Below are 55932 nucleotides of genomic sequence, written 5' to 3'. Positions count from 1 at the left end.
ATCTGGGCGAAGTCCTGTGGTCCAACGGCAAACAACGCGAAGCCAAGCAAATCTGGGGCAAATTCCTCAAGGATCAGCCCGACAGCCCTACCCTGCGCAGCACCATCAAGCGCCTGACCGGATCCGAGACTCTTTAAGATTATGTTTTTGCGCCACGTTATCGTTTTCAGCTTTATCGCCCTGCTAGCCGGTTGCGCGGGCTTCGGCGCCCGTGAGTCCGTCGAGGGTCACGGCGATCCCGCGCAATGGCGCGTGAATAAACAACAGCTGAGCAGCCTCGATGGTTGGCAGATCAGCGGCAAGGTTGGCATTCGCGCCCCGAAAGACTCGGGCAGCGGCACCTTGTTCTGGCTACAACGTCAGGACTATTACGACATCCGCCTGTCCGGCCCACTGGGTCGCGGCGCGGCACGTCTGACCGGTCGCCCCGGTCAGGTGGCACTGGAAGTCGCCAACCAGGGACGCTATGAAGCGCCTACGCCCGAAGCCCTGCTGGAAGAGCAGCTCGGCTGGAAGCTGCCGGTCTCGCACCTGGTCTGGTGGGTTCGTGGCCTTCCTGCGCCTGACAGCAAAAGCCGCCTGAAACTCGACGCCAACAGCCGTCTGGCCAACCTTGAGCAGGATGGCTGGCAGGTCGAGTATTTGAGCTACGCCGAACAGAGCGGTTTCTGGCTACCCGAACGAATCAAACTGCATGGTCCGGACCTCGACGTCACCCTGGTGATCAAGGACTGGCAACCGCGCAAGCTGGGGCAATGACATGACCGCGACTCGCCTGACCCTGCCTGCTCCGGCAAAACTCAATCTGATGCTGCATATCCTCGGTCGCCGTGAAGACGGCTACCACGAGCTGCAGACGCTGTTTCAGTTTCTCGATTACGCCGACGAGCTGACCTTTGCCGTTCGCGATGACGGCATCATCAAATTGCATACCGAATTCGATGGCGTTCCCCACGACAGCAACTTGATCGTGCGCGCAGCAAAAAAACTTCAGGAACAATCCGGTTCCACGCTGGGAATTGATATCTGGATCGAAAAAATTCTGCCCATGGGCGGCGGAATCGGCGGCGGCAGTTCAAACGCAGCGACCACTCTGCTCGGCCTCAATCACCTCTGGCAGTTGGGCTGGGATGAGGATCAGCTAGCGATTTTGGGTCTGACGTTAGGCGCCGACGTCCCGGTTTTCGTGCGCGGACACGCCGCTTTTGCTGAAGGTGTCGGTGAAAAACTCACCCCTGTAGACCCCGAAGAGCCTTGGTATCTGGTGCTTGTGCCGCAAGTCTCTGTAAGTACAGCAGAAATTTTTTCAGATCCGTTGTTGACACGTAACTCTTCTCCCATTAAAGTGCGCCCCGTTCCCAAGGGAAACAGTCGAAATGACTGCTTACCGGTTGTAGCGAGGCGTTACCCAGATGTACGTAACGCTTTGAATTTGTTAGGTAAATATACCGAAGCAAAATTAACCGGAACTGGAAGTTGTGTGTTTGGGGGCTTCCCAAGCAAAGCTGAAGCTGATAAAGTCTCGGCCCTTCTTACAGAGACCCACACAGGGTTTGTAGCAAAGGGAAGCAACGTTTCGATGTTGCATCGCAAACTACAAAGTCTGCTCTGAGAACCGAGTGCTGGGCACTCGTAGCAACAAATACAGGGGCGTCGCCAAGCGGTAAGGCAGCAGGTTTTGATCCTGCCATGCGTTGGTTCGAATCCAGCCGCCCCTGCCATTTTCCTATACTCATCCAGGTATACCCTCAGCCGGCAGGTACTGCGCGTGTCCAAGATGATGGTCTTTACGGGGAACGCTAACCCCGATCTGGCTCGGCGTGTTGTACGTCAGCTGCATATCCCACTCGGTGACATTTCTGTCGGTAAGTTTTCCGACGGCGAAATCACCGCTGAGATTAATGAAAACGTCCGCGGTAAAGACGTCTTCATCATTCAGCCGACGTGTGCTCCGACCAACGATAACCTGATGGAACTCGTCGTGATGGCTGATGCCTTCCGCCGCTCCTCAGCAACTCGAATCACTGCGGTGATCCCCTACTTTGGTTATGCCCGTCAGGATCGCCGTCCGCGTTCCGCACGTGTGGCTATCAGCGCGAAAGTCGTCGCTGACATGCTTACCGTAGTCGGCATCGATCGTGTTCTCACGGTTGATTTGCATGCTGACCAGATCCAGGGCTTCTTCGATATTCCGGTAGATAACATCTACGGCTCCCCAGTATTGGTGGATGACATCGAAGACCAACGCTTCGAAAACCTGATGATCGTGTCCCCGGACATTGGCGGCGTCGTGCGTGCACGTGCTGTTGCCAAATCCTTGGGCGTGGATCTCGGGATCATCGACAAGCGCCGTGAGAAAGCCAATCACTCTGAAGTGATGCATATCATCGGTGATGTTGAAGGGCGTACCTGTATTCTGGTCGATGACATGGTTGATACCGCCGGCACCTTGTGCCACGCGGCTAAAGCCTTGAAAGAGCATGGCGCTGCCAAGGTCTTTGCCTACTGCACACACCCTGTGCTGTCGGGTCGAGCGATCGAAAACATTGAAAATTCCATGCTGGATGAGCTGGTGGTGACTAACACCATCCCGCTGTCCGCTGCAGCACAAGCCTGTTCGCGTATCCGTCAACTGGATATCGCACCGGTAGTTGCCGAAGCGGTTCGCCGCATCAGCAACGAAGAATCGATCAGCGCGATGTTCCGCTAAGGGCCCTGCCCTTCGTATTCATCTCGATGACGAAAAGCGCCCCGCCCCAGCATTCTTGTTGGGGCGGGGCTTTTTTGCCCATATCGCCTTTAAGCGCTGGTCGCAAACGCTGGGGCGAATGTGGTTATTTTGGAGATACAACATGAACGATTTTACTCTGAATGCTGAAGTGCGTTCCGACCTGGGGAAAGGTGCGAGCCGCCGCCTGCGTCGTCTCGCAAGCCTGGTTCCAGCTGTAGTTTACGGTGGCGAAAAAGCCCCTGAATCCATCAGCATGCTGGCCAAAGAAGTTGCCAAACTGCTCGAAAACGAAGCGGCTTACAGCCACATCATCGAGCTGAACGTTGGCGGCACCAAGCAAAACGTCGTGATCAAAGCTCTGCAACGTCACCCGGCCAAAGGCCACGTGATGCACGCTGACTTCGTACGCGTTGTAGCTGGCCAGAAATTGACCGCTCACGTACCAGTACACTTCGTTGGCGAAGAAGCTCCGATCAAGAAAGGCGGCGAAATTTCGCACGTTGTTGCTGAAGTCGAAGTTTCTTGCTTGCCAAAAGACTTGCCTGAATTCATCGAAGTCGACCTGGCTAACGCCGAAGTTGGCTCGATCGTTCACCTGTCTGACCTCAAAGCCCCTAACGGCGTTGAGTTCGTGGCTCTGGCACACGGCAACGACCTGGCTGTCGCCAACGTCCACGCTCCACGTGTTGCTCCAGCTGCAGAAGGCGCTGCAGAGTAATTCACTCTGTACGCCGGAGTTTCAGGAAACATCGCGGACTAGAGCGTAGCGAGAAAGCGGGCGAGAACGCGGAGTTTACATAATGGTAAATGAGCATTTTTCGTCCACTTTCGCCGCACCACCTCAACGCGGCGATGTTATCCACAACTCCAAGGAAGGGCCCCTGACGTGACTGCCATACAACTGATCGTTGGCCTGGGAAATCCAGGCACCGAATACGAACAGACCCGGCATAACGCAGGGGCCCTTTTTGTTGAGCGCATCGCCTCGGCCCAACGCATCAATCTGGTGCCCGAGCGCAAATTTTTTGGCCTGACCGGTCGCTTCACGCATCAAGGTCAGGATGTTCGTCTGCTGATTCCCACCACGTTCATGAACCGAAGTGGTCAGGCCGTAGCGGCGCTTGCCGGTTTTTACCGCATCCCACCGGAAGCGATATTGGTGGCGCACGACGAACTTGACTTGCCACCCGGCGTAGCCAAGCTCAAACAGGGCGGCGGGCATGGCGGTCATAACGGCCTGCGCGACATCATCGCGCAGCTCGGCAATCAGAATACCTTTCACCGCTTGCGGCTTGGCATCGGCCACCCAGGCGTCGCCAGCATGGTTTCCAATTTTGTCCTGGGTCGAGCGCCACGCGCAGAACAGGAGAAGCTGGATGCCAGCATCGATTTTGCCCTCGGCGTGCTGCCGGATATCCTCGCCGGTGAATGGAACCGCGCGATGAAAAACCTGCACAGCCAGAAGGCCTGACTCTTATCCGAGGGGAAACACCATGGGATTCAACTGCGGCATCGTCGGCCTGCCTAACGTCGGCAAGTCCACCCTGTTCAACGCCCTGACCAAATCCGGTATCGCGGCCGAGAACTTCCCCTTCTGCACCATCGAACCGAACACCGGTATCGTGCCGATGCCGGATAAGCGTCTGGACGCGTTGGCGGCCATTGTAAATCCCAAGCGCGTCCTGCCGACCACCATGGAATTCGTCGACATCGCAGGCCTCGTTGCCGGCGCCTCGAAAGGTGAAGGTCTGGGCAACAAGTTCCTGGCCAACATCCGCGAAACCGATGCCATCGCTCACGTGGTCCGCTGCTTCGAAGACGAGAACGTAATCCACGTCTCCAACAGCGTCGACCCGAAACGCGACATCGAAATCATCGACCTTGAGTTGATCTTCGCCGACCTCGACAGCTGCGAAAAGCAACTGCAGAAAGTCACCCGCAACGCCAAGGGCGGTGACAAAGACGCAGTGGTCCAGAAAGGCCTGCTGGAACAACTGATCACTCACTTCACCGAAGGCAAGCCTGCGCGCAGCCTGATGAAGAGCATGAGCGCCGACGAGAAGGCCGTTATCCGCGGCTTCCATCTGCTGACCACCAAACCGGTCATGTACATCGCCAACGTCGCTGAAGACGGCTTCGAAAACAATCCGCTGTTGGACGTGGTCAAGGCCATTGCCGAAGAAGAAGGCGCGATCGTGGTACCGGTCTGCAACAAGATCGAAGCGGAAATCGCCGAGCTCGAAGACGGTGAAGAAAAAGACATGTTCCTCGAAGCCCTGGGCCTCGAAGAGCCTGGCCTGAATCGCGTGATCCGCGCTGGCTACGAAATGCTTCACCTGCAGACCTACTTCACCGCCGGTGTCGAAGAAGTCCGCGCCTGGACCGTGCGCGTCGGTGCTACCGCGCCACAAGCGGCCGGCGTGATCCACACCGACTTCGAAAAAGGCTTTATCCGCGCTGAAGTTATCGCCTACAACGACTTCATCCAGTACAAGGGCGAAGCCGGTACCAAAGAAGCCGGTAAATGGCGTCTGGAAGGTAAGGATTACATCGTCAAAGACGGCGACGTGATGCACTTCCGTTTCAACGTGTAACAGTGACCGTGGATTTACACGGATCTCGATAGACACAAAATCCCCGTAATCACTGGCTGATACGGGGATTTTTGCGTTTTGGGATCACCATCCTCCGCCATTCTGAAAGCTAACAACCTGATTGGCAGCATGAGTCGACGCGGTAACTGCCAAGACTATGCCGTAGCAGAAAGCTTCTTTCAGCTGCTGAAACGGGAGCGGATTAAGCGGAAGATCTACGACACCCGGCAGGTGTGCTCGCGGTGATGTGTTCGATTCCTTCGAGATGCTTTACAACCCAAAACGCCGGCACGGGCTCAACAACCAGCTATCCCCGGTAGAGTTTGAAAAGCGACATTTATTGAGCTTGGAAAGTGTCTGGAAAATCCGGGGCGATTCAGTGGCTGATTACATAGTGCTGCTACAGTGATAGCACACGTCGAGTAAAAGGCAGAGGCGGATTGACGCTACCAGTCTTGGGGGCGCCTAGCGTGCGCTGTGAAGCGTGACTAAAAATGACTGATCGATCAGGGAGGATCTCCTGGATGAATGGCGGGCTAGTGAGAGTCGATTGGACGTCCAGGCCGAAGTGAGTCTAGGGCTGGATGATTATGTGATCGCGGATTACCGTCGTGGCAAGACGGATGTGGAGAGCCTGCGAAGCGCCTACTGCTGCAGATAAGCGCTTACAAGATTTTATGAGATTGGCTGTGCCACGGCTGGCGGCTCATATTCTGCATTGACCTCCAAGGGGTGAATTCGATGAAGATGTATTTGAGCAAAGTTGGCAAAGACGCCTGGGTCGCGCTCCTTGCAGTCTGTTCTGTTGGCTTGGCGGCCTGCTCCTCGCTGGCTGAGAAGGCCAGCAAGTATTACGAGAAGGGTCTGGCGCTGGTGGTGCTGGCTACTGAATGCCTGGCGGCCAATGATGTTGAACGGACCATTGAATATCTGGACCGAAGCTTAAAGGTCAGCGAGAAAAATATTACCCTGCAACTCATCAAGGTGCAGGCGCTGGACTCTTCCGCTCAGACAGCTTCAGCCGAGGCTGTTTTCCGCAAGTTGATTGCGCTCTACCCGCAACCCCGGACCTTGCGCCACGTGCTTGCCCAGTTCTATCTAACCCACAATCGTCCGGATGCGGCTGAAGCCGAGTATCGAGCTATTGCAGCCGAGAATCCGAATGACGTTCAAGCCCGCTTGGATGTGGTGCGCTTTATCACTACCGTCAAAGGGCAAAAAGCGGCGCTGCAGCATTTGCAGGAAGTAATTTCCAGTGACTCTGGTAACCATGAGCTCAGATTTGCGCTTGCCGCCATGCAGCAGTCTCAGGATGATCAGCGCGCCGCCGAGGCGGTATTTCGCTCTATCAACGAGAAATCTGGCGATAGTCCTGATGCCATCAAGGCCAAAGAGCTGGCAGAGCAGATCCGCGGCAGCATCTTTGCTGCTCGCAAGAATTATGTGGGAAGTATTGCAGCTTTTCGGCGCGCCTACGATGCGGCTCCTTCAGATGTTCAGCCGATGGAGTGCAAAGCCGGCATCTTCAGGCTTCGCGAGTGCGGGGATGTTGCCTCGCATCTACGCGAGCCTTTAAGAGTGCTCCAGCATACGGGGGGTGAATCCTTCCTTGGTCCTTTTATCGCTTCGCTGGAGCGCCAGATGTGGATCTATAACGAAGATGATCTAGGGGTTTATTATGGGAATCAGAGTCGATCACGACTCACTTGGTCTGCGGGACTTTGAGTTGTTCGCCAGTGTGTTGCTGGCACTAGGAGCGCTGTCAATGTGGTGCGAATCATCGAAGCTGCGGTGCACCGCTGATGGATCATTCAACGCTGATAAGTTAATTAATAACTATATTTTCATTGCCTTTTTATTGTTTGGTAGATAAGCGTTTTGGATTCTCAATTTAATGAGGTCTAATTATGATATTCGAACCCAGCAGTAGCCGCTCCATACTCCAGCGACGAAGCAGTACCAGTAACGCTATTCAGGCCGGTCTCGATTTTGTTGCTGTGACCGGTGCCGCATGGTATTTGATCGATTATCATATCGGCTTTATAACGCAGGCTTATGTCATCATGCTCCTGTTGCTGCTTGGGGCGTTGGCCGTCGTGTACGACCATTATGCTATTTACCGAAGCAATGTAGGATTTACCGTCAAAGCCTTTAAGCTTTTCAAGGCGTGGTCTGCCGCTTTTGGTTTTCTCGTTGTCATGGCCTTTCTTACCAAACAAAGCGAACAGTACTCGCGTTTATTGGTTGCGCAGTTATTTGTTGTTGGATATTTCGCTCAGTTGCTTTTGCACCTCGCGATACTCGAAGTGCAGAAGAAATTCTTGACCCACCCGGCTCATTTGGAAAGCGCTCTTATTATTGGCTCGGGGGAGCTGGCTAGCTTCCTTCACCAGAAAATAAGCAATAATCCCTGGCTTGGTGAACGGGTGGTCGGTTGTGTGTTGATTGGGGCGGGCGATGATCAGGGGAAGGAGGGCTCAGAAAGCACGCAACGTTTATCGATACTGGGTAACATCTCCGACCTTGATGAGTTAATCGTGCGACATTCCATTCGTACCGTATATTTCGTTACGCCTCTGGATGGCTCGGAGGTCATTAAGGATGTTTACTTAAAGCTGCTTGATAAGCACATTGCTATTAATTGGGTGCCTGACATTTTTTCACTGCGCTTGATCAATCACAGCGTTCGTGAAATTGCCGGTATTCCCGTGCTGACCTTGTCTGAAACTCCGCTGATGGGGATGCGTCTGTTTCTGAAGAATCTTGAGGACAAAGTCTTGGCCTTTCTCATCTTGCTTCTTGCGGCTCCATTGCTGGTGGCTATAGCGATTGCCATCAAGGTCGATAGCCCTGGGCCGGTGTTCTTTCGACAGGAGCGCATGGGGTGGAGTGGAGTTTTTCGTATCTGGAAGTTCAGAAGCATGGTCGTCCATCAGCTGGAAGACGGCATCGTCAAGCAGGCAGAAAAGAATGATCCGCGCATGACCAGGGTTGGAGCCTTTATTCGGCGAACTAGCCTGGATGAGCTACCACAGTTGTTCAACGTTTTGATGGGGGAAATGTCCCTGGTGGGGCCTCGCCCGCACGCTATTCAGCACGATGCTCAGTACTCGCACGGCATCGCAGACTACTTTGCGCGTCATAATATCAAGCCAGGCATCACAGGCCTGGCTCAGGTGCGTGGCTTTCGCGGTGAAACGAGAGATATAGAGCAGATGATTCAGCGTGTTGAGTCTGACATTGAGTACATCAACAACTGGTCGCTCTGGCTCGATTTCGTCATTCTTCTGCGAACGCTGTTTGCCTTCACCGGCAAGCGAGCCTATTAGCCAGTCTTGAGCGCTTGGGCGATCTCAAGTTCCGAGTTACCAGCATCACGGCAAAAGCAGCGTGCTATACCAAGTCAAACACAGGATCGAATACGCCAAGACCGACCTGCTGATCCTCGACGACTGGGGCTTGGCGCCGTTTACCGCCGAGCAACGGCGCGACATGCTGGAGCTGCTGGACGACCGCTACGGCCAGCGCTCGACGCTGGTGACCAGCCAGATGCCGGTGGACAAATGGCATGAGCTGATCGGCGATCCGACCTTGGCTGACGCCATCCTGGATCGGCTGGTGCACAACGCTTACCGCATCGAATTGAAGGGTGAGTCGCTGCGCAAGCGATCGCAGAAATTGACGTCGGCGGGGGACTTCAGACTAACAATGCAAATCTGCGTCGCTTCGCTCCGACTGCCTGTCCGGATGATCGTGGAACGGGTGTCCGGATGTTAGTGGACTGTAAGCGCTCCATAAACCTCACCTATCCAAAAATAGGCAGCGCGTTCAGCATCTGAGATCCACAAATCGCGGGGCTTGCAATCACATCAGTGACGCGGAAGCCATTCGAAGCCGCACTACTTTATTTTTTGTGGCCTGATATCCACCACAGTCCCCGTCTGCACGTCTTTGATCGGTGAGAGTAAATGCGGCGAGATATTCCAGCGTTGTCCGTTATCGGTTACCACTGTGACGGTTTTGCGGTTGAACTTCATAACGGTACCGGACAGGCGCTCACCGCGTGGTGAGTCGAAGCTGCCTCGTGCGCCTGGATGGAACTGCATCATTGATTTGTGAGTGTCCAACGATTCCAGCATCTTCAGGCGTTCGATGATGTGGTGATTCAATGTCACTAACTCATCAGCCGAAGTCGCTCAACATCAGGAGTCCGGCGTCTGAGACGCTGGGCGTAGTAACACGATCGGGTGACTTCAAACACCTTGCACAGCCAATCAACCGGCTCGTGGACGCTCAGTTGGTCAATCAGCGCGAACGCTCGTGATCTTCCGACATCAAGAGCGCGGTAGCCTTTTTTAAGATGGACTTCTCTCGCTCAAGTCGAGCGATACGAGCTTCCAGTTCCTGGATTTTCTGTTGTTCCGGGGGTCAACGCTTTGCTCTGCGGAGTAACGCCTTGGCGCTCTTGCTGAACCTGGTCAACCCAACGGCGTAGTGCCGACTCACCGACGCCGAGTGAACGACTGGCTTCGATGAAACTGTAGTTTTGCTTGAGTACGAGGTCGGCAGCCTCGCGTTTGAAATCAGCGGAAAAGATACGGCGTTGTTTGGTCATCTGACACCTCGATCTGGCGAGCACTCTCGCCTAAATGGGGGTGACCATAGATTTCATTAGACCACTACAATACGTACTTGACGCCGTTATCGGCGCCTTTTCCAACGGTCGCTCACCACCACGCCTTTTGAACGCAGCAGCACCGGGCGGTTTGAAGCCAGCTCCTGCAAGCAGACACCGGGAGGCCTACGCCCATTTTTGATACAGCATCACTGGCTTACGCCAGCGTTCGTGACACACCCCAGCAGGGTATTTTCACTCGATTACGGGGGCGATTCAGGAAAGCAAAAAGTACTGGGTCGAATACCGCCACCTTGATATCCAGTTCGACCAAGGCTGCGAGGCCGTCAATGGATTTTCGGAAGTCTACGGGCTTGGGGTAGAGATAGACTTTTTCGACTTTAGCGTCGAGACGCATCATGACGGGCTGGCTCCAGAGAGAGATGGGAGCACAGCATCGGGGATCAATTGCCGGTTTTGAATGTGGGGCTCATGGCGCGGTTACGATCGAGAGGAGCTTCAGTGGGCCAAGAACTGAAGCAGTTGGCTATTTTTGCAGCGGCTCCCTTGCCAAACGTCTACCTCGCATCTTTAATAGTTCTAGAGGAGAGAATGTTACAGAATATTTCCCCGCTGAATGAGCCTTCCACATCAAAATTGGAAGTATTGTTTGAATTTTCCAATTGATATTTTTTCTGGCTTAACCAAAAGACAAGTCAAAAAGAGTGCCGGAAATGAAAGAGTATTTAGCGGCGCCGATCCGAAAACTCATATCTCCCTCAATACGATTTGAGCTAAGAAAAACTGCAGCCTGGCTGCGAGACATGCTTGGGCGAGCCTGTTTCTGGCGCTGGGAAATTGCCAGATTCAAGCTGCGAAAAGACAGTCCTTACGACATCCTCTATGTTGGAAGGAGAGCACAGCGGGAGATGGCCAAGGTTCTCATGGGGGTGGAGTCTCCTGTGGCCGACAGCACGTCGGAATCGGATAAATCGAACCGTACGGTTCTGGTCAGTGAAATGCCAACCTTGGGCGCGTTGTATGTGCCTCACTTTCTGAGTGCTATCGTGCCACTGGGTCGCTCCATTGACGATATCACGGCGGGATACGATCGTAAGTTACGTCGAAACATACGCAAGAACCAGTCGCGCTACCGAATGAAGCAGGCGCTGACGGATGACGAAATTGAAAGAGCCGACAGGGAAATGCTTCAACCCTATGCCAGAGCAAGGCATGGCACTGCCGCCTCGCAAATTGCCACACATGAAGTTTTAAGGATAGCAAAGACTTTCGGCCGGCTCGATCTAATACTGTTGGAAGACGAAATTGTTGCATGCCAACTTGCGTGCGTAATTACTCGGGCCGGAAAGCGCTACTGGAGCATGATACGTGCTGGCTATCCTGAGGCGGTTTTTTCAGATGCCAAAAGGCTGAATGAAGTCAACTCGATCACTACATTTATGGAGCTTGAGTGGGCAATAAACAATGGCTTTGACTATTATGACATCGGTACTTGCCTGGCCCGTCCAGACGACGGACTTCTCGAATGGAAAAGAAGACGTGGTGGTGATGTTGATACGCTGGGTAACCACGCTTATATGTTTGTCCGACTACCCAAGGTTGGTGCAGCCCAACTCCTTTGGAATACACCGCTATTTGCTGTCGAGGGGAAAAAACTGACACTTCATCTTGGCTTGCCGGACGGGCAAAACGATGAGGAAGTTGCGAGTCGCTATAATAACATGGGGTTTGGCGGGCTATACAAAATTTATCTCTACTGTGCCAAGAGTCCAAGCGAACTGCTTCTCGACACGTTACGCAGTCGTTATGCTCATTTGAAGTCCCCGCCCATTATGGAGAGGATTATATCTACCTGAGCAGCTTTCTGATGTTAAAGAAATGCAGTTTAGGCGCTTGCGCCATTAACTGTTTTTTTGTAGAGACGGATTAGAGTGAACATGACATGTCGGAATTACGCGTGTTAACGAGCAGCAACCGGACAAAATGGAGCCTTGCTGCATACCAGCATATTGTAAGAGCGCGGGTTATGCGAAAGCCGGCGGAAATCCCGCAAAGTGCAGCGGTGAAAACCTGGAATATTGCGCCTGGCGAAACATCAATTTCTCCACCGGCTTTTTTCCTGCCCAATCAACTCGAACGTGTGACAGGATGGGAGGAAGAACGCTTTTATCCTTCCGAACACCCCCGTCGTACAATGGAAGGAATAGGCAGCGTTGATCATGGTCCAACACGGGGCCACCTGCTTAAAGATGTCTGGCTGATAGATGGAACACTCTACAAGGGCAATGCAAAATCCTGCTTATCTCCTAGATCTGGTTGGCTTCCAAAAATCTCCGTGGAAACCGAGATGGAGCGCGGGGCGATTTACTGTACAGCAGGTGGAAACAAATGGTTTGGCTCCTGGCTGATGGAAGACTGTGCAACTTACCCATTAGCATGCGACGAAGGAGTTCCGGTGACGATCGCGCCATCCACCAGGTTTCCTCTATTTCCCCAGGCTCCCGAATATGAGGACTGGCTTGGCATAACACCGGTTCGTTTGCGCAATGCGTTTTTTCGTGAGCTCGTGATATTCGATGATCTAAGTCAAAATCGAAATAGGCATTTACGCTTTCGCGCGATGGGTGAAAAATTAATGTCACACGTAAAGTACAGCTCTCACCCCGGAGTTTTCATTCTGCGAGGCGGCAAAGGTGAATTGCGACTGTTACACAATGAAATGGAACTCGCTGAACGTCTGCATAACCGCAGAGGTTTTCGCATTCTCGACCCTTCGAAAACCGATGTTCCGACAATCGTAGCGACCTGTGCTGGGGCAAAAACCGTGGTGGGGATCGAGGGGAGTCATCTCGTACATGGTGTCAATGTACTTCAGCCTGGTGGCTCACTGCTGGCTCTGCAGCCCCCGAATCGCTTCATCTGTTATTACAAGTATCTAACGGATCGCGATCACCAGAATTTTGGATTTGTGGTGGGAACGCCAGAGGGCGATGGCTTTACAATCGACCCCGATGAGGTTGAGCGCACTCTAGACCTATTCCCTTCATGAAGACTTGATCTGAACCACGCTCCTCGTGCCAAGGTCGAGCCCCCATTCCGAGTGATCAAACCCCAATTTGGGTATCAGCAACGCGCCTTGGGTCAAATTTCAATCGGCAGGGAGGGTCAGTTTTCCGTAAGCGCTCCATGCACCCGGAAAAGTCGAAGATTGTGTATTGCAAAGACAGTAACCGCAAAGCAGCGTACCCGACGACGCAGTTTACGTTTCTGGGGTTTACCTTCCGGCCACGGGAGGCGTGGGGTAACCATGGACGCCGATTTACCAGCTTCCTGCCCGCAGCCCGTAATGAAGCGTTTAAACGAACGCGCCAGCAAACTCGCGGCTGGAATATCCAGCGGCAAACACCGGCCAGCCTTTTTGAATTGTCAAAGCAGTAAAACGCGACCCTCAGGGGGGTGGAACTACTACGGGGCTTTCTACAGAGCGGCGATGCGCAAGGTCTTCAATCATTTTGACTTGAAGCTCCAGCGTTGGGTTCATCAGAAATACACGCCAAGGAGAGGTCATTTAAGATTGCAAATAAATAAAATAAATACTCAAAATTGGAGCTCGATAGCAAAGCACGTTTTTCAAGGTCTGTAGCAAACTACAATTAGCGTACATACATAATCACCCATTTTTAATTCACATCAAATATTCTTTCTTGCGAAAACTCGCAATCCTCTCAATAGAATCAAGATTGTCTGACAACATTTCGCTGCCTCCAACTTTAATACAGGAGGCTTCTTCAATGAAGAACATAACCACTAACACACCCTTCCCCCAGATCGAGTAAAGATGCTACGTCGCGTTTTACAAGGTAGTTTTCGCGTCAGCCGCGTTTTTTATGCCCGCATTTTCAGTGCTGGTTGTTCCCTCTCTGGCTTGAGTGTGAAGGCCCCGATGGTTTGCCAATTCCCGGTCGCACCTGACCAGCGATGCGAGTGTTGATTGCGAGCGTGCTGGTACAGCGCATGACACTTGGCCAGCACCTCTTGATCCTCACCGCGATGACGCTGCGCCGGGGTTACGAAGCGGACGCGGCGGTGGCCTGGGCGTAGCGGACAAACTGCGAAAAACGGTGATCTATCGTGTCCACGCTGGAAAAGGACAGTTCGCCCTAGATAGTTTTGCCGCACTGTGCGTTCTTCAAGTGCTGGTCAGGCCCCGATTGGGCTATCCATCTCGATCCGCGAGTGCTGCAGGGTTGTTCCTTGATGCCCTTATGCCGTTTCACGCTGAGCGGAAAGGCCAAAGGCGGTGCGGGGCGTGTGTTGCATTTGGTCCTTGAGACCGTCCTGTTGCGGGCGATGCTCAAGCCTGAAGCTATTTCATGCGGATAGAGTCCGCTTGATTGATGACTGACCTGTTTGTTGTGACGTTATTTTGACGCAATTACACTGATTTTCTATTTATATTTATCATGATGACGCACTATTGACGCGGCAGCTATGTGCCTACTATGCTCAATTTAACTTGATAAAGATTCCTTCGTCCGACAAAAGAATAATCCTCTGCTCAGGGAGGCCATGTTATGCACCCGACACTTTTTATTAAATCCGTTTTGTTATTAATACTCCTGAATGGTGCGGCTGTTTCTAGTGCTCAGGCGGCCAGTTTGGTCTATGAATCTAGTTGCATGAGCAACTCTGGCGAGGATTTAGGGCCTAAACTAAGCATGCTGATCGAAGAGCGCGCGGGAGGCGCGCTGTTTATTTTTAGAAACAGCATTGTCGTGCCTTCGTCGATCACCGATATCTACTTGGATGATGCACAACCTGCTCTAATTAGCAGCATCGCTTATCACTCTGACTCGGGGATGGGTGTTTCCTTCGACAGCCAAGCCGCACCGGCGAATCTTCCAGGTGGCAACGCCATTGGCTTTCACACCGACTTCTCCGGTAATTCTGGCACGCAGAGCATTGCTACCAAGGGTGTGCTTAACAATGGGGCCAACGCTGTCGGCGAGTGGGTCAGCTTCCTTGGGCCGTGCGCCAATGCTTCTTCGTTTAACAGTTTAATTGCGGCGTTTGCCAATGGCCAGTTCAGGGTTGGTCGGCATGTCCAGGGTATAGGTCTGGCTGGGACAGCCAATTCTTATATCAATCAACGGAGTGCGGTACCGCTTCCTGCGGCAGCATGGTTATTTTCTTCCGCGTTGTTTGGATTTATCGCGTTTGCCAACCGACGGAAGGTGTAGGTAGTGGTTTCGTACAATGCCTCCTCCATGGTCGGATCGCTGTAACCGAACCAGTTCTGCAACAGATGCACGCGCAGCATCGCCATCAACGGAGAGGCCGGACGAACCGCCTTCACCCTTCGGGCAATGTAGCCCGATCAAGGCGATCAACCCCTTCCATGGCACCACCTGATCCATCTCGATCAGGAACAATTCTTTGCGGGGTTACTTGCGCTTGCCGGCGTACTCGGCGTCGGCGAAGGTCATCTGCTTCATGGGAAACTCGTGCAACGGGATCGGCGTATTTCACCAGAAACGGTAAGTCTTTTTCAGGGTTTCCTTAATGTAGGCGCATCTCTGCAGATCAGCGTGCGAAACAAGAACATTGGATTACCAACCACATAGCGACTGAATAATCGCTTTGGCTCACTCATCTCCCTGAATACCCACTCACAACCAAGACGACGCATCCATTGCGGAGCCCGAGTAACCTTGCCGCCGAGAAAGTCCAGGATCGCCCCGCCGCACACTATCAGACATGGCACGCCGCTGGCAGCTAGCCTGGCAGCAACGGCTTCTTGCTTGGGCATGCCCATGCCCAGCACAACCAATTCTGGCTGCAGTTGCCGGGCAAGGTTTATGTAGGCATCCACCTCAGCAAAACCATGGTGAGCAGAAACTACATTTACCGCAAATACCGCTTCGCTACGCTGCACCGCATTCGCTAGATAGGGCTCTTCAGTGCCCCAGAATGCCACACGCCGGCCCTTGAACGCAGCCAGTAATTTGGGAATAAAATCCGTGCCATTCATATTTAGCCCCGGCACTAAGCCGAGCCGGCGAAACAGGATGGCCATGCCGGAGCCATCCCGTAATAACACGTCAGCAGCCGACAGCGCGTTATAGTAATCGGTGTTGCCCGCCACCAGGTTCATGGCATGGGCATTGACGAATCCAAGTACTGTCGCCGCCTCAGGCTTGGATAAAGCATCAATCAATCCTTGCTCATCAACGAGATCACTGACCACCCTGAGTTTCTGGATAATCGTTTGCCAGTTGTGCTGCCAAGCAAAAGCGCACATTAATTGTCATCTCGCTTCGAACGCACCCACTCAACTTGGCGCTTAAGCAAAAAGCCTAGATACAGGGGTATTTTCTTCACCGCGTAGAACGGCGCATACAACAAGGCTGAAAAAGATATAATCCCGCGACCAAATTGGCTCCATGCCAGCAAGATAGTCACATTCAATATTGCCACCCCGGCAGAAGCGATTAATGCTGGAGCCAAAGCTCCACACAGCATAAACACCAACCATGACAGACTAAAAACAGCCCCCAACGCTAAAGTCAATAAGGCCAACGGAGGGACCAATAAATCTAGCGTCATAGCCAGGAGGTTCCAGTTACGCAAGCTAATCGACTCTACAAACAACTTTGGTGCATCACCAAGGATTACCCCTAGATGACCATGCTCCCAGCGCGTACGCTGGGTACTTAAGCCTTCATCACTGCGCGGAAAATAACTGGTCACAAGGGCATCGGGGCAAAACAAAGGCGGCTTGCCGCTGCGGCAGAAATCGAAGCCCATCCTCAAATCTTCGACGATGTGGCCACTGGCCAAATCGATCAAAGCCAGATCCCGCCAGACGAAAGCCATTCCCGTACCCATTAACTGACAGGGCAAACCAAGCCGAGCCCAACCTTGCGGCCGCACCAGATTCTTCACACGCCAGGCAAACTCGGCAAACCGCACTTTTAGCCCGGAACCTGCTGGAGCACGCATTAAATTAAGTGCCTGCGTTGGCCGCCCTGAGTCGATGCAACACATTGCCAAACGCTCAATAGAGCCCTCACCCACCTGGCAATCGGCATCGACAATGATCATGACGTCCGGCGCAACGCTCGCTAAATGACGCACCCCAAAGTCCAGCGCATAACCCTTGCCACACTGCTGATCATTGCTGCGTTCCACCACCTCGGCGCCCGCCGTGCGGGCCAGCGCGGCCGTGTCGTCAGAACAGTTGTCCGCCACCACCAATAAGCGATCGCCCTCTAGCAACTGCGGCCGAATGGTATTTAACGTCGCGACGATCATCGAGGATTCATTGTGTGCCGGTACCAACACAGCCACCCGCAGCCGCGATCTTTGCGCCGACGAGAGCGACCGCACAGGCAGGCAGGCCAGCAACACCTGTAAAAACAGCACCAACACCGGCAGGACTATGAGCGCCAGCAGTGTGCTGAACAGCCAATTAAGTAAGGTGATCATGCTTGCGCCCTAAACAAATTAGCCAACTTGGCCGCTTCGGTATCGATATCGTGTCGCTCCAGCACTCTCTGATAAGCCGCCTCGCCCATCCGCTGCAACACCTCGACGGGTTGCGCGAGGCAGTCCGCCAGCACCGCCGCCAACTCATCCACAGCTCCAGCGGGAAACAACCAACCGTTCTCACCCTGACGCACTAACTCGGGAATGCCCGCCACATAGGTCGTCAGTACTGGCCGGCGCAAGGCCATGGCTTCCATGATTACCACCGGCAACCCCTCGGCGAAGCTCGGCAACACCAAGGCCCGCGCCGCAAGAATTTCCGCCCGCACCTGCTCGCTGCTAATCCAGCCGGTGATTCGCACCTGCGCCTGCAAGCCATGCAGTGCAATCAGGGCTTCGATTTCCGCACGTATTTCCCCATCGCCGGCCAGTACTATCTCGAACACCACGGCTTGCGCTGCCAGGATGCTGGCGGCCTCAAGCAACAACAGTTGGCCCTTCTGCTCACACAAGCGACCCACGCAAACCAACCGCGGCACGGACGGCACGGCAACTGCCGGTACATCGTGAAACGCCCGCTCCAGACCACAATGCACCACCTTTACCCTTTCCCAGTGCGCATGAGCCACCCAGCGAAACAGCTGGCTGCGCCCATAAGAGCTAATAACCGCGACAAAAGCCGCGCGCCGGACTTTCTCGCCCAAATGAATAAACTGTGGTTTGTCGAACTCTTCCGGGCCGTGCACCGTAAAACTGTACGCTGGCCCGCCGAGTGCATTGGCCAACATCACCACCTCGGTTGAGTTAGTGCCGAAATGCGCATGCACATGCTCGGCACCGAACGCCTGCAACAAAGACAGCAGGCGGCACGCCTCGGACAAATAGACCAAATGGTACGGCCAGGGCCGATCGGCACGCCGGCCCATGCGTAGCGCCAGCCACAACGCCGAAAAAAAGCGTCGCGGCTGGGCGTGCAACACCTGCAGCACAGGCACTAATAGCTCTTTGACTCCGCCTTGCAGCACATAGTAAGTTTTACTGCGTTCGGACACGTCCTCGGCATCCACCAACTCGGCATCCCAACCACGCAGAGCAATGCGCTGCACCACAAAGCCCTGGCGCTCTAACGCCAAAATCTCGCGACGAATGAAGCTATGGCTGACCTTGGGGTATTGATTGATCAAATAAGCGATACGCATAGGAACCAGCTTAGATGTCGTTGCAGTGAATTATTACGACAGGTACTTTTACAGTAGTACAATTATCAAGAACGTCAACAAGCACCACGGCGTTTGTTCCGACCCTTGCATTTTCTCCGATCAACAACCCACCTAGAACTTTCGCTCCGGCACCTTATATACACTTCGAAACCAATAGCTTAAACAGTGCCGCCCGCCAACTGACCAATAGTGACTACTGCAGCTTCATGCCGCCAGGCCCGACAGTCACATATTGATGAATTACATCCGCTTTGGACGAGGCAGCTTTATATCACTTGAAATTTTTTGTATTTTTATTTATACCAGACGACGTCACTATCAACAAAACCAAATACCTTACAGGTGCACCCCTTCAGAAGGCCAAATAAAAAATCCGTACGAGATGCACACTCCCTCCAGTCAAATATCGACCTAATAAGCGCTTGCGCTAGTTACATAGCTGCCTATTAACACACTGTCTATTCTTGTAAAAACATCATCTAGAAGCTCATAACGTCTGCGGTACATGGCACGTTTTTTTGAAGGAATACAATCAAGCGCCTTTTTGGACTGGACCATGGGAATCTCAAAAAAATCTTCGCGCTCTGACGGAGTCGCTCCATGCTCCAACCATATAAAATCATAATTTCCCGCTAGATCTTGAGCTTTTTGAGCTCCAAAATATGGATGACGATGATGACGATACCCATCCCCTATCGCATAAATCTTTTCAACACCAATATTTATTGCAATATACTTAATAACTTCGATCAGAAAGCTTCTTGGCCGAAGACCTTCAAAACCTTTTGTTAAGTCCCTATAAATACTCAAGGACCTATCACTCTCCACACCTTTGTGTATCCCTTGAACTGCACCGATAAAAATACATAGCTCAACCTCCGTGCGACACAACGTGAACGCTATTGATGCAGTACGTAAATCACCCTGAAATAAGTTCAGCACCAGCTCCCCTTCACGCATAAACCATGCCGGACGATCTAGAACCAAGGAACAACCAACAGAGCACTCCGACAAGTCACTCAAAATCAAACTGTCATTTCGCCCAAAAAGTAATAGCTGTGGAAAGTTTTTTGTGACCACTTCGTAATGCGAGGCTAATACACGAAGTCTATCCCGAGAGCTCCAGCACCTACTAATGTATGGCCAATGAACAACACCAATACAATCCCCCCCTAACTTCTCAAAACCGGTTTTGCCCAGCGCGCTCGACATACGCCATAAAAACAACTTGAGTTCTGACCAGTTTTTTGTAACTGAAATCAGTAATTTACGTTTATTATTCAACGCGCTAAAAGAATAACCCGCGTGCAAAAAAAATAGGCTTTTTAATATCAGCCAATAATTCATAGAAGTCTCACTTGTATTCGATCAACGTCGTCTTTCCGGCGCCGAATCTGTTCAACAAAAACTTGACTTGCCCGAGCATCTCGGGAAATTTTCCCAGCACCAGAAAGAAAGCCAGCAGCCAGTTTTCGCGCGCTGATCTATCACCCCGCCGAGCCAAGCGCACCACCTGCAGTGGATAGACCAGCAGCAGAAGCAGCCCAATCCATCCCAGCATCAAACTCGCGATAATAGTTGCCAGCGGGATACCCAAGCCCCAGAACCAGGCACGGCGCGACTCACGTAACCCATGTTGCTCCGGTGCAGCCCCATGCAAAAATGCGCCCGAGGCAAAGGCATACCCACCACGCAGGGTACGCTGCCACCATTGGCCGAAGCGGGTCATGGCCGCATCGTGCAAGGTCATTTCCTCAACCAGACGCCAGACCTTCCATCCACTCGCACGTAGACGCACACACAACTCAGGCTCTTCCCCGGCAATAAGATCCGATCGAAACCCAGACGCTGCGACGAAGGCGTCAGCCCGCATCAGCGCATCGCCACCACAAGCCTTGGCCTCACCTATCGGCGTATCCCATTCGAGATCACACAGTAAGTTGTAAATCGAATGCTGTGGAAAACGTTCACGGCGCCGTCCACAGACCACCGCAACCTTAGACTGGGCATCAAGAAAAGCCTGTGCCCGGGGCAGCCAGCCACCGACAACCTCGCAATCACCATCGACAAACTGCACATAACGCATCGCCGGCAATAAGCGTTGCACGCAGGCAAACCCTTCATTGCGCGCGCGCGCAGCCGTAAAGGGAATCGACATATCCAACTCAATCACCTCGACCCCAAGCCGCCGTGCCATCTGGACTGAACCATCCGTTGATCCAGAGTCGACATAAATAACCTTCTCCGCCGCACCGCCCAGCGAAGCCAGGCAACGCTCAAGCCGTAGGCCTTCATTGCGACCGATAACAACGACACCAATACCAGTAGCCATTGAGTTCACTCAGCGATGTAAAACTGCTCGATATCGTCCACCGGATGGTTCATAAGCATTCCCTTGCTTCTGCGCGCTGCCTTTTCTTGATAGTCGCAGGCACGCCCACTGCCACCGAGTCGTCCGGTACATCTGTCAGCACCACGGCATTGGCACCAATCACGACGTTGTTACCAATGCGGATATTGCCCAGCACCTTGGCCCCGGCACCGATATCAACATTGTTACCCATCACCGGGGCAATCGGCTCATCCACATTCTTGAGACCCACGACCACGCCATTGCGGATACGGCAATCATCGCCGAACCGCGCATAACCACTGATTATGATGCCGCCGAAATGATCGATGACGAAGTTGCGCCCGATCACCACCTCACACGGCAGCTCGACACCCGTCACGATCTGCACCAATTTGAAGAGCACTTTGTATATAAAGGAGAGCAACTTACGCAACAATGCTGGGCGCACACCGTAGCGCCAGCGCCCAAAGCGATAAACCAGCATCACCCAAAACCCCTGAGCAGCCCAATCACCAGCGTGTGCACGCAAGTCCGCACGTATATTTTCGAACATAAGTTGACCTACCGTGTTGGTTGGCTAGCAAATTGGGTATCGAGCAGCAACGCCCAAGTATCACGAGCATGCTGCCAACACGCCCCTATGGCGGCCCAGCCACGGCCTTTCAATAGAGCCTTGAGCGCCAGAATCAGATCACCTATGCTCACCAGTAACATATGTGAGGCCAAACCCAGTCGACCGTGGTGCTTACGGAAGTACAAAAGCTCGCTTTCGATTTGTAACCTGGGTATCTGTCGACTGGCCGCATTGAGCTTATCAACTGATTTAGCACTTTCACCGCCGATATGCACTACCGTGGTATGCGGGTAGTAAACCACCTTCCAACCGGCCTGTTTAACGCGTTTGCAGTGATCTATCTCCTCGTAGTAAAGAAAGTAGCGCGGGTCGAACAAGCCAACCTGGTCGATGACTTCACGGCGGATCAAGTAATAGCAGCCGGGCACCCAGTCGCACTCACGGACCGAGGCATGATCCCAGGCCATGTCGTCGACCCTCTTCACCACAGGGAAAAAGCGTTCAAGCCCTGTACGCGAGAGGAAGATATTCAGCGGCGTCGGAAAATAGCGACAGGAGGGCTGCAAATCTCCCTCTCGTCCAACCAACCGAACACCGAGGACACCGCAATCAGGATGAGCCTCCATGTAGTCGAGGGTCTTACTCAGGGTATCAGCGGCAACGAAGGCATCGGTATTGAGGAGCAACACGTACTTGCCCTGCAGGTGCTCAACCAATTGATTGTTGGCACGACCAAAGCCAACATTATTTTCATTGGCCAGCAGAAATGCCTCTGGGCAAACCGTTGCCAGGCACTCTAGCGAGTTATCGACAGAGGCATTGTCCACCACTAAATAGCGCGTTCGATCCGCACTATTTGACTCGCGCAACGCGTTAAACATGGGCTGCAGCAGAGTCGCTGTATTGTAGTTAACTACCAGCACATCAATAGGAGCACTAATCATTAGGTCGCGCCCCAAAAAAGTGCTGCGCTCTCATCGCCACAAGCGTCGGCTCAAATTCTGGATCGTATACACCGCTGCGCTGCCTGATGATGTCCATCCACGGATAAGTGGTGCAAGGCTCCTCGATTTTTTTCAACAGCTCTTCTATCGTACAGATAACCTTCGCTGGATTACCCCCAACCACTACGCTAGGCGGTACATCTTTCGTTACTACAGCACCCGCTGCGAAAATTGAATCTGGACCTATGGTCATACGCGGCATGACGATAGCGCCATAGCCGATAAAACAGTTATCACCTATATCGATAGGACCGACAGAATCAAGTTTTGTACCGAAGCGACTATCGATTCCGCCAGCTACCAAGGACTCACTGTTGAGCAGTTGCCTGGCATTCTCGATCGCGCCCGTCGCCAGAGTGAAGTGTTTTACCCTGACTCTTTCTCGGTGTAGGTCGTAATCAGACACTACTACAGCCGCTATGCGGCCGGTATTGCTGTCAAACTCAAGATCGACGCAGTTGCAATTGATGAAGACATCAAGCCCCTCGGTCTCGCTAAGGTCCTCGGCATATTTTTGTGCAAGTCGCGTTGGCGGACTGAGCAAGAAACGATCAGCTTCAAAGTCGTTGCCGTGCATAGCAACATTAATGGTCTTGAATCCCGAATCCGACGGAAGATCTAAAATAGCCATGGCCTCCGGCAGATGACGCTCGATCTCGGAAAACGCTATGGGCCAACCGGGCAAGCTCACGGGAGGGGACACGGTAAAATCGGACGACTCGAAGGGCCGGCAACGCCCGGCCCAGTGATTGGAGGTGCCGCCAAAAAAGCGCAGGCGCGTTGCCTCAACGTAGGCATTGAGGCCTGACGATGAGCACTTGTAGAGGGTTTGCGAGCGCTGCGAATATTCGTGCCCCCCTCCCTCGACAAGCACCACGCGCCAACCATACCCGGCCAAACGCGACGCCAACGTGATACCGGCGGCCCCCCCTCCTATGATGTAGAAGTCATATAGGTCGCGGAGTTCTTTCTGTGATTGGTAATCTTTGATCATCGCGTTTGCCGAAAATAATGGGCAGGCAACACCCACCCGTTGATAACAACAAACTCGGATTTATCAGCAGAAGACCGTGCAAAGACCTTGGAAAATCCAAATGTCGGCCCCCCCAGACTCAATAGGGCAAACGCCTGAGGGAAGCCTCTGCGACCCATCACAGAGGTATTCAAATCAAGTTCACTCATGATTCAAAGCTCCACGACATTGAAATTGCGTTGGAAATTTCAACTACACATCAAGGTCACAACTTTTTTTGGCAACCACCATCAACACCTCAATGGCGACGTCGTGCCACAGCTTTGGAAACAACAAGAGAAATAGATCAAATCAAAGCCATTTAGCAAGACTCGACACTAACTCCCCACACAAAGCCCCCACCACCAGCATTGGCAGCACCATAAGTTCACGCTTGAGATCGAACAGCCCCACACGACAATTGACATAAACAATCAGGACAAGCGTAGGAAACGTATGCAGGGCAACGCCCCAAATCGCATATTTCACCCCGCCAAGCGCCAGCAGCAGGGGCAGCAGCACCCATAACGAGACAACGCGAATAATGTTATCCATGGCTTGGTACTTTGCGAGTCCCAAAGCTAGCCAAAGCTGATGAGCCACCCCGTAGCGCAATGTGAAAAAAGAAAGTGAAAGAATGGCCATCATGCTGCCGGCCTGGGCATAACGCTCATCGTACAAACAGCTGATGATGAATGGACTGGCGGTCAAGAACAGTCCGCAGACAAACAGCAAGGCAAGATCGACAACCAATCGGATGCGGTAATACAAAGCGCGAAGCTGTGCGGTGTCATTAACTCTTGTGGCCTCGCTGAAGGCCGGCAGGGCCACGGCCCCGACCAACCTCTGCGCTCCGAGTTGAAGAGCTCCCAAAATCAGCACCGCAATGGAGTAGGCGCCCAGTTCGGTGGCCGACATGCTACCGCCGAACCAGATGCGATCACCATTCATGGCCAGTACTCCCACTGCCGAAGACAATAGTATCCAACGGCCGAAGGCGACTAACTCTTTGAGCGCAGAGCGGTCCCACTGTAGACGGTTAGGCGGTCCCTCAAACCAGAAATGACCAAGCAGAGTGCTGACCATGGCTGCGACCAGACCTGCAATCACCAGCGACCAGACAGACCTGGTGAAGTAACCGATGCCTAGCATCACCAGCAGGCCCGCAAGCTGGGACGCAAACTCGATGAGCACCACTTTCTTTTGCTGGAAAGCGCGAGCTGCCACGTCGATTTTCGTCGACTGGAACCCAAAGATGATCGCGGTAAAACCGGTAAAGGCCAACACCAGCGGCAACTCCGGTGCGGCATAGGTGGAATTGGCCGACCACAAATTGATGACTTGCGCAAACCAGATGAAGCCCGCGATTAGAAGTGTCGAAGCAAAAAGGACAAAGCCGCGCATGATCTGCACGGTCCACACGGTATTGAGAAACACCGGATCGTCGCCACGCGGGCTCTGGATGATGTTCTGGCGCACGCCAACATCGGAAAGCAAGTGGAGAACCACCGAAACGGTGATGGCGATCATCATGATGCCGAACATTTCCGGCATCAGCAGACGGGCCATCACAAGGTTGCCACCCAAGCGAATGGTTTGAGACGTAACAATCGCCCCCAGATTCCATGCCCCAGCAGATATCGCTCGCCTGCGAAGGCTCAACGATGGCGATAAATCAATTGGAGGCATAACATCAACCCCGAACTCAAATGGTACGCACGTTACTATAGCTGCAATTGGCCATCTCACTAGCCGTCGCTCACCAATCAATAAGTTCAATAATCCATGCCTGAGCACTTTCGCGCGTTAATCGTCATTCTAGTTTTAGCTGGCATCGTTTTTGCCCTAGCGCGTCAACCAGCAGCAGACCTGATCCCTTACCGCGACTTCACTCGTCGGCGCAATCTGTGGTTCGTATTGACGCTACTGGCCTTTGTTTCGCACAGTTTCTGGGTGTATGCGGGCATTGCCGCTATCGTTCTGACCGTCGCCCGAAAAAGCGAACGCAACCCCGTGGCGCTGTTTTTCCTTCTGCTGTTTCTCATCCCGCCAGCCTCGGCGGAAATTCCCGGATTCGGCCTGATCAACTATTTTTTTGCCTTTAACCATATTCGTCTACTGGCATTGTGTGTGTTGCTTCCGGCTTTTTTCGCTCTACGCAAGCGAGCAGACACGGTCCCTTTCGGACGCACCTGGCCTGACAAGCTGTTAGCAGCCAACATCCTGTTGACGAGCCTGCTTTACCTGCGCGAAACCACGGTCACCGACACTTTGCGCCAAACGCTCTACCTGTTCATCGAAGTTTTTTTGCCTTACTACGTTGCCAGCCGGGCACTGAAGAACCTCAGCGACTTCAAGGACGCTCTGTTCGGTTTTGTACTCGCCGCCATGGTGCTGTCGCTTATTGGTCTCTTCGAGTTTTCCCGGAATTGGCTGCTCTACAATGCGCTGACCGACGCCTTGGGCATGCAATGGGGAATGTCCGGCTACTTGAGCCGTGGTGGCTCATTACGCGCCAGCGCCACTACCGGCCAGGCCATTGCGCTCGGGTTCGTCATCAGCGTGGCCATCGGCTTTTACCTGTACTTGCAGGAGAGTGTACGCAGCCGATTGCAGGAGGGTGTACGCAGCCGATTGCAGCGAGGCCTCGTCGGCCTCTTGCTGGCCGGCGGTCTGTTTGCACCGCTGTCGCGTGGCCCCTGGATCGGTGCAGCCGTCATGATCACCGTGTTCATCGCCACCGGCCGTAAAGCTGTCAAACGCCTGATGCTTCTGGCAATCGCCGGAGTGCTCGCCCTTCCCCTGCTGGCCATCGTGCCTGGCGGGCAAAAAATCCTGGATCTGCTACCGTTCATCGGTACGGTAGAAGTAGAGAACATCACGTACCGGCAGCGCTTGATTGATAACGCAGTGATCGTCATCCAGCGCAACCCTTGGCTGGGCTCTTTCGATTACCGCAACACTCCTGAGATGCAGTCCATGATTCAGGGCGAGGGCATCATCGATATTGTGAATACCTATATCGCCCTGGCGCTGGAGATCGGCCTGATCGGATTGACGCTATTCGTGGTTTTTTTCGCCACGGTGCTGCTCGGCATCCGCACGGCAATGCGTTCGTTCCCCAACAAAGACGATGAGCCGCGCCGACTCGGACGTGCGCTGTTGGCGGTACTGGCCGGGATACTGGTGACCATCTTTACCGTTAGCAGTATCACCGTGATCCCCGTGGTGTATTGGTCGGTGGCCGGACTGGGTGTGGCCTATGCTCAGATGGTGCGCAGGCTCAAGCGCACTGAGACTGCAAGCACTGCGAGCGCCAACTTTCAACTCCGGTAACGCTCATGACCTCTTTTTTTCACCGCCCCCATATGCTGCTAGTGGTTCTCCTGCCCCTTGCTATTTGGCCGTTTAGCACCTGGGCGTCGGACTGGGTCTCCAGCGTGGATGAGCGCAGCGGCCTGCCAATGCTGGCGCGCGGTGGCAACCCTGTAGTTTCTTCTTCATTCGCCTTCTGGGGGAGCAACTGGAAATGGACGGATTTGCCGACCGCGTTCAAAGTGAACACCCCTTATAGCTACTCCCTTGCAGGCAAGAACAAAAACCTGGATTTCGACGTGACTGCGCAGATTCAGAAGGAAGACGAGCAAAAGTTGACCTGGAACTTTGCCCTGGATGCACACAGCATGATGCCGAACGTGATGGGCGGGGGCATCGTCTTCAAGTTCGATCCTGCCCTTTACAATGGAGAAATGGGTGAGCCGGCTTTGCTACCCGACAACCGCGGCTGGTCCTGGGGGAATACACAAAGCCGACGCATCGAGATGCGTTTTGAGCCTGCACTGGCAAGTGTGTACTTTGAACCGGGTGATAAATCTCAGGTGCGTGCTTTTTTCTACAAGAACACGATCAAACCCGGCCGCCAAAATTTCAAAGCCACCTTGAGCATATCTGGCGATGTGGTACTCGGTCCGACCACAACCGAGCGCTTCGGGCTGGCGGACACAAGGGGCTGGCCGAGTGACACGCTCGACTGGAAAACCTCGCCGGTCGATCTGTCCTTTCTTAACGCTCACGAAAAACCTGCAGGCAAGCGCGGCTTCGTCAAAGCATCCGGCGAACAACTGCTATTCGCGGACAACACCCCGGCGCGCTTCTGGGGCACTAACCTGACGGCCTATACGCTGTTTCGCACGCCAGACGATGCAATCAAGCAGCAGGCCCAACGCCTGTCGGCACTGGGCTTCAATCTCGTACGACTGCACCACCATGACTCCCCATGGGTCAGCCCAAACATCTTTCGCGACAGCAACCTCACGCATGACACTCAGCAACTAAGCCCGGATTCACTGAAAAAAATCGACTGGTGGATCAAGTGCCTCAAAGACGAGGGCATTTATGTATGGCTCGATATGCACGTCGAGCGAGCCTTGACTGCAAACGACAACATCTATGGCTTCGATGAAATGCCAAAGAATGGCAAGAACAACGCCGATCTCAAGGGCTATGCCTATGTAAATATCACCATTCAGCAGGCGATGAAGCGCTTTGCCCAAGCCTATTTGACCCATGTAAACACCTACACCGGACTCGCCTACAAAGACGATCCGGCGATCGCCGCCGTACTGATTACCAACGAAAACGATGTCACCCAGCACTTTGGCAATGCCCTATTACCAGACAAACAAGTGCCAAAGCACAACCAGATCTACATGGCCGAGGCCAAGGCCTTTGCCAGACAGCACAATCTATCTGCAAGCCAAACCTGGCGCTCCTGGGAGCCAGGCCCCGCCAAGCTGTTCCTTAACGATTTGGAGCGACGTTTCAACGTAGACATGATTCAGCACCTACGTGAATTAGGAGTGAAGGTACCCATCGCCACGACCAGTAGCTGGGGCGGCGATAGCCTAAGTTCCCTACCGGCCCTTACCGCCGGCGACCTGATCGATGTCCATAGCTTCGGTGGCCCTGGGCAGCTAGAGAAAAACCCGCTCACCAGCGACGGTTTACTGAACTGGATTGCCGCCGGCCAAGTCATAGGCAAACCCCTGACCGTCACCGAGTGGAACACTGAACCCTTCCCGACACCTGACCGCCACTCGCTACCACTCTATATGGCCGGCACCGCCAGCCACCAAGGCTGGGATGCGCTGATACAATATGCCTACAGCCAGGAGCCGCTAACCGGCGAATGGATAACTGCCGACAACTGGCACGCCTATAACGACCCTGCAATGCTGGCCACTCTGCCCGCCGCCGCCTTGCTTTATCGCCGCGCAGACGTTCAAGAAGCAAAGACGACCTATGTCTTCGCGCCGACACCAAGCACCCTGTTCAACCAATTCATCACACCGGCCAACGCTGCTCTACTGCGCACAGCCATGGAGAAAGGCAAGCTGCAAATCGCCATGCCCCAGACGACAGAATTACCTTGGTTGCAGCAGAGCATTATCTCGAGCAATGCACAGGTGTTTCATGACCCCAACCAGTCACTGCTGGACGCCAATGCCAGCGAGTCCACGACAGACACTGGCGAGTTAAAGCGCAACTGGAAACTAGGCATCTACACCATCAATACGCCACGCACCCAAGCAGCAACCGGCTGGATCGGCGGCGAGTCGATCAGCCTTGGCAACATCCAGGTTCAAGTAAAGACCGCTAATGCCAGTGTGGTGGTGCAAAGTCTGGACAGCGCGCCTATCGGCCGATCGCAGGATTTACTGATTTCGCTGGGTACCCGTGCCATCCCCAAAGACGACAACAAAACACCTTTTTATGTCGAGCCCCTCGAAGGCACCCTGACAATCCAGGCACCGCAAGGCTTAACATTTTTCACCCACGGCATCCTTGCGCAAATGAAGAAGTTGCCCGCCACCTACCTTGATGGGCGCTATACGATCAAGTTCGACGGTCTGCAGGCGTCTAATTGGTTGTTTTTGAGAAAAGGCGTCCCGCAAACCACAACTTCAGATGACGCACCGCCAATCCCTGCCAATACAGCGTCATCCAGCGCGTCGGCGACTCAATAGCAGTCTTTTATCTGACGTTCCAATCTGCGCTTACGCAGCAACAGTTTCCAGGAGATCAGGATGAATTTTTTGGTTGTTGGCGGCGCAGGCTATATCGGCTCGCACATGGTTAAGCAGCTACTGCGTGCAGGTCACGAACTGGTGGTGGCAGACAACTTTTCAACAGGCCATCGCGGCGCGTTGATGGGCGGGAAATTGGTCGAACTAGACATAGCCGACGCGCAAGCCTTGGACCTCTTGTTTGCCGCACAACACTTTGATGCCGTGTTCCACTTCGCCTCATTTATCCAGGTGGGCGAGTCCGTCACTGAACCTGCCAAGTATTACCAAAACAATTTGGCCGCAACCCTGACGCTGCTACAAGCCATGGTTCGTGCGGGGGTTAAAAACTTCATTTTTTCCTCGACCGCCGCCATCTATGGCGACCCGGTGTATGTACCCATCGACGAGGAGCATCCCAAGGCCGCGATTAACCCTTATGGTCGCAGCAAGTGGATGGTGGAGCAGATGCTTGAAGATTTCGACCGTGCATACGGGCTGAAGTCGGTCTGCCTGCGCTACTTTAACGCCGCCGGAGCAGACCCTGAAGGACAGTTAGGTGAACGCCATGAACTGGAAACCCACTTGCTACCACTGATCCTGCAGGCTGCCGCCGGTCGGCGCACAACCATCACCGTCTATGGCCGTGATTACGACACGCCTGACGGCACTTGCATTCGCGACTACGTCCACGTTGTCGATCTCGTTGCAGCACACGCACTTGCCGTGGATTATCTGCTGGCCGGTGGTGCTAGCACGGCTTTTAACCTCGGTAACGGCCAAGGGTTCTCAGTACAGGAGGTGATAGAGACCGCGCGTCGCGTGACCGGCCAGGATTTCTTCGTCAGCGATGCGCCACGCCGCGCCGGCGATCCGCCACGCCTTGTGGCCGATCCCCGAAGGGCCAACGCATTACTGGGCTGGCAACCGCAATTCTCCTCACTTGAACAGATCGTGACGCACGCCTGGAACTGGGAGCAGAAGCACCCTTGGCACTAAAGGTCGGTGCTGGCGCATAACGCCGAACGCCTAAGGGTGACGCTCTAGTAGTAAGAGCGGTTGGGGAGCTCGGCTTTGTTTAGCACCGTGCCAATCAGATTGGCTGCCCCCAGATGATGCAGGCTTTCCTCGATCTCTTCCTTGCTGTTCATGCCGTTGGCGACCACGAGCAGGACGCAGTCGAATTTAGGCAAGACGGTAATAACATCGTCCGAACTCAACAACGGCGGCAAGTCGAAAATCACGATACGCGAGTTGTAGTACTCGCGCAGATCAGTAATCAAATGGCTCACTGTGGGCGATGACAGCACCTCGGTGGAGAGAGGGATCGGCTCTCGCGTCGGCAGGACTACAAAGCGCGGCAAGGTCGGGTTGACCAGAACCTCTTGCAGTTCCGCTTCATTGGCCAGCAATTCATTGAGCGATTTCTCCATCGGCAGACCCAGGCAGGCACCCACCATCGGACGACGCAAGTCGAAATCCACCAGTAGCGCCGTCTTGGTGGTGTGATGGGCGATGCTCATTGCCAGGTTGATAGCCAATACAGTCTTGCCTGCATCCGGAGTTGGCGAGGTGATAGCAAGCGTGCGCCAGCCATTTTCTCCCATGACTTTCAGAACTTGCGTACGCAGCAGATCGAAAGCCCCCCCCATATTCGAATTCTTGTTGTACGCCACAATGCGATTGCGCTCGAGATGCTCTGGCCGCAACGGTACAACTTTGGTTTGCACATAACTCAGTGCATTCAGACCTGCAGACTGCCCGGTCGCTGTCATGGCTTTAGGTGTGATCACGAGACTTGAGGAGGGCTGTTGTACGCTTTCTTCGGTATCGGGCTTGATTATTTCCATGGCTATATTCCTTATGCAAACCGGCCCAGAGCTTTAAACATCAGAAGGTCCAGAGGCATGTAGAAGAAGTGCAGGAGCACCAAAAAGAGCACGATCATCACTACCCCACTGACGATCAATCGCGTTCGCCACTGCTTGCGGCGTTCCAATTCCGCTCTAGTGTGAATGTAGGGAATCGCAACCAATATGCGTCTACCCAGCACACTGGCCAAGGCTTCAGCTCCGCGCACGCGCTGGTTCATCATCTCAAGGAGCATCACCAATGCGCCAGCGCCCACCGGGGCGAGAACAAAGCCCATGGCAACCACTTTTTTACGGTTCGGCCGTATCGGCTTTTCAGGCATCAATGGCGATTCCAGAAGAACAAAACGCTCGGCTTTGTTTTCCTGCTCCAGGCTTTCGGAAATTTTCGCACTCATTTCCTTGGTGCGAATTTCCTCGTATTTTTTACGAGCGTTTTCATAGTCACGCATCAGCGTGACCAAGCCGCGCTCGACTTGCGGCGTCTCAAGAATTTGGCCCTCGTAGTCGGCTATTTTTTTGAGCATTTCCTGCTTTTGATCGGCCAGCGACTTGATACGTGTTTCTGCGGCAGCGATCCGGGCCTGAGCCTTGGCAAGGTCCAGACTGACTGGACCCGCTGTACCACCAGCACCAACACCTTTGGTAGCCTCAAGTGCCGCAATTTTGCGTTTGACGGCACGCACATCGGGGTGAGCTTCCGTATACAGCGACAGTAACCGGGTGTACTCCGCCTTGAGGCTACCCAGATCTTGCTGTTTATCAACCGCCGCGCCGGGCAATCCATGCTTGGTCGCTGCTGCGGAAAGCTCCAACTCATTGAAGCGCAACTCCTCACGGGCAGTTTTGTAGTCACGGTCGACCTCTTTAAGCTCGGTTTCGGCGCGTGACAACATATTCATGCGCAACTCCTGATGCTCGGGAAGCGCGTTGCTGTGCGCTTGCTTGAAGTCTGCCAAGCGGTTTTCCAGGGCTTCCAGTTCGACCCTGAGCTTGTCCGCCTCCTGCGTCAGAAACACTGTTGTTTCACTGGCGCGCTCGGTGCGCTGCTTGATGTTTTCATCCAGAAACAGCGTCACCAGCTCGTTGGCCACTTTGTTGGCAATCTCTGGCTGCCGGTGCTCAAAGGAAAGACGGAAAGCGATCGTCACTTCTCCGCGCCCCTTAACGGCAGCACTGACCAAGGAGACTGTAATCGCATTGCGCATTTCATCGATCTTCTCGGTAACGCTCAACTGTCTGCTTTGCGAAGCAAAAAGATTGTACTTGTCGATGATCCCTTCCAGATGCTCACGGGTCATCACGCGCTGGCGAATGACTTCGATGCGCTCATCTGCAAAGGTATTGTTGTTCGCCGCCACCAGGTCTGGCGAAATCTGCTGAGACTCGACCAGAATAGTGCCAGATGACTCGTAGATGGGCGGGATAGAGATCGCGACCACTACGCTCACGCCGAGTATTACCGCGAAACTCAGGATCAACAGCAGGGCATGGTGCTTGATGACAGCAATGTAGTCGTTGACCGACATTTCGTATTCAGAGGTCATATTTATCACCCAGCTGAATTTCAGAAGTTGGGGTGACTATAGGTCAAGGTCAACCCGACGACGTTTGCGGTGGCATCCGGCAAGCCATCTTGCTGGCGTTCTTTGTACGTGAAGGATAGGCGCGCCACCCAAAAAGGCGAGAGTTCTCGGCTAAACCAGGCACCGACATTGCGCAGGGTATTAGGCGTTAGCCCTTTGGTTTTTTGCCATGAGGTATCAAAACCGGTACGGCTGGTGTCGTCGAGGGCATAACTCCATGTACCGTTCAGGTTATCAGCCTCGACAAAACCGCCGTCGCCGCTGGCGACAGTACTACGACTGGCGCCGATACTTGTATCAACACGCTCACCGGTATAGTGCAACGAAAAACCGCCTTGGCCACTGGGGCGGCTGTTCGAGCCAGAGACTTGATTGACACCTGCGTAAAGCGACCCCTTGAGCCGCTCAGAGATCTCAAAGTTCAAGCCGACAGTGGGGGTGTAACTGTTTGAGGAAGACACCGCAGATCCCTGCTGCGGCTCATAACGCTTCACTCCAAAACGCGTGAATAGCTCCACACGCTCGCTCCATGCGTAGTTCAAGCTTAGGCGGTTCGAAAGCTCGTCATAGTTGGTCAGTGTATTAATGTCGTAAGTGACATGTGTGTAGTCGGTTTCGTTAACCAAGGTAGTTCGCTCACTGAGAGCGGTACTCCAGTTGCCGCCGAACGAGGTTAGCTTTTGCGTACCATCGGGGGCAATCACACCGGTTTCTTGAACCGCAGTGGAGAGCGTTGAGCTCTCAACATACTTCGCCGTGAGTCCAAAACCACCCGTTTCGGTCTCGCGCTGCCACCCTAACTGCAAGTTGGGGTCTTCGCGGTCCGAAACGATGGACGTATCAGACGAACGCACCAGATTCATACCAAGACCGAACCGCCACTGATCCCGGTCTGAAGTACCGACAAGCGTGTAATCGGGGGCGATGATCGTACGAGTCACACCCTTCTTGTTTTCCGTAACAAGCACCGGGTTGCTGTCGTACTCGACAGTCGAAGGCAGAACGATTGCTGATTGCCAAGTAGCAGCATAGGCCACACCGGAGCACGGCAAGATCAGGATGGCCGTCGCAACTCCGGTCGTTCGCAGTACAGGCAAGATAATCCTTAGTGCCTCGCGCAAGGCTAAGGCACGACCAGCGTATCGCCGGCCTGGAGTTGAATATTGGTGGACATGTCACGCCCGGACATCAAATCGCTGTAATGGACGGGCAGGATCTCTTGTTTAGCCCCATTGCGGCGCACGACCTTGATGTCCTCCTTGTCGGCGAATTTGTCGAGCCCGCCCGACATGCTCAATACTTGCAGCACTGCAGTTGGACCTGACATCTGTACGGTGCCGGGCTTCAGCACCTTACCCTGCACATAGACGAGATTGCCTGCGGTGCTCGTGATGACAACGCTCACGTTCGGATCGGGTATGAACTCCTTAAGCCTGGTAGCGACTTTCTTTGCGACTGCAGTGGCATCAAGCCCCGCAACATCGACTTGTCCTGCCAGCGGGAAGGTAATGCTGCCATCAGGAAGTACGTGCACCTCCTGTTTCAGCTTCTCTTCGCCCCAAACGGAAATCGAAATGATGTCACCCGGACTTAGCAGATAAGCCGCGGCTTTTTCGTCGGCACTGGTAATGCTGGGCCAGACCACCAGCGCGCAGAGCACAGGTAATAACAAACGCAACATAAGGATCCCTCCGACCAAATAGCATGCACAGAGCTTCACATAAAAACGGGGCGAAAACACTCCCTCTCCTTTGACGCCAAAGAAACGATCAAACAGCAATCGCCTCGAGCTTCTTGGCGGCCAATTTCCGCCGAAAAAAGTAGCTGGACTCGCCACCAATCTAATGTGGGAGCGAGCTTGCTCACGATAGCGGACTGTCAGTCAACATCATCGTTAAATGTTAAACCGTCATCGCGAGCAAGCCCGCTCCCACCCTGGATCTCAGCAGCTCAGGCTTTCCTGGTTCTGGGCAGAAAGATCGCCAGAACGCCAAACAACGGCAAGAACGAGCACAACATGTACACGTACTCAATCCCGCGAATGTCTGCTAAATGCCCAAGCAGCGCTGCACCAATCCCGCCGAAACCAAACATCAGACCGAAGAACACCCCGGCAATCATCCCGACGTTGCCCGGTACTAGTTCTTGAGCGTAGACCACAATGGCCGAGAACGCCGAAGCCAGGATGAAGCCGATCACCACGCTCAGCACACTGGTCCAGAACAGGTCCACATGAGGCAGCAACAGCGTGAACGGCGCCACGCCGAGGATCGAGAACCAGATCACGGCCTTTCGGCCGACCTTGTCGCCGATCGGGCCACCGAAGAAGGTCCCCGCCGCTACCGCCCCCAGAAACAGGAACAGATGCAGCTGCGAGCTGGCCACCGACAGGTCGAATTTCTCGATCAGGTAAAAAGTGAAATAGCTGGTGAAGCTGGACATGTAGAAGTACTTGGAGAACACCAGCAATCCGAGCACTACCAATGCACTCAATACCCGCCCTTTCGAAAGACCATGGGTCGCGGCCTGGCCCTGCTTGAGCTTGAACAGGTTCAGGTGATTGGCGTACCAACGGCTGATCGCATACAGAACACCCAAGGCGAATACCGCGAACAGCCCGAACCAGGCGACATTGCCCTGACCGAACGGAATGATGATCGCTGCTGCCAACAATGGTCCGAAAGCTGAGCCGGCATTACCGCCGACCTGGAAGGTCGACTGCGCCAGGCCATAACGGCCGCCCGATGCCAGTCGTGCGACCCGGGAAGCTTCCGGGTGAAAGGTCGAAGAGCCGATGCCGATCAACCCTGCCGCCAACAGAATCAGCGGAAAGCTGCCCACTTGGGACATCATCAGAATCCCGATCAGCGTGCAGATCATCCCGGCGGGTAGCAGATAGGGCTTGGGATGGCGATCGGTGTAGTACCCGACCCACGGCTGCAACAGCGAAGCGGTGAGCTGAAAGGTCAGTGTGATCAACCCGACCTGGGTGAAGGTCAAGCCATAGTTGGCCTTGAGCATCGGATAGATCGACGGCAGCACCGACTGAATCAGGTCATTGATCAAATGTGCCAAGGCCACGGCGCCGATGATGCGCATGACCAAAGGACTGGTTTGCGGGGCAGCAGAAGCCGGGCTCGCGGAGGTCTGGAGGTTACTGATAGCCATGAGAGTTTCCGTACAACAGATGGGTGCGCACTTGCAGGTGCGTCAATGTGCCATTTTTCAGTGCAGCAAAGCCATCCCCTTAGCCTGCTAACGACTTCAAATTTTATAACTCGTTACGTGATAACCCAAAGCCACATCAAGCGGCCGTGCGCCTGCTCGAAGGCGCACGAGCGGTAAACCGCGCGGCGGATAACACAGGGAGGTTTCGGCTTAGTTGAACGAAGTGCCCCTGTAGCAGCTGCCGAAGGCTGCGTCCGGCCGCGTAGCGGTCGTAATCCGCGCGCCTCAAATTTCCTCATGAATGGTGGTTAAACGTTCTGCGACCGCTGCGCGGCCGGACGCAGGCTTCGCCAGCTGCTACAGATTGTGCAAAGGTCTCCGGTTCTTACTCAGCCACTACCGCCTCTGGAAACTCCTCCTCCAGTGACGACGCCAACCACTGGATAAACCATCCCACATCCGCCGACAGCGCGGCTGACGGCGTCAGTACGCGATAGCTTTCCAGTTTCACCTGGGCCTCAACCGCTCGCACCAGAGTGCCGGCCTCGAGCTCATCGCGCACCAGCACTTCGTTGGCCAGCGCAATACCCTGGCCGCTTTCGGCCACCGATAAGGCGTGGTCATTGTTGACGTACAACACGTCGGAACTCAGGTGAATATCCAGACCGTTGGCGGCGAACCACATGTTCCACCATTCGCCGTCGTCGAAGTGGATCAAATTGTGCTTCACCAGATCGGCCGGGCCGTGTATCGGCTCGATGCTCGCCAGGTAGCCTGGCGTACAAATCGGAAATACCCGCGGGCAGATCAAGGTCGCGCGGGAATTGGCGTACTGCCCATCCAGACCATAAACAATACCCAGATCTGCGCTCTTGCCGTCTACGTCGGTAAAGGTCGAGTTGGGTTCGATGGCGAACTTCAAACCCGGTCGCAGATGCCGCATTGCCTCAAGCCTGGGCGTCAGCCAGCGCTTGGCGAAGCCCGGCACTACCATGATCCGCAGCCAGCGTTCGGAATCCTTGGGCTGCAACTCCTGCCCGGCTTCAACGATCAACTGCAAAGCCGCGGAAATCTTGTGATGGTATTTCTGCCCGGCGACTGTCAGCACAACCCCGCGTGAGGTCCGCTCAAACAGCTGCACGCCAAGCCACTCCTCAAGCAACTTCACATGCCGGCCAATCGCTGGCTGGGTCACGTGCAGCGCTTTGGAGGCTTCGACATAGCTGCCCAAACGCGCCGCCGCATCAAAAGCACGTACGGCATTGAGTGGCGGCAAACGATGGTTAGGCATGGGACAGACCGCCTTTGGCTATTAAATTATTTAACAGCTCATATGTTAAAATTGAAGTTTCGCGCCCGCAACCCCTCACTGATAATCGAGCCACACAAGAACAACAAGAACAGAACAAAGAGCCCGCCGACGCGGCTCGCTACACACCCGAAAACATCTCGATCCTGCCCAAAAAAATAATATCCATGGCCTGACGACGCCGCTCTTTACAGAGCAGCACTCAAACGGGCGATGGGGGAATCGGAGGTAACGCATGAATGCCCTGCATTCGCTGCAAACGCTGGCTGTGTCCATTCGCTCAGTACGCAAGGTTTACGGTGATCCGCAAACCGGTCCGGTGGCGCTGAAAAGCATCGACCTGGATATCCGCGACAACGAGTTCTTCACCCTCCTCGGCCCTTCCGGCTGTGGCAAAACCACCCTTCTGCGGATGATCGCCGGGTTCGAGTTTCCGACCCAGGGCAAGATCCTGCTCTACGGCGAAAACATCGCCGATCGCCCGCCCTTCAAGCGCCCGGTCAATACGGTGTTCCAGCACTACGCGCTGTTCCCACACATGACCATCGCTGAGAATCTGGCCTTCGGCCTCGAATCGCAGCCCATGGGCAAAAGCCTGAGCAAGGTGCAAATCGCCGAGCGCGTGCGGGAAATGCTCGCACTGGTGCAGATGGAACGCTTCGCCACACGCCGCCCGGCCCAGTTGTCCGGCGGCCAGCAGCAACGGGTTGCCCTGGCCCGGGCACTGGCGCCGCATCCCAAGGTGCTGCTACTCGACGAACCGCTTTCGGCCCTCGACCTCAAGCTGCGCCAAGCCATGCGCGAAGAACTGAAAACCATCCAGGCCAAGACCGGCATCACCTTCATCTTCGTCACCCACGACCAGGAAGAGGCGCTGACCATGTCTGACCGCATCGCCGTGTTGTCCGAAGGCGAAGTGCAGCAAGTCGGTCGCCCGGAAGACATCTACGAGCGTCCGCGCAATCGCTTCGTCGCTGACTTTATCGGCGAGACAAACTTCATCGAAGGTCGGGTCACGCGGATTGAGGCCGGATTGGCCTGGTTCGATGGCCCTGCCGGCCACCCTTTGCCGGCTCAGCCCTGCAGCGATGTAGCCATCGGCGACAGCGTTGCGCTGTCGGTGCGCCCGGAACGCCTGCACCTGGTGCCTGACGGTGCCGCCGGTGCCCTGCCCTGTCGGATCGACGCGCAAATCTACCTGGGCACCGACCTGCAATATCAGGTCAGCCTGGCCGACGGTTCACGCCTCACCGTGCGCACGCCCAACAGTGTCGACCAAAGCCAGCGCTTTCCGGTCAACGCTCGGGCCGGCCTGCTGTTCGATCGAGGCAGCGCCAGCGTTTTGCTGGATTGAGTGAGGGACTCCCATGCACGCTTCACCTATATCCACCACTCTGGCACGGCGCAAGGCCTTCGGCAGCTTCCTGGGGGTCACTCCCGCGCTGCTCGCCATCGGCCTGTTCCTGATCGTGCCGATTCTGATTGTGATCGGCTACTCATTGATGGAAGCCAACCCCTACGGCGGGGTGAACAAAGTCTTCAGCAGCGACGCCTACACCTCGTTACTGTTCGAACGGCAACTGGACAACAGCCTGGCCTTCGCCGATTCCTACCTGATCATCGCCCTGCGCTCCATCGGCATCGCCGGCTTGACCACTGTCATCACGCTGTTGATCGGTTTTCCGGTGGCGGTCTGGCTGGCCATGCAACCGGCTCATCGTCGCGGGCTGCTGATCTTCCTGATTACCGTGCCGTTCTGGGCCAACCTGCTGATCCGCACCTACGCCTGGATTCTGCTGTTGCGTAACACCGGAGTGATCAACAACAGCCTCATGGGGCTTGGCGTTATCGATCAACCGCTGCAACTGCTTTATACCGACGGCGCGGTGCTGCTGGGGCTGGTTTACACCTACGCACCGTTCGTGGTGCTGCCGATTTACGCGACCCTGGAAAAGATGGATATCCGCCTGCTGGAGGCCGCACAGGACTTGTATGCCGGACGTTGGCGGACGCTGATCAAAGTCGTGCTACCGATTGCCAAACCGGGAATTTTCGCCGGAGCAATTCTGACCTTCGTCCCTTGCCTGGGCGCGATGATCGCCCCGGAACTGCTCGGCGGCGGGACCAAAATGATGCTCGGAAACCTGATTTTCCGGCAGTTCAGCGATGCCCGTAACTGGCCGTTCGGCGCGGCCCTGTCTCTGGTGCTGATGGCGGCAGTGATGCTGGTATTGACCGTTTACGCCCTGCGCGCCGAACACCAGCGCATCGCCAAAGGAGGTGAATGATGTTGCGTCTGCTCAAACGAAACGGGCTCAGCGTGCAGGACTTCCCGGGCTTCGGTGGCTTCAGCTTCCTGTTCTACTTGTACCTCTACGCGCCGATCGTGGTGCTGGTGGTGTTCTCCTTCAACGCCAATCAGTCGGCCACGGTCTGGACCGGTTTCAGCCTCGACTGGTACCGCGCGGCATTCGCCAATCAGGCGTTGCGCCAAGCCGCTGGCAACAGCCTGCTGATCGCCGTGTGCGCCAGCATGATCGCTACCGCGATTGCCACACTCGCGGCACTCGGCACCTCACGGGGCGCCAGGTTCAAAGGGATGCAGCTGTCCATGGGCGCGATCATGTTGCCCTTGGTGCTGCCGGAAATCGTCGTGGGCGTCGCCACGCTGGCGCTGTTCTCCACCATCGGTCTGTCGCTCGGTTACGGCAACCTGATCATCGCCCACACGGTGTTCTGTATTCCCTTCGCCTACCTGCCGATCCGCGCGCGGCTCAACGACATGGACCTGTCTCTGGAACACGCTTCGGCCGACCTCTACGCAGGCCCCTGGAGGACCTTTCGCAAGGTCACCCTGCCACTGCTGATGCCGGGGATCGTCTCCGGGCTGATGCTGGCCTTCATCGTCTCGCTGGATAACTTCGTGATCTCGATGATGGTCTCCCAAGCCGGCACCACCACCCTGCCGATCTTCATCTTCGGCTTGCTGCGAATGGGCGTGACGCCTGACGTCAATGCCGTCTCGACCTTGATCCTCGGAGTCTCGGTGCTGTTCGTCAGCCTCTCCTACCTGTTGAGTAAAAAGAAAGTCTGAACCTGCCAATTCCACCTTGAGGAAATACCATGAGCAAGTTGATCGCACGCTTCGGCACCTCTTTGTTACTGACATTGCCTCTGCTCGGCAGTGTTCAGGCGGCCGAAAAATTGAACGTGGTGAGCTGGAGCGGCTATTTCTCGCCGCAGATTCTCGCCAAGTTCCAGAAACAGACCGGCATCGAAGTCACCGTGGACTCCTACGACTCCAACGAGACACTGCTGGCCAAGCTCAAACAGGGCGGCGCGGGCTATGACGTGGCGATTCCGTCGCACCAGTTCATTCCGATCCTGATCAAGGAGCAACTGCTCGAGCGCTTTGACCCAGTCAACCAGCCCTACTACGCCAGCGTCGCCGACAATCTGAAAAAGCCCACCTGGGACCCGGAAGGCGCTTACTCCGTGCCGTTCATCTGGGGCACCACCAGCGTGGTGCTGAACACCGAGCGCTACAAAGGCCCGACGGACAGCTACAAAGTCCTTTACGAGCCACCGGCCGAACTGCAAGGGCGGATCAACATGTTCGACTCGGTGAGCGACGTGGTGGACATGGCCAGCCTGTACCTGAACATCCCACTGTGCAGCGAAGACCCGAAACAAATGCAGCAAGTGCTGACCCTGCTCAAAACGCAGAAGCCTTTCGTCAAAACCTACAGTTCCAAGGCCGGCTCAATCCGCGAGAACCTGGCCTCGGGTGAAATCGACATGTCGACCTTCTGGGGAGGTTCGTCAATGCGCGCCAGGGAGATGAAACCAAGCCTGCGCTACCTCTATCCGAAAGAAGGCGTACTGGCCTGGGTCGACAACATGGTCATCCCCAAGGGCAGCCAGCATCCAGACAACGCCAAGACCTTCATCGCCTTCCTCAGCCAGCCTGAAAATGCCGCGATGACCCAGAACTTCCTCAAGCATCAGAGCCCGATCAAGGGTGTGGAACCGTTCCTCGACGCCGGCCTCAAGGACGCGCCCGAACTGCACATCCCGGACGGCACTCAAGTGGTGTTCAGCAAGACCTGCGGCGAAGGCGCGATCCGTCTCGCCGACCGTCTGTGGACCAACCTGATGCGTTGACCCGACCGCCCCGCCAGCGCGTCGGGGCGTTTTTTCCAGCCGTCTACAAGGCAGCGTTTTAATGACTTCTAAAAACATCAGCGAACTGGTCCTGCTGCAGGCCCACGAACTCGCCGAACGCATTCGCCTGCGCCACGTGTCGTGTCGGGAGGTGATGCAGGCTTATCTTGCCCACATCGAGCGCTTCAACCCGTTGGTCAACGCGTTAATCAGCCTGCAACCGGTCGACGAACTGCTGGCCCAGGCTGACATTCGCGATGCGGAACTGGCTCGCGGCCTCTACTGTGGCTGGATGCATGGTCTGCCCCATGCGATCAAGGATCTGTCGCTGACCCGTGGCATCCGCACTACTCTCGGCTCACCGCTGCACAAGGATTTTGTGCCCGAGCGCGACGGCATCATGACCGAGCGGATCAAGGCCGCCGGGGCGATCATCATCGGCAAGACCAACACCCCGGAGTTCGGCCTGGGCTCGCAGACCTACAACCCATTGTTCGGCGCCACCGGCTGCGCTTACGACCCGAGCAAAACCGCTGGCGGCAGTAGCGGTGGTGCCGCCGCAGCGCTGGCCATGCACCTGGTGCCGGTGGCCGACGGCAGCGACATGATGGGTTCGCTGCGCAACCCGGCGGCGTTCAATAACGTGTTCGGCTTTCGCCCGTCCCAGGGCCGGGTGCCATTCGATGACAGCGCCGACCTGTTCATCGACCAACTCGGCTACGAAGGCCCCATGGGCCGCAGCGTGCGCGACGCCGCGCTGCTGCTCTCGGTACAAGCCGGAGCGGATGCGCGAGCACCGCTGTCCATCGCTGAATCTGGCAGCGCCTTCGCCGCACCGCTGGAGCGCGACTTCAAAGGCACTCGTCTCGGCTGGCTCGGCGACTTCAACGGCTATCTGCCGATGGAGAAAGGCATCCTCGAACTCTGCCAAGGCGCTTTCGCCGACTTTGAAGCCATCGGCTGCAGCATCGAAGCCGCGCAGGCGGACTTCGCTCCGCAACAGCTCTGGGACAGTTGGCGCAGCCTGCGCCACTGGATGGTCGCCGGCTCCCTCGGCGCAGCCTACGCCGACCCGCAAAAGCGCGCGCAGTTGAAACCAGAGGCCTGCTGGGAAATCGAAAATGGCTTGAAGCTCTCCGCCAGCGAGGTCTTCGCCGCGTCGGTGACCCGCAGCAACTGGTATCGCGCCATCAGTAAACTGTTTGAACGCTACGATTACCTGTTACTGCCCAGCGCCCAAGTCTTCCCGTTCGATAAAACTATCCCTTGGCCGACCGCCATCGAAGGCGTGACCATGGACACTTATCATCGCTGGATGGAAGTGGTCATCCCCGGCACCCTCTCAGGCTGCCCGGTGGCAAACGTGCAGGTTGGCTTCAGCCAGAATGGCCTGCCAATGGGCCTGCAAATCATCGGCCGGCACCAGGCAGACTTCGCCGTGCTGCAGCTGGCCCACGCCTACGAACAGGCCAGTCAGTGGTTCCAACGCTGTCCGTCCCCCCTGCTGACAGAGGGTTTTCGATAAACAGTTGATAGCGTAGATAAATTTTTAATAAAACTGCTTGACGCTTTTCCGTTATCGGCGAATAATGCGCGCCACTTGGCTACATAGCTCAGTTGGTTAGAGCATAGCATTCATAATGCTGGGGTCCGGGGTTCAAGTCCCTGTGTAGCCACCAAGTACCTGTTTATAGATGTCTACAGCAGTCTATAAACAACCTCAAGAAGCCCGCCTAGTGCGGGCTTTCTTGTTTCTGGCTATATCTCCTTGTCTACCCCTATATCTTCCCTTCGTGTATCCCCTCATGTACCTTGGAAAATAATTGAAACTAAGGGGTACAAGGAAAATGAAGCGCAGCGAGATCAAACGCCGCCCTTTGGCCGACACCGTATTAGCCACCCTGGAACCAGAGACCAAGGAGTACCGGGAACTGGACGGAAACGCCTTGTATCTGCGCGTGCGACCAGACGGGAGCAAGTCGTGGCAACTGCGCTACAAGAAGCCAGACGGAAAGTGGTCATGGCTTGGACTTGGCGGCTACGGCACTGGCGACCATCAACTATCTGGCGCACAGGCCAGACAGAAAGCAGCTGTGTTGAGAGAGGACGCTGCTAAAGGCGGCAACCCACTCGCCACCAAGCGAGCTAGGAAGGCCGCAGAGATCGAAGCGACAAACAACACATTTGAGCACTTGGCGCGGGAGTGGTACGCCGCCAAACGTAAAAACTGGACGGATGGAACGGCAACCCGAACCATCGGCGCGCTGGAGCTTCACGTATTCCCCGTGTTCGGCAAACGTATCTACACAGAGATACTGCCCATGGAGTGGATGGAGTTCCTGCGCAGCATGGAGCAAAAGGGCATCATCGAGCAGACCAGCCGAGTGCGCGCCAGGTGCCAAGAGATTTACGACCTTGCCCGCGTCACTGGCCGCGCCACTCATAACCCGCTGGAAGGGCTCCACAAGTTTCTCCAGACCAAACCATCAGAGAACTATGCCTATGTTCCGCTGGATGAGTTGCCGCCACTGCTGCGTGCCATCCGGGCATACCCCAGCGCCATAGATGTTCGGATCGGCCTACACCTCCTTTCCATGCTCGCCTGTCGTCCGTCTGAGTTACGCGAGGCCCTGTGGTCTGAGTTCGATCTAGACAGCGCGCTTTGGACAATCCCTGCCGAACGGATGAAGCGCCGCCGCGAACACCTGGTGCCCCTACCCTGCCAAGCCGTCGAATTACTGTGCGGCCTGCGCAATCTCACTGGAGGCTATCCTCTTCTGTTCCCTGGCCGGAGTGATACCACCAAGCCCCGCAGCAACACCGTGTTTCTGATGGCCCTGCGCCGCCTTGGCTATGAGGGCCGGCAGACAGGCCACGGTTTCCGCCACATCGCCTCAACGATCCTCAACGAGCACGGCTTCGATGAAAATCACGTCGAGGCGCAGCTATCGCACGTCAAGGAAGGCGTGGCCGGGATATACAACAAGGCGCAGTACCTGGCTCAACGCACGACCATGATGCAATGGTACGCCGACTATCAGGACACCTTGGCCAGGGGCAATGTCGTGTCGATCAAGCGGGCCTGATGCGGGCCTTCCTTTGTCGTCGTAGACCGATATAGACTGTCAGCAATAACTGTTCGAATATCCAGTGTTCGTACAGATAACGGTTTTGGCTGGCCTAGCTCGACGGAGCGAAAAGCGGACTTCCCATCCGCCTGGCCAGCCGATCTATTCAATACGGGATCGCCTGGGAGGGCGTGAGGATGGATAAGGTTTACCGGCTGCTGCATTGGCTCGACATGGCGCAGGCTGTTGATTGGTTGCAAGACCTCACCGCTACTCGCGTCACCACTCCAGATTTATTGCAGCTATGCGAGTTTGGGAAATGTGCCGCATACATACTCCCCGACATAGGGGCGATAAGCCCGCTCAAAGGGCTACCCAGTGGAACTGACAAGTACCTAGTACAAACCTGGAACCAGCGAAATGTATCCAGCTATGTATCAATTGTTACGCCGAACGGATGTCAGCAGGTCTCGAACGCTGCTGAGTTTTTAAAATCCGGAACTAACGTAATTTCAGAACTTAAAATGATCGGCGACGTAACGACTGGGAGCTACTCTGATGGGAAACGGTTCGAAATAGATGGCACCGTTCTTACTTTCGACGAGGGGCACGCGCACTGGTCTGCACTGGTTGAAATGCGTAATTGCTTCCCTCTGTTCAAGCCGAAGGACATCCAAGCCCTTGCCGCAAAGCTGAACGGTGTAGAAGAGAACCGCGACGCCGACGACGCCGAGCTCGACGAGTTGCGCCAGCAATTGGAGATGGAACGCTCGAAGCGTGAAGACGCCGAAGCCAGAGTGGCAGAGTTGATCCAACAGATCGGAAACACTCAGCAAGACAACCCGCACGAATCGGCCACCATCGGCCTGAGCTTCCCCTACGCTACCAAAGAGCTTGAGGTTATGCGCAGGGTTGCCTTGGAGCATTGGTCAGGCCATACGCCAGACAAGCGGCAGCCTAAGCAGGACACAATCCAACGGGCAATTTGCAATGAGCTAGGCATGGATGTACCAACGAACAAAACCCCGCCCAACAAAGCGATTTACCTAGCAATGGCTATCAAGCCGGATGGCCTACCCAAAGCATGACATGGGGATCTGACATGGTGTCATGACACCATGTCATCCCTTTCTGACATATCGATCATCTCTGTTCAATCAATCCCGTCAACACCTACAACGGGATACAGATATGAGCAGCATTCAAACCACCACCCAGCAGCACGACCCGGCTAACGTAATTATCCGCATGCCAGAACTGTCGGCCATCACCGGCCTTGCGCGCCCTACTGTTTACAAACGCCTCAAAGACGACCCAACGTTTCCCCGCCCGGTATCGCTGAGCAACAGCAAGTCGCGTGGTTCGCCGGTTGGGTTCGTGCTGGCCGAGGTACAGGCCTGGGTTCGCCAGCGCATCGCATTGCGTGAGGCGGCCTGAAATGAAAAAGGCCACGAGTTCCGAAGAACAACGCCGCCAGGCACATGGCGATATTACCACCGACAAGCGCAAGGTTGCGATCACCAGAAAGGCGAGCGGTAATGCGGAGGAATCCCGCATTACCCTGGCTCAATGCAAAGGCGAACCACGGGTTGATAGTCGCCTGCTCACCAAGCAGTTGGGCACTCAGCACAAGAACACCATGGAGTTGATCGAGCGTTATGCTGACAAGATCAAACGGTTTGGACTGCTTCCGTTTCAAACGGAGGCAGTGAAGGTGCCAGGCTCTCGCGGTGTGAAGCACCAGCACTTCGCCCTGCTCAATGAGGACCAAGCGTTCTTCCTGCTCGCCCTGTCCCGTAACAGCGATACCGTGGTGGAGTTGAAAGCCAACCTCATCACGGCCTTCCGCGAGGCCCGCGCCCACACATCCGTCACCGACACGCAATATCTCCCGATGTACCACGCCATGCACGAAGAGGTGAAATTGCTCGCCACGCGTGCCCTGGAGTGCGGTAGCACCACGCCGGAACGGATGTTTCACATCAACGCCAACAAGGCATTGATCGCAGCCATGGGGATGGCCTGCACCGAACGCGAGACCATGACCATCGAGCAACGTCTGCTGCTGACCACGCTGCAATCTATCTACGGGCGCACGCTGCGCTCAAGCCTTGACGCTGGCACGGATCACCGCGAGGCAGCCTCCAGGGCAAAAGACGCGGTACGGGCTTACATGGTCGGCGCCGGCGATCTGCTGTTGGGGAGTGATGCCGCGTGAACGAGACAAATAAAAAACGCGGGCCAACGGTTCATCACCGCGCCCGCGTTACTGGCTCGACCTCGATGGGCAATCGCCCCTCAAGTCACATCAATTTCAGTTCATCCAGCGAATGGTCCTTGAGCCAGTCGGCCAGGACGGCGTGCATAAGCTCTTTCCAGTTTGGCCCCGCCGCCCTGAATGTTTCGACCACCTCGGCGTCAAGCCATAACTCCACCCATTCGCCCGGCCCTGACTTATCCGACATTGTCTTCTCTCCGCCCAGCATGAAGCTGGATGCCAAGCACATGCGTGGCCTTGATGAAGGTTTCAAAACTCAGTTCACAGCCATCGGTCAGGCTTTCTGGATGAAGCCCGGCGAACGTGGCCAGGTCGTCCACTCCCTGGGCGGAAGCGATATCGCGCAGCGCCTGAATCATGAACGCCGAGTCTTCGCCCGCCTCTTCAATACAGGCGCCCAGATACAGGCACTGTTCCTCGGCAGTATTGAGGGAGTCGGCGATATCCCACCGGGTCAGGCTGAGCGTCATACCTTGATTTCGTCCGGCGTGTGCGTCTTGAGCCAATCGGCCAAGGCCACGTTCATCCGCGTTTGCCAGCCTGGCCCCGAGGACCGGAATTGCTCCAGGATGCTGGGCTCAAACCGGATAGTGGTACGGGGGCGCACCACGTCCGACTTGGGCCGACCACGGCGCACAAGCTTGGCACCTTTGAATTCGTCGGCCTGCTTGAAGAATGCGTCGGTGAGTTCCGGCGCGTCGTCCGGGTCAACCCAAGCGGCTTCTGTATTGCGTTTGTTCGCGCTCATTGGCTTTCCTCATAGAGATGATGCGGCGGGCCTCGCCGCGAGGTGTCCAGACCATTACAACCATTCGGCCTATCAGCAGGCCTACGGTGATAAAGCGGACCTCTCCGTATTCCTGTCGCGTGTCCTCGGCGGTGAAGTGGTGACCGGCAAAGACGGCGCCAGCATCGGCAAAGTCCACGCCCCGCTCGGTCAGGGTTTTGTCACGCTTGGCAGGGTCGAAGGTTATTTGCATGGAATTATTGTATGCACATTAAATCAATCATGCAAAGTATTGCGTCATGACAGTATTAGGGGCTATCCTGCGCCCGTCGCTGCAAATTCAGCGACCGGGTTTAGCCGCCCGATGAAATCAAGACGCTACAGCGTCCAGAGTCTTGCAGACGCTTTTTTTGTGCCTGCAAAGTCGTTTTATGGTGGCTGTGCGTGGGACGCCTTCGGGCGTGCCGGGTCTCTTGATTCCCGGTCGGCTAACCCGCGCACAGCTGCCACCCAATTTCATTTAGCCGTGAATCGTGGCAGCTCCTCAAATCAAGGAGCTTCACTTTTGCACACCCTTACTCCGTCCAAAATCCGCGCCCTTGCTCACCGCCGTATGGCCCTGAGTGCTCTCCGCGCCAACTCGTCTCTGTCCGTCCGCCTCACCCGCTACAACGCCCACATGGCCATCGTTCGCACCTTGGAAGCTCAAGGGGACGCGCAATGAATATTCAGACTCTGCCAGCCACGATGACTATCCAAGGTGAGATCCTCACCGACGCGACCCTTGAGCCTTTCGAGGTCGCACAAATGAACTTCGCCCGCGAAGAATTCAACAAGCTGGTACAGATCCTGTGGCCACTGCTTGACCCTTTACTGTGCAACAAGGAAAACGTCGTCGCTTCCGATATCGCCCGTCATATCGAGCAAGTCCGCTCCTTCAGCGGCAACTTTTGCTGGAAGCACCGCCACGTTGGCCAAATGTACGACGCGGTGAATATTGGGTGTATGCAATGAATATTCAGACCCCTGCCAACATCGACGACCTGCGCGACGTGCAAGAAATTCTTGTGCTGCTCAGCGTAGCCATGGCCGTCATCGCATCGCCTGCCACGCCGATCATCGTCGCCCGTGTCGCTGCCGTTATTGCCCAGCACACTGCGATGGTTTGGGCCGATCTACTCGAAGGCATGATCGAGTCGCAAGGGGGTGAACAATGAAAACCAATGCAACTCTCCGTATTACGCGCCTCCAGTACCGCGCATTTGCCGATCAGGTAAAGAAATTCGGCTGTTGTCTGAGTCTTTCAACGTTTCGGGCGATGGGTAACTCCTGGGGTATCTACAACACCATGGCCCAGAGTGTTTGCGCTGATGTCTCGACCAGTGAGATCGCGTTTGACGAGCGCCCTATGATTCAGCTTGCCACCAGCGTCAATACGGCCCACATGCGCAGGCAGCAACGGCCAGAGATCGACTGGTCAGCCCTCCACGACGATGAAATCTACCCGTTTATCGTGGCGCATGAGATTGGGCACCGCGCCGATAACTTCGACTTCTGGGACTTGGTAAGGATTGGGGACGATCAGGTACGCAGTCGCTGCCAGAAGGCGCTTTACTCCGCCAATGAGGTGCTTGCAGATCGCTATGCCTGGGGCCAGATTCGGCCTGGTCAGCCTGTTCCGCTATGCGAGCATGGTAAGCGCATTCAAGAAACCGTTGCTGCTGATCTAGAGCTACTGAACAAACATGCTCCCCGTGTGCGGCGCGGCTTCATGGCGTGCCCACCTGGGCAGTATCGCCATGTACCGCAATCCATGCTGATGACAAATGAGCTTGCCGCATTTGTCGGGCCGAACGTTTCGCCGCAAGCAATTGGCCGTGTGCGAGATCGCGCAAGGGTTTACCGCCGAGACACTCGCTCTCGCACTCGATAGAGATCTGACCATGAAAATTCAAAACAGCGCGCAAGCGTTGAGGGGATCGGCTTGCCCGAAGAAAGCCACCGAGCTGTTTTACGTCACTCACCCAAAGGTGCCCAAGGCGTTGCTGGGGCCGTTCTTGAGCGAGGCTGACGCCGAGTGCGGGCGCGTAGTTATGCGTAGTGCTGGCGCCCAGGTGACGGCCTGCCTGGTTGACGCAATTGACGACATTACCCGCTGGCACGGCGTGAACAACGGTCAAGTTTGCCGGGCCTTCGCTGGCGCTGATCGCCAAGGAGGTGGCCAGTGATCATGGTTCACCACTACACGACCGAACATCATCATCTGCCGCTGATCCTCACGTCTGGATCGCTTCGCCCAAACAACGCCGGTGCCAAGCATGAGCCGCCGCTAGTGTGGTTTTCCAAGGCGCAACGATGGGAGGGCACCGCGACCAAGATGGTCATGGGCGCGGATGGTCCGCGCTTGCTGACCTTTGCCGAGCAACTGGCCGAGTTTGGCTGTGCCCGGCTTTCCCTTCCTGCCGACGACGCGCGCCTGATGAGTTGGGTGGACGCCTGCAAGTACGCAGGTATCACCAGCACCACCCGCCGCAAGCTGGAATCCGTGGGACGCAAGCGTGGTGCCTCGCCTATCAACTGGTTTGCCATTGCTGGCGCCGTGCCGCTGGCCGACGTGCGTCTGCAACGCTTCGACGGCGCCGCCTGGGTCGGTTATTCGGGAGCCGAGGGGGTGAGTCATGGGTAACGTCACCCCCATCAAGCGCAAGGGCAGCAGCGTGCCGCCCACTACGAGCGCCCACATCGACAGCGCCAGCTATGTGCTGCTGGTGGAAACCCTGGTCGGCTTCCTGGAGCTACGCATCTCGGAAGGCGATCAAGGCCGCCACTGCGATGAGCTGGAGCGCCTGACTCAGAAGCTGGAGAACTTGGCCAAGCGGTTTACCCCGCCGAAGGGGGCCGCATGACAGACGCAACGATCCAATTCCGTGATGCCCTCCAGGCCATCTATGGTCCTCTCGACTGGCTGCCAGAGCCCGACGGTGCAATCCACCGGTTCCGTGTACCGGAGGATAAGCCCGGCTCGCTCAACGGCTGGTATGTGCTGTACCTGGACGGCATTGCCTCGGGTGCGTTTGGCAGTTGGAAGTCTGGTGGCGCCAGCACTTGGAGCAGTCGTGAGCCTGCCGACCACCGCGAAGCCGAACAGGTGCGCCAACGTATCAAGCAGGCCAGGCGCCAACGTGAAGCCGAGCAACACCAGCGCCAGCTCAAAGCCGCGAACCTTGCCCAACGCTGGTGGCGTGACGCTCGCCGCGCCGATCCTGACCACCCATACCTGCTTGCCAAGGGCGTTCGCTCCTACGGCCTGCGCCAACGCAATGACGAGTTGCTGGTGCCGCTGTATGCCGGTGGCGTGCTGGTCAACCTGCAGCGCATCGCCCTGGACGGCAGCAAGCGTTTCTTGGCCGGTGGCCGAGTCAGGGGCAGCTATTCGCCCATGGGCCGTATAACGCCAGGTACGCCGCTGTGCATCTGCGAAGGCTGGGCCACGGGCGCAACGCTTCACGAAAGCGGCTACACCGTCGCCTGCGCCATGAATGCCGGGAACCTCAAGCCGGTGGCGCTGGCACTTCGGGCTGAATACCACACCACCGAAATCATCGTTGCCGGCGACGACGACCGCCAGACCGAGGGAAACCCCGGACGCACTGCCGCCAATGCCGCCGCCGTTGCAGTGGGCGGCTTGGTGACGTTTCCCCAGTGGCCCACCGATGCGCCCGCCGACCTATCCGACTTCAACGACCTCGCCACTTGGAGACGCGCCCATGCGCACGCCTGAAAACAACGTAATCAACCTGCGCCCCGAAGCGCCCATGATTGATCCTGATCGTCCGTGCTGGGGTGTTTACGATCACTGGGTGACCAATGAGAAAGGCCGCAGATTGCGCCCCGGCGTGTACTGGCACGGGTACAAACGCAGCGCCGCCGACGATGATGCCGACGAAGACAAGACAGACCGTCCGATCACTGACGAATGGATCTCCACCCCGGTGACCGTCGCCGCTCGCACCACCAATAGCGATGACGGCAGTGAGGGGCGTTTCCTGCGTCTGGTGACCGAGAGCGGTACCAAGGAATGGATTATTCCCATGGAGGTGTTCGGCGGCAGTGGCGAAGACGCCAGGCGCCAACTGTTCGGCATGGGTGTGATTATCTCCCTCAAGAAACGCGGCCAGTTCATGGAGTATTTGCTTGAGCAGCGCCCCGCCGAAGTGTTTGCCACCACCAGCCGGCCGGGCTGGCTGGCATGAGTCGGGCGCGTTCGTGCTGCCTGGGCGAACCATCGGCAGCGCCAATGTGCGGTACCAGGCCAGCAATAAGGCTCAGGTACTTTTCAGCCGGCGCGGCGAGCTGGCGCTGTGGCAATCGGAAGTGGCCGCCAAGTGCGCGGGCAACCCGGTGCTGACACTGGCGATCGGCTGCTCACTGGCTGGCCCATTGCTGAGTTTGGTGGGCGTGCTGGGCGGTGGTGTTCACCTGGTGGGCGATAGCTCAAGCGGTAAGTCGCTGGCGCAACTGATCGGATCGTCGGTATGGGGCGACCCGGGCGTGTTCGCCGCCAGTTGGGACATGACCAAAGGCGGCCTGGAGATCGAAGCGTCGAGCCGCAATGACACCATCCTGCCCTTGGATGAGATCAAGCGCGCCGACCCCAAGCGGGTACAGGAAATGGCGTACTCCCTCGCCAACGGCCAGGGCAAAGGCACCATGACCCGCGAGCGCGAAGGCCGCGCCAAATTGAGCTGGCGCCTGCTGACACTCTCCAGCGGCGAGCGCTCACTCTCTGAACACGCGGCCATATCCGGCAATGCCGCCCACGCTGGCGCCGAGTTGCGCATGGTCGACGTAAACGCCGGTACTCGCACACACCGAGCCTTCGACGAATTGCACGGGCTTGAGGGCGCCGACTTTCACCGACAGCTCACCGTCGCGGTCGGCGCCCACCACGGCCACCTCGGGCCAGCCTTTGTCGAGAAGCTGCTCGAGAGCGACGACCGGGCCGGCCTGCTGGAAGACTTCGCCGGTGTACGCGCCAGCTTTGTGGAAGACAACGCCCAGGCCGGCCGGGTGGCTGATCGGTTCGCCGTGATCGCGCTTGCCGGAGAGATGGCCATCGCCTACGGCCTGCTGCCATGGGTGCCGGGTACCGCCCTAGCTGACTGCCGTTTGCTCTACGGCGAATGGCTCAGCAGGGTAGGCAGCGGCAATGCCGAAGATCGACAGATCCTGGCCGGCATCCTGGACTTTATCGACCGGCACGGTAGCAGCCGCTTTTCAGATGTCGACGATCAAACGCCTGACACCAAGGTGTTCAACCGGGCCGGTTACTGGGAGCTGGCGGGCACCAACCGCCTGTACCTGTTCAACAAGCCGGCGCTCATCGAGGCAGCGCACGGTTATGGCCTGTCTCGCATCATCAAAGCTCTGGAAGGCGCTAACGTCCTCGCACGCCGTGACAACGAGCGTAAAACCAAAAACTACCGACTCCCTGGTGGTGGCCAAGCGCGTCTCTATGTGGTCGACCCAGACATCATGGATCGTGAAGGCGGTGGCGTATGAACGTCACTCAAAAACCAGCAATCCAGATTACTCAAGTTCACAGGAACCTAGAATCACTGGCAACAGTGGCAACACCGGCAACGGCCTTGTGGGGCGTGGCTTACAGCCGTTGCCACCCTGTAAAAAAAGTGGCAACAACTGGCAACGCACACCTCATTTTCAACATAAGAGACCCGCACTCTCCTTTCATTTGGTTATCACTGTTGCCGGTAAAAAACTGGTGGCAACAGTTAGGCAGCGTCGGCAACGCCTGGAGGCCACGGTTTACGGGGCTGTTGCCGCTGTTGCCGGTGTTTTTGAAATCACAGGAACATTGGATTAACAGCGATCAGGCCGAGGTGACGCCATGAGTCTCCTTTCCGGCTTGCTCGATCACATGCCGCCAGCCATTGCCAGTACCGACACGCCAAAAATGGATAGCCGGCCTCGCCCACGCCTGGTGCTGGCCAGCCCTGTCGAGCGCACTCCCCGGCTCATCACAAGCCCACACGCAAGCGCCGCCACTGCCACACCTGAGTGGCGACAGGCCCGTGACCGCTACCTCAACCACATCATGGTTTGTCGGAGTTGCTACGCGCCCACCGGCCGCCATTGCACGGCTGGCGCCCACCTGCGCACCAGCTACGACGGCACACCTATGGAGGCGCACCAATGACGCCCAGCCTTATCACCCGCTTGTGCAACATCGCTTTGAAGCCTGGCGTCAGCGCCACCACGCAACTCATCACCACCCGGCGAATCTGTCGCGCCATTGCTGACCAGCTCGACGTTATCCGCAGCGAACGGCGAGCCCTACGCCGGCAAGCGGGAAAGTTGAAAGCGTTTCTCCCATTCACCCGGCAGGCCATTGCTGAATTGGAGGAGCGAGCCCAGGAACACCAAGAGGCCATCCGCAGCGGAGCGTGGAGCGCACTTGCTGGGTTTGGCCAATCACTGATGTTCGACCGCGAGGGGCTGGCGCAGGCGCTGGGCTTCGACCAGATGTGCGACCTGCTGGGCGTCAACCCAGTACATCGCCAGGAGGCCAGCGCAGACGGTGACACCAGCCTCCGCGGAGTGGCCTACCTATCCCAACTGGAGGACAGCGCCGACCGCAAGGGCGACGAATGGGGCGCCGGTGGCCCGCTGTATCGCGCCTGTCACGCCGCCATGATCCGGTTCATCAGGGAATGCCCAGAAGACCAGTTGCCAGACCCATTCGCCCCTGGTGCGCCGCTCGGCCCAAAGCTACCGCCCGCCCTGAGCATCGTCGGCAAATGACCATTTTGTGCGCCACGTTTTGCAAATGATGAAAACGTGTCGCGGATTACTTTCCGGTCTTGTGCATCGGCTCGCCCCTCTCAGCCCCACGCCGACTGACGCCCCGGAACCACTCCCGCCGGGTGATCGGTGGCGGTTACGTGGTGTTTCAGTCCTCTGAGGCTGACGGTCACCGGCCTGCCACTGGGCACGGTGAAGACGCTGGTTTCACGCTCTGGGGGTCTCCGTCACCGAGTCGCCCGACACCCGCCAACCTTGACAATTGTTAACAGGCTATCGGGTTGGCCAAGCCCGCCCAGACACTAACTTTTGCTAACAGGGCGGGGGGAGGCTATACGGCAAAGGGGGTGTCAAAAGTGCGCCCCCTTTGAAGGGCCCGACCGGTACCGGCGCTAGCGTTTTCAATGTCAAGTTTTGACAAGTTTTCACGCCGATCAGATCGACCGGTATCCGCTCTGGTATCCACGGAAAGCGACTGCTCTGAATGGATACCGGGCTATGTAATCTCAGGTTTTATCAGGCTTCCGGTATTGGTTACCACAACTGGTTACCACTCTGGTTACCACGGTAACTCGCGTTTTTGGGGCCTGCTCCGACACCCGTGCAATCGATGCCGACAACCTGTAACAAGGCAGGCTGTAACAGATGGTGTAACAGCAAACAACGCCGTTTCACGCACGTCCGTCACGCACCTGAAATACGAAAGGTCAGGTACGCAAAGCACTGGTACGCAGACTGGTACGCACGAAAATGCGCATTGCGGGGCGCGCACCGGACACAAGTTCGCACTTCTGGTTCGCGGTCGCGAACCAAGACCGCCCACCTGTTATCAAAAGTTATGGTTTCCAGGCGCTGGTTTTCACTGAGATTTCCACGGTATTGCAGTGTTTCTCACTGGCAACTTGTCGTCCTGCGACAGCTTCCCGTGAATAATCACAGCAAGATCGCAACAAGGGTCGGACGGGGAGATCGGGGGTAGGTGGGAATGGGTAAACGCGTGCGCCGCCCAGTGCGAAGGCAACCCGGTACTGGTTGGCGGGTTCTGACCTGTACGCCAGCCACGAGAACACACCCAAAGTCGCGCCAATGATTGGGAGGCTCAACCCGGCATCCATGTCGGCGCCGAACAATGAAACAGGGTATCCGATCCATAAAGCACACCTACCGGTAGATGCGCCTTGTGTTTACCGTGGCATCTCTGGCGAGCAGTTCCATGGCAGTAGTGCTTCGTAGTCGGCCACCGACTGCGCATGCGGCAATCG

General features: G+C 55.8%; 56 protein-coding genes, 2 tRNA genes and 8 pseudogenes (1 of these 66 only partly in view). 40 read left to right on the top strand and 26 right to left on the bottom strand.

The window, feature by feature from the left end; genetic code table 11:
* The 12 genes and pseudogenes from ACZYSM_RS15195 to ACZYSM_RS15140 all read left to right on the top strand — a co-directional run.
* Positions 1–137: the 3' portion of a tetratricopeptide repeat protein gene (locus tag ACZYSM_RS15195; protein ID WP_489072300.1), read on the top strand. The gene continues 1588 nt to the left of window position 1, outside the view; 137 of the gene's 1725 nt are visible here — the last part of the coding sequence; its start codon lies beyond the left edge, outside the window; the stop codon is at positions 135–137.
* A 4-nt stretch (positions 138–141) separates the two neighbouring features.
* Positions 142–759 carry a lipoprotein insertase outer membrane protein LolB gene (lolB, locus tag ACZYSM_RS15190; protein ID WP_489072299.1) on the top strand — a complete coding sequence of 206 codons (618 nt, stop codon included), beginning with the start codon at positions 142–144 and terminating at the stop codon, positions 757–759.
* Position 760: 1 nt separating this feature from the next.
* Complete coding sequence (ispE, locus tag ACZYSM_RS15185; RefSeq protein ID WP_489072298.1) at positions 761–1612, top strand: 4-(cytidine 5'-diphospho)-2-C-methyl-D-erythritol kinase; 852 nt, start codon at positions 761–763, stop codon at positions 1610–1612.
* Positions 1613–1646: 34 nt separating this feature from the next.
* Positions 1647–1721, top strand: a tRNA-Gln gene (locus tag ACZYSM_RS15180).
* A 47-nt stretch (positions 1722–1768) separates the two neighbouring features.
* Positions 1769–2710, top strand: a complete 942-nt coding sequence (locus ACZYSM_RS15175) for a ribose-phosphate pyrophosphokinase (protein ID WP_003208392.1) — start codon at positions 1769–1771, stop codon at positions 2708–2710.
* Positions 2711–2852: 142 nt separating this feature from the next.
* Positions 2853–3449 carry a 50S ribosomal protein L25/general stress protein Ctc gene (locus tag ACZYSM_RS15170; protein ID WP_489072297.1) on the top strand — a complete coding sequence of 199 codons (597 nt, stop codon included), beginning with the start codon at positions 2853–2855 and terminating at the stop codon, positions 3447–3449.
* 168 nt (positions 3450–3617) lie between these two features.
* Positions 3618–4202, top strand: a complete 585-nt coding sequence (pth, locus tag ACZYSM_RS15165; protein ID WP_489072296.1) for an aminoacyl-tRNA hydrolase — start codon at positions 3618–3620, stop codon at positions 4200–4202.
* A gap of 22 nt (positions 4203–4224) precedes the next feature.
* Positions 4225–5325 (top strand): redox-regulated ATPase YchF, encoded by a 1101-nt coding sequence (ychF, locus tag ACZYSM_RS15160; RefSeq protein ID WP_489072295.1) that lies wholly within the window; start codon positions 4225–4227, stop codon positions 5323–5325.
* Between the two features lie 102 nt (positions 5326–5427).
* Positions 5428–5734: pseudogene (locus ACZYSM_RS15155) on the top strand (IS3 family transposase); the annotation flags it as partial.
* A gap of 332 nt (positions 5735–6066) precedes the next feature.
* Positions 6067–7050, top strand: a complete 984-nt coding sequence (locus ACZYSM_RS15150; protein ID WP_489072294.1) for a tetratricopeptide repeat protein — start codon at positions 6067–6069, stop codon at positions 7048–7050.
* 182 nt (positions 7051–7232) lie between these two features.
* Complete coding sequence (locus ACZYSM_RS15145) at positions 7233–8654, top strand: undecaprenyl-phosphate glucose phosphotransferase (protein ID WP_489072293.1); 1422 nt, start codon at positions 7233–7235, stop codon at positions 8652–8654.
* 91 nt (positions 8655–8745) lie between these two features.
* A pseudogene (locus tag ACZYSM_RS15140) lies at positions 8746–9018 on the top strand (ATP-binding protein); the annotation flags it as partial.
* A 206-nt stretch (positions 9019–9224) separates the two neighbouring features.
* On the opposite strand, the gene ACZYSM_RS15135 reads toward ACZYSM_RS15140, so the two are convergent.
* The 3 genes and pseudogenes from ACZYSM_RS15135 to tnpB form a co-directional block, all read right to left on the bottom strand.
* Complete coding sequence (locus tag ACZYSM_RS15135) at positions 9225–9500, bottom strand: hypothetical protein (protein WP_489072292.1); 276 nt, start codon at positions 9498–9500, stop codon at positions 9225–9227.
* Positions 9501–9502: 2 nt separating this feature from the next.
* Positions 9503–9940 (bottom strand): annotated as a pseudogene (locus ACZYSM_RS15130) (transposase); the annotation flags it as partial.
* A gap of 217 nt (positions 9941–10157) precedes the next feature.
* Positions 10158–10361 carry an IS66 family insertion sequence element accessory protein TnpB gene (gene tnpB, locus ACZYSM_RS15125; protein WP_489072291.1) on the bottom strand — a complete coding sequence of 68 codons (204 nt, stop codon included), beginning with the start codon at positions 10359–10361 and terminating at the stop codon, positions 10158–10160.
* A gap of 101 nt (positions 10362–10462) precedes the next feature.
* On the opposite strand from tnpB, the gene ACZYSM_RS15120 reads away from it, so the two are divergent.
* The 3 genes from ACZYSM_RS15120 to ACZYSM_RS15110 all read left to right on the top strand — a co-directional run bounded on the left by ACZYSM_RS15120 (position 10463) and on the right by ACZYSM_RS15110 (position 13010).
* Positions 10463–10627 (top strand): hypothetical protein, encoded by a 165-nt coding sequence (locus ACZYSM_RS15120; RefSeq protein ID WP_489072290.1) that lies wholly within the window; start codon positions 10463–10465, stop codon positions 10625–10627.
* 47 nt (positions 10628–10674) lie between these two features.
* The gene (locus ACZYSM_RS15115) at positions 10675–11817 is read left to right on the top strand and encodes a hypothetical protein (RefSeq protein WP_489072289.1); all 1143 of its coding nucleotides are present in this window, start codon (positions 10675–10677) and stop codon (positions 11815–11817) included.
* Between the two features lie 86 nt (positions 11818–11903).
* Positions 11904–13010 carry a glycosyltransferase 61 family protein gene (locus ACZYSM_RS15110; protein WP_489072288.1) on the top strand — a complete coding sequence of 369 codons (1107 nt, stop codon included), beginning with the start codon at positions 11904–11906 and terminating at the stop codon, positions 13008–13010.
* A gap of 836 nt (positions 13011–13846) precedes the next feature.
* Here ACZYSM_RS15110 and ACZYSM_RS15105 read toward each other — a convergent pair.
* Positions 13847–14044, bottom strand: a pseudogene (locus ACZYSM_RS15105) (IS3 family transposase); the annotation flags it as partial.
* A 491-nt stretch (positions 14045–14535) separates the two neighbouring features.
* Between ACZYSM_RS15105 and ACZYSM_RS15100 the strand changes: the two are divergent.
* Entirely contained in the window at positions 14536–15201 is a 666-nt protein-coding gene (locus tag ACZYSM_RS15100; RefSeq protein ID WP_489072287.1) for a hypothetical protein, read from the top strand.
* Between the two features lie 2 nt (positions 15202–15203).
* Here ACZYSM_RS15100 and ACZYSM_RS15095 read toward each other — a convergent pair.
* The 12 genes and pseudogenes from ACZYSM_RS15095 to ACZYSM_RS15040 all read right to left on the bottom strand — a co-directional run.
* Positions 15204–15393, bottom strand: a pseudogene (locus ACZYSM_RS15095) (transposase); the annotation flags it as partial.
* A 116-nt stretch (positions 15394–15509) separates the two neighbouring features.
* Positions 15510–16262 (bottom strand): WecB/TagA/CpsF family glycosyltransferase, encoded by a 753-nt coding sequence (locus ACZYSM_RS15090; RefSeq protein ID WP_489072286.1) that lies wholly within the window; start codon positions 16260–16262, stop codon positions 15510–15512.
* Positions 16262–17449 carry a glycosyltransferase family 2 protein gene (locus ACZYSM_RS15085; RefSeq protein WP_489072285.1) on the bottom strand — a complete coding sequence of 396 codons (1188 nt, stop codon included), beginning with the start codon at positions 17447–17449 and terminating at the stop codon, positions 16262–16264. Before ACZYSM_RS15085 ends, ACZYSM_RS15090 begins: the two co-directional genes overlap by 1 nt.
* Entirely contained in the window at positions 17446–18648 is a 1203-nt protein-coding gene (locus ACZYSM_RS15080; RefSeq protein ID WP_489072284.1) for a glycosyltransferase, read from the bottom strand. Before ACZYSM_RS15080 ends, ACZYSM_RS15085 begins: the two co-directional genes overlap by 4 nt.
* A 432-nt stretch (positions 18649–19080) precedes the next feature.
* On the bottom strand, positions 19081–20016 hold the full coding sequence (locus ACZYSM_RS15075) for a DUF535 family protein (RefSeq protein ID WP_489072283.1): 936 nt from the start codon (positions 20014–20016) through the stop codon (positions 19081–19083).
* Positions 20017–20023: 7 nt separating this feature from the next.
* Positions 20024–21001, bottom strand: coding sequence for a glycosyltransferase family 2 protein (locus tag ACZYSM_RS15070; RefSeq protein ID WP_489072282.1), 978 nt, complete (start codon positions 20999–21001; stop codon positions 20024–20026).
* A gap of 49 nt (positions 21002–21050) precedes the next feature.
* Positions 21051–21575, bottom strand: a complete 525-nt coding sequence (locus ACZYSM_RS15065; protein ID WP_489072281.1) for a serine O-acetyltransferase — start codon at positions 21573–21575, stop codon at positions 21051–21053.
* An 8-nt stretch (positions 21576–21583) separates the two neighbouring features.
* On the bottom strand, positions 21584–22540 hold the full coding sequence (locus ACZYSM_RS15060; protein WP_489072280.1) for a glycosyltransferase family 2 protein: 957 nt from the start codon (positions 22538–22540) through the stop codon (positions 21584–21586).
* A pseudogene (locus ACZYSM_RS15055) lies at positions 22533–22889 on the bottom strand (acyltransferase); the annotation flags it as partial. The pseudogene ACZYSM_RS15055 and the gene ACZYSM_RS15060, both read right to left, overlap by 8 nt.
* Positions 22872–23594: pseudogene (locus ACZYSM_RS15050) on the bottom strand (FAD-dependent oxidoreductase); the annotation flags it as partial. The pseudogenes ACZYSM_RS15055 and ACZYSM_RS15050, both read right to left, overlap by 18 nt.
* A complete protein-coding gene (locus ACZYSM_RS15045) occupies positions 23591–23782 on the bottom strand; it encodes a hypothetical protein (protein WP_489072279.1) in 192 nt (63 codons plus the stop codon). The gene ACZYSM_RS15045 and the pseudogene ACZYSM_RS15050, both read right to left, overlap by 4 nt.
* Before the next feature lie 142 nt (positions 23783–23924).
* Entirely contained in the window at positions 23925–25301 is a 1377-nt protein-coding gene (locus ACZYSM_RS15040; protein WP_489072278.1) for an oligosaccharide flippase family protein, read from the bottom strand.
* A 96-nt stretch (positions 25302–25397) separates the two neighbouring features.
* Between ACZYSM_RS15040 and ACZYSM_RS15035 the strand changes: the two genes are divergently transcribed.
* The 3 genes from ACZYSM_RS15035 to galE are packed head-to-tail and all read left to right on the top strand — an operon-like array spanning position 25398 to position 30676.
* Positions 25398–26948 carry an O-antigen ligase family protein gene (locus tag ACZYSM_RS15035; protein ID WP_489072277.1) on the top strand — a complete coding sequence of 517 codons (1551 nt, stop codon included), beginning with the start codon at positions 25398–25400 and terminating at the stop codon, positions 26946–26948.
* Positions 26949–26953: 5 nt separating this feature from the next.
* A complete protein-coding gene (locus ACZYSM_RS15030; protein ID WP_489072276.1) occupies positions 26954–29638 on the top strand; it encodes a cellulase family glycosylhydrolase in 2685 nt (894 codons plus the stop codon).
* Positions 29639–29698: 60 nt separating this feature from the next.
* Positions 29699–30676, top strand: coding sequence for a UDP-glucose 4-epimerase GalE (gene galE / locus ACZYSM_RS15025; protein ID WP_489072275.1), 978 nt, complete (start codon positions 29699–29701; stop codon positions 30674–30676).
* Between the two features lie 44 nt (positions 30677–30720).
* On the opposite strand, the gene ACZYSM_RS15020 is transcribed toward galE, so the two are convergent.
* The 6 genes from ACZYSM_RS15020 to ACZYSM_RS14995 form a co-directional block, all read right to left on the bottom strand.
* Positions 30721–31452, bottom strand: coding sequence for a CpsD/CapB family tyrosine-protein kinase (locus ACZYSM_RS15020; protein ID WP_489072364.1), 732 nt, complete (start codon positions 31450–31452; stop codon positions 30721–30723).
* A gap of 86 nt (positions 31453–31538) precedes the next feature.
* Positions 31539–33095: a GumC family protein gene (locus ACZYSM_RS15015; protein ID WP_489072274.1), complete on the bottom strand. Its 1557-nt coding sequence runs from the start codon at positions 33093–33095 to the stop codon at positions 31539–31541.
* A 20-nt stretch (positions 33096–33115) separates the two neighbouring features.
* The gene (locus ACZYSM_RS15010) at positions 33116–34231 is read right to left on the bottom strand and encodes a hypothetical protein (protein WP_489072273.1); all 1116 of its coding nucleotides are present in this window, start codon (positions 34229–34231) and stop codon (positions 33116–33118) included.
* Between the two features lie 26 nt (positions 34232–34257).
* Complete coding sequence (locus ACZYSM_RS15005; protein WP_489072272.1) at positions 34258–34815, bottom strand: polysaccharide biosynthesis/export family protein; 558 nt, start codon at positions 34813–34815, stop codon at positions 34258–34260.
* A gap of 269 nt (positions 34816–35084) precedes the next feature.
* Complete coding sequence (locus ACZYSM_RS15000; RefSeq protein WP_489072271.1) at positions 35085–36302, bottom strand: MFS transporter; 1218 nt, start codon at positions 36300–36302, stop codon at positions 35085–35087.
* A gap of 385 nt (positions 36303–36687) precedes the next feature.
* Positions 36688–37593 (bottom strand): LysR substrate-binding domain-containing protein, encoded by a 906-nt coding sequence (locus ACZYSM_RS14995; protein WP_489072270.1) that lies wholly within the window; start codon positions 37591–37593, stop codon positions 36688–36690.
* Positions 37594–37846: 253 nt separating this feature from the next.
* On the opposite strand from ACZYSM_RS14995, the gene ACZYSM_RS14990 reads away from it, so the two are divergent.
* The 10 genes from ACZYSM_RS14990 (at position 37847) to ACZYSM_RS14945 (ending at position 47061) form a co-directional block, all read left to right on the top strand.
* Complete coding sequence (locus tag ACZYSM_RS14990) at positions 37847–38965, top strand: ABC transporter ATP-binding protein (protein ID WP_489072269.1); 1119 nt, start codon at positions 37847–37849, stop codon at positions 38963–38965.
* A 13-nt stretch (positions 38966–38978) separates the two neighbouring features.
* Complete coding sequence (locus ACZYSM_RS14985) at positions 38979–39899, top strand: ABC transporter permease (RefSeq protein ID WP_489072268.1); 921 nt, start codon at positions 38979–38981, stop codon at positions 39897–39899.
* Positions 39896–40705: an ABC transporter permease gene (locus ACZYSM_RS14980; RefSeq protein ID WP_489072267.1), complete on the top strand. Its 810-nt coding sequence runs from the start codon at positions 39896–39898 to the stop codon at positions 40703–40705. Before ACZYSM_RS14985 ends, ACZYSM_RS14980 begins: the two co-directional genes overlap by 4 nt.
* 29 nt (positions 40706–40734) lie before the next feature.
* Entirely contained in the window at positions 40735–41775 is a 1041-nt protein-coding gene (locus ACZYSM_RS14975; RefSeq protein ID WP_489072266.1) for an ABC transporter substrate-binding protein, read from the top strand.
* A gap of 61 nt (positions 41776–41836) precedes the next feature.
* Positions 41837–43300 (top strand): amidase, encoded by a 1464-nt coding sequence (locus ACZYSM_RS14970; protein WP_489072265.1) that lies wholly within the window; start codon positions 41837–41839, stop codon positions 43298–43300.
* Positions 43301–43377: 77 nt separating this feature from the next.
* A tRNA-Met gene (locus tag ACZYSM_RS14965) sits at positions 43378–43454 on the top strand.
* Between the two features lie 168 nt (positions 43455–43622).
* A complete protein-coding gene (locus tag ACZYSM_RS14960) occupies positions 43623–44861 on the top strand; it encodes a tyrosine-type recombinase/integrase (protein ID WP_489072264.1) in 1239 nt (412 codons plus the stop codon).
* 179 nt (positions 44862–45040) lie between these two features.
* Entirely contained in the window at positions 45041–45931 is an 891-nt protein-coding gene (locus tag ACZYSM_RS14955) for a hypothetical protein (protein WP_489072263.1), read from the top strand.
* Between the two features lie 103 nt (positions 45932–46034).
* Positions 46035–46280 (top strand): helix-turn-helix transcriptional regulator, encoded by a 246-nt coding sequence (locus ACZYSM_RS14950; RefSeq protein WP_489072262.1) that lies wholly within the window; start codon positions 46035–46037, stop codon positions 46278–46280.
* Position 46281: 1 nt separating this feature from the next.
* A complete protein-coding gene (locus tag ACZYSM_RS14945; RefSeq protein ID WP_489072261.1) occupies positions 46282–47061 on the top strand; it encodes a Rha family transcriptional regulator in 780 nt (259 codons plus the stop codon).
* An 85-nt stretch (positions 47062–47146) separates the two neighbouring features.
* Here ACZYSM_RS14945 and ACZYSM_RS14940 read toward each other — a convergent pair whose 3' ends face one another.
* The 4 genes from ACZYSM_RS14940 to ACZYSM_RS14925 are packed head-to-tail and all read right to left on the bottom strand — an operon-like array spanning position 47147 to position 48101.
* Positions 47147–47308, bottom strand: coding sequence for a BrnA antitoxin family protein (locus ACZYSM_RS14940; RefSeq protein ID WP_489072260.1), 162 nt, complete (start codon positions 47306–47308; stop codon positions 47147–47149).
* Positions 47298–47591, bottom strand: coding sequence for a helix-turn-helix domain-containing transcriptional regulator (locus ACZYSM_RS14935; protein WP_489072259.1), 294 nt, complete (start codon positions 47589–47591; stop codon positions 47298–47300). Before ACZYSM_RS14935 ends, ACZYSM_RS14940 begins: the two co-directional genes overlap by 11 nt.
* Positions 47588–47869 (bottom strand): BrnA antitoxin family protein, encoded by a 282-nt coding sequence (locus ACZYSM_RS14930; protein WP_489072258.1) that lies wholly within the window; start codon positions 47867–47869, stop codon positions 47588–47590. Before ACZYSM_RS14930 ends, ACZYSM_RS14935 begins: the two co-directional genes overlap by 4 nt.
* Entirely contained in the window at positions 47829–48101 is a 273-nt protein-coding gene (locus ACZYSM_RS14925; RefSeq protein ID WP_489072257.1) for a BrnT family toxin, read from the bottom strand. The genes ACZYSM_RS14930 and ACZYSM_RS14925 overlap by 41 nt, the downstream gene beginning before the upstream one ends.
* A 467-nt stretch (positions 48102–48568) precedes the next feature.
* Here ACZYSM_RS14925 and ACZYSM_RS14920 point away from each other — a divergent pair, with 467 nt between their 5' ends.
* The 11 genes and pseudogenes from ACZYSM_RS14920 (at position 48569) to ACZYSM_RS14870 (ending at position 54670) form a co-directional block, all read left to right on the top strand.
* The gene (locus tag ACZYSM_RS14920; RefSeq protein ID WP_489072256.1) at positions 48569–48862 is read left to right on the top strand and encodes a hypothetical protein; all 294 of its coding nucleotides are present in this window, start codon (positions 48569–48571) and stop codon (positions 48860–48862) included.
* The gene (locus tag ACZYSM_RS14915) at positions 48859–49065 is read left to right on the top strand and encodes a hypothetical protein (protein ID WP_489072254.1); all 207 of its coding nucleotides are present in this window, start codon (positions 48859–48861) and stop codon (positions 49063–49065) included. The genes ACZYSM_RS14920 and ACZYSM_RS14915 overlap by 4 nt, the downstream gene beginning before the upstream one ends.
* Positions 49062–49781: a hypothetical protein gene (locus ACZYSM_RS14910; protein ID WP_489072252.1), complete on the top strand. Its 720-nt coding sequence runs from the start codon at positions 49062–49064 to the stop codon at positions 49779–49781. Before ACZYSM_RS14915 ends, ACZYSM_RS14910 begins: the two co-directional genes overlap by 4 nt.
* A gap of 10 nt (positions 49782–49791) precedes the next feature.
* Positions 49792–50076, top strand: coding sequence for a hypothetical protein (locus tag ACZYSM_RS14905; protein ID WP_489072250.1), 285 nt, complete (start codon positions 49792–49794; stop codon positions 50074–50076).
* Entirely contained in the window at positions 50073–50534 is a 462-nt protein-coding gene (locus ACZYSM_RS14900) for a hypothetical protein (protein WP_489072249.1), read from the top strand. The genes ACZYSM_RS14905 and ACZYSM_RS14900 overlap by 4 nt, the downstream gene beginning before the upstream one ends.
* Positions 50527–50754: a hypothetical protein gene (locus ACZYSM_RS14895; protein WP_489072248.1), complete on the top strand. Its 228-nt coding sequence runs from the start codon at positions 50527–50529 to the stop codon at positions 50752–50754. The genes ACZYSM_RS14900 and ACZYSM_RS14895 overlap by 8 nt, the downstream gene beginning before the upstream one ends.
* Complete coding sequence (locus ACZYSM_RS14890) at positions 50751–51629, top strand: toprim domain-containing protein (RefSeq protein WP_489072247.1); 879 nt, start codon at positions 50751–50753, stop codon at positions 51627–51629. Before ACZYSM_RS14895 ends, ACZYSM_RS14890 begins: the two co-directional genes overlap by 4 nt.
* A pseudogene (locus tag ACZYSM_RS14885) lies at positions 51616–53410 on the top strand (DUF927 domain-containing protein). The gene ACZYSM_RS14890 and the pseudogene ACZYSM_RS14885 overlap by 14 nt, the downstream one beginning before the upstream one ends.
* Positions 53407–53760 (top strand): hypothetical protein, encoded by a 354-nt coding sequence (locus tag ACZYSM_RS14880; protein ID WP_489072246.1) that lies wholly within the window; start codon positions 53407–53409, stop codon positions 53758–53760. The pseudogene ACZYSM_RS14885 and the gene ACZYSM_RS14880 overlap by 4 nt, the downstream one beginning before the upstream one ends.
* Entirely contained in the window at positions 53757–54065 is a 309-nt protein-coding gene (locus tag ACZYSM_RS14875) for a hypothetical protein (RefSeq protein WP_489072245.1), read from the top strand. The genes ACZYSM_RS14880 and ACZYSM_RS14875 overlap by 4 nt, the downstream gene beginning before the upstream one ends.
* Positions 54062–54670, top strand: coding sequence for a hypothetical protein (locus ACZYSM_RS14870; RefSeq protein ID WP_489072244.1), 609 nt, complete (start codon positions 54062–54064; stop codon positions 54668–54670). Before ACZYSM_RS14875 ends, ACZYSM_RS14870 begins: the two co-directional genes overlap by 4 nt.
* The last annotated feature ends 1262 nt before the right edge of the window (positions 54671–55932 follow it).

This window comes from Pseudomonas sp. F220 (assembly GCF_057813935.1).
This window is presented reverse-complemented; position numbering and strand designations above follow the sequence as displayed.

Excerpts from the sequence above, each read along its gene's own strand:
- lolB (WP_489072299.1), top strand. The coding sequence starts at position 142 with ATGTTTTTGCGCCACGTTATCGTTTTCAGCTTTATCGCCCTGCTAGCC.
- ispE (WP_489072298.1), top strand. The coding sequence starts at position 761 with ATGACCGCGACTCGCCTGACCCTGCCTGCTCCGGCAAAACTCAATCTG.
- ACZYSM_RS15170 (WP_489072297.1), top strand. The coding sequence starts at position 2,853 with ATGAACGATTTTACTCTGAATGCTGAAGTGCGTTCCGACCTGGGGAAA.
- ychF (WP_489072295.1), top strand. The coding sequence starts at position 4,225 with ATGGGATTCAACTGCGGCATCGTCGGCCTGCCTAACGTCGGCAAGTCC.
- ACZYSM_RS15150 (WP_489072294.1), top strand. The coding sequence starts at position 6,067 with ATGAAGATGTATTTGAGCAAAGTTGGCAAAGACGCCTGGGTCGCGCTC.
- ACZYSM_RS15145 (WP_489072293.1), top strand. The coding sequence starts at position 7,233 with ATGATATTCGAACCCAGCAGTAGCCGCTCCATACTCCAGCGACGAAGC.
- tnpB (WP_489072291.1), bottom strand. The coding sequence starts at position 10,361 with ATGATGCGTCTCGACGCTAAAGTCGAAAAAGTCTATCTCTACCCCAAG.
- ACZYSM_RS15115 (WP_489072289.1), top strand. The coding sequence starts at position 10,675 with ATGAAAGAGTATTTAGCGGCGCCGATCCGAAAACTCATATCTCCCTCA.
- ACZYSM_RS15110 (WP_489072288.1), top strand. The coding sequence starts at position 11,904 with ATGTCGGAATTACGCGTGTTAACGAGCAGCAACCGGACAAAATGGAGC.
- ACZYSM_RS15100 (WP_489072287.1), top strand. The coding sequence starts at position 14,536 with ATGCACCCGACACTTTTTATTAAATCCGTTTTGTTATTAATACTCCTG.
- ACZYSM_RS15090 (WP_489072286.1), bottom strand. The coding sequence starts at position 16,262 with ATGTGCGCTTTTGCTTGGCAGCACAACTGGCAAACGATTATCCAGAAA.
- ACZYSM_RS15085 (WP_489072285.1), bottom strand. The coding sequence starts at position 17,449 with ATGATCACCTTACTTAATTGGCTGTTCAGCACACTGCTGGCGCTCATA.
- ACZYSM_RS15080 (WP_489072284.1), bottom strand. The coding sequence starts at position 18,648 with ATGCGTATCGCTTATTTGATCAATCAATACCCCAAGGTCAGCCATAGC.
- ACZYSM_RS15075 (WP_489072283.1), bottom strand. The coding sequence starts at position 20,016 with ATGAATTATTGGCTGATATTAAAAAGCCTATTTTTTTTGCACGCGGGT.
- ACZYSM_RS15070 (WP_489072282.1), bottom strand. The coding sequence starts at position 21,001 with ATGGCTACTGGTATTGGTGTCGTTGTTATCGGTCGCAATGAAGGCCTA.
- ACZYSM_RS15065 (WP_489072281.1), bottom strand. The coding sequence starts at position 21,575 with ATGTTCGAAAATATACGTGCGGACTTGCGTGCACACGCTGGTGATTGG.
- ACZYSM_RS15060 (WP_489072280.1), bottom strand. The coding sequence starts at position 22,540 with ATGATTAGTGCTCCTATTGATGTGCTGGTAGTTAACTACAATACAGCG.
- ACZYSM_RS15045 (WP_489072279.1), bottom strand. The coding sequence starts at position 23,782 with ATGAGTGAACTTGATTTGAATACCTCTGTGATGGGTCGCAGAGGCTTC.
- ACZYSM_RS15040 (WP_489072278.1), bottom strand. The coding sequence starts at position 25,301 with ATGCCTCCAATTGATTTATCGCCATCGTTGAGCCTTCGCAGGCGAGCG.
- ACZYSM_RS15035 (WP_489072277.1), top strand. The coding sequence starts at position 25,398 with ATGCCTGAGCACTTTCGCGCGTTAATCGTCATTCTAGTTTTAGCTGGC.
- ACZYSM_RS15030 (WP_489072276.1), top strand. The coding sequence starts at position 26,954 with ATGACCTCTTTTTTTCACCGCCCCCATATGCTGCTAGTGGTTCTCCTG.
- galE (WP_489072275.1), top strand. The coding sequence starts at position 29,699 with ATGAATTTTTTGGTTGTTGGCGGCGCAGGCTATATCGGCTCGCACATG.
- ACZYSM_RS15020 (WP_489072364.1), bottom strand. The coding sequence starts at position 31,452 with ATGACAGCGACCGGGCAGTCTGCAGGTCTGAATGCACTGAGTTATGTG.
- ACZYSM_RS15015 (WP_489072274.1), bottom strand. The coding sequence starts at position 33,095 with ATGACCTCTGAATACGAAATGTCGGTCAACGACTACATTGCTGTCATC.
- ACZYSM_RS15005 (WP_489072272.1), bottom strand. The coding sequence starts at position 34,815 with ATGTTGCGTTTGTTATTACCTGTGCTCTGCGCGCTGGTGGTCTGGCCC.
- ACZYSM_RS15000 (WP_489072271.1), bottom strand. The coding sequence starts at position 36,302 with ATGGCTATCAGTAACCTCCAGACCTCCGCGAGCCCGGCTTCTGCTGCC.
- ACZYSM_RS14995 (WP_489072270.1), bottom strand. The coding sequence starts at position 37,593 with ATGCCTAACCATCGTTTGCCGCCACTCAATGCCGTACGTGCTTTTGAT.
- ACZYSM_RS14990 (WP_489072269.1), top strand. The coding sequence starts at position 37,847 with ATGAATGCCCTGCATTCGCTGCAAACGCTGGCTGTGTCCATTCGCTCA.
- ACZYSM_RS14985 (WP_489072268.1), top strand. The coding sequence starts at position 38,979 with ATGCACGCTTCACCTATATCCACCACTCTGGCACGGCGCAAGGCCTTC.
- ACZYSM_RS14980 (WP_489072267.1), top strand. The coding sequence starts at position 39,896 with ATGATGTTGCGTCTGCTCAAACGAAACGGGCTCAGCGTGCAGGACTTC.
- ACZYSM_RS14975 (WP_489072266.1), top strand. The coding sequence starts at position 40,735 with ATGAGCAAGTTGATCGCACGCTTCGGCACCTCTTTGTTACTGACATTG.
- ACZYSM_RS14970 (WP_489072265.1), top strand. The coding sequence starts at position 41,837 with ATGACTTCTAAAAACATCAGCGAACTGGTCCTGCTGCAGGCCCACGAA.
- ACZYSM_RS14960 (WP_489072264.1), top strand. The coding sequence starts at position 43,623 with ATGAAGCGCAGCGAGATCAAACGCCGCCCTTTGGCCGACACCGTATTA.
- ACZYSM_RS14955 (WP_489072263.1), top strand. The coding sequence starts at position 45,041 with ATGGATAAGGTTTACCGGCTGCTGCATTGGCTCGACATGGCGCAGGCT.
- ACZYSM_RS14950 (WP_489072262.1), top strand. The coding sequence starts at position 46,035 with ATGAGCAGCATTCAAACCACCACCCAGCAGCACGACCCGGCTAACGTA.
- ACZYSM_RS14945 (WP_489072261.1), top strand. The coding sequence starts at position 46,282 with ATGAAAAAGGCCACGAGTTCCGAAGAACAACGCCGCCAGGCACATGGC.
- ACZYSM_RS14940 (WP_489072260.1), bottom strand. The coding sequence starts at position 47,308 with ATGTCGGATAAGTCAGGGCCGGGCGAATGGGTGGAGTTATGGCTTGAC.
- ACZYSM_RS14935 (WP_489072259.1), bottom strand. The coding sequence starts at position 47,591 with ATGACGCTCAGCCTGACCCGGTGGGATATCGCCGACTCCCTCAATACT.
- ACZYSM_RS14930 (WP_489072258.1), bottom strand. The coding sequence starts at position 47,869 with ATGAGCGCGAACAAACGCAATACAGAAGCCGCTTGGGTTGACCCGGAC.
- ACZYSM_RS14925 (WP_489072257.1), bottom strand. The coding sequence starts at position 48,101 with ATGCAAATAACCTTCGACCCTGCCAAGCGTGACAAAACCCTGACCGAG.
- ACZYSM_RS14920 (WP_489072256.1), top strand. The coding sequence starts at position 48,569 with ATGAATATTCAGACTCTGCCAGCCACGATGACTATCCAAGGTGAGATC.
- ACZYSM_RS14915 (WP_489072254.1), top strand. The coding sequence starts at position 48,859 with ATGAATATTCAGACCCCTGCCAACATCGACGACCTGCGCGACGTGCAA.
- ACZYSM_RS14910 (WP_489072252.1), top strand. The coding sequence starts at position 49,062 with ATGAAAACCAATGCAACTCTCCGTATTACGCGCCTCCAGTACCGCGCA.
- ACZYSM_RS14905 (WP_489072250.1), top strand. The coding sequence starts at position 49,792 with ATGAAAATTCAAAACAGCGCGCAAGCGTTGAGGGGATCGGCTTGCCCG.
- ACZYSM_RS14895 (WP_489072248.1), top strand. The coding sequence starts at position 50,527 with ATGGGTAACGTCACCCCCATCAAGCGCAAGGGCAGCAGCGTGCCGCCC.
- ACZYSM_RS14890 (WP_489072247.1), top strand. The coding sequence starts at position 50,751 with ATGACAGACGCAACGATCCAATTCCGTGATGCCCTCCAGGCCATCTAT.
- ACZYSM_RS14880 (WP_489072246.1), top strand. The coding sequence starts at position 53,407 with ATGAACGTCACTCAAAAACCAGCAATCCAGATTACTCAAGTTCACAGG.
- ACZYSM_RS14875 (WP_489072245.1), top strand. The coding sequence starts at position 53,757 with ATGAGTCTCCTTTCCGGCTTGCTCGATCACATGCCGCCAGCCATTGCC.
- ACZYSM_RS14870 (WP_489072244.1), top strand. The coding sequence starts at position 54,062 with ATGACGCCCAGCCTTATCACCCGCTTGTGCAACATCGCTTTGAAGCCT.